Source organism: Parapedobacter koreensis (assembly GCF_900109365.1).
GTDB lineage: Bacteria > Bacteroidota > Bacteroidia > Sphingobacteriales > Sphingobacteriaceae > Parapedobacter > Parapedobacter koreensis.
This window is the reverse complement of record NZ_FNZR01000005.1, coordinates 288,358-346,028: the sequence shown is the minus strand read 5'-3', so window position 1 is coordinate 346,028 and position 57,671 is coordinate 288,358. Positions and strand designations below refer to the sequence as shown.

General features: G+C 50.1%; 47 protein-coding genes and 1 tRNA gene (2 of these 48 only partly in view). 22 read left to right on the top strand and 26 right to left on the bottom strand.

The features are described from left to right. The 4 genes in view from BMW65_RS14635 to rsfS are tightly spaced (at most 58 nt apart) and all read right to left on the bottom strand, a layout consistent with a single transcriptional unit that may run on beyond the window. A protein-coding gene (locus BMW65_RS14635; RefSeq protein WP_090606444.1) for a PA0069 family radical SAM protein crosses the window boundary here: on the bottom strand, positions 1–987 show its 5' portion. It extends 84 nt beyond the left edge of the window; the window shows 987 of its 1,071 coding nt (coding positions 1–987); its start codon is at positions 985–987; the stop codon falls past the left edge of the window. A gap of 44 nt (positions 988–1,031) precedes the next feature. Beyond that, positions 1,032–1,688: a LutC/YkgG family protein gene (locus BMW65_RS14630; RefSeq protein WP_394332221.1), complete on the bottom strand. Its 657-nt coding sequence runs from the start codon at positions 1,686–1,688 to the stop codon at positions 1,032–1,034. Between the two features lie 44 nt (positions 1,689–1,732). Next, positions 1,733–3,808 (bottom strand): ATP-dependent zinc metalloprotease FtsH, encoded by a 2,076-nt coding sequence (ftsH, locus tag BMW65_RS14625; RefSeq protein ID WP_090606443.1) that lies wholly within the window; start codon positions 3,806–3,808, stop codon positions 1,733–1,735. Between the two features lie 58 nt (positions 3,809–3,866). Further along, positions 3,867–4,241 carry a ribosome silencing factor gene (gene rsfS / locus BMW65_RS14620; RefSeq protein WP_090606441.1) on the bottom strand — a complete coding sequence of 125 codons (375 nt, stop codon included), beginning with the start codon at positions 4,239–4,241 and terminating at the stop codon, positions 3,867–3,869. Positions 4,242–4,290: 49 nt separating this feature from the next. Here rsfS and BMW65_RS14615 point away from each other — a divergent pair, with 49 nt between their 5' ends. From BMW65_RS14615 to pfkA, 4 genes are all read left to right on the top strand, one after another. Next, the gene (locus BMW65_RS14615) at positions 4,291–5,061 is read left to right on the top strand and encodes a biotin--[acetyl-CoA-carboxylase] ligase (protein WP_090606440.1); all 771 of its coding nucleotides are present in this window, start codon (positions 4,291–4,293) and stop codon (positions 5,059–5,061) included. Positions 5,062–5,169: 108 nt separating this feature from the next. Beyond that, on the top strand, positions 5,170–5,619 hold the full coding sequence (locus BMW65_RS14610) for a protein-disulfide reductase DsbD N-terminal domain-containing protein (protein ID WP_090606514.1): 450 nt from the start codon (positions 5,170–5,172) through the stop codon (positions 5,617–5,619). An 83-nt stretch (positions 5,620–5,702) separates the two neighbouring features. Continuing rightward, positions 5,703–7,385, top strand: a complete 1,683-nt coding sequence (locus BMW65_RS14605; protein WP_090606438.1) for a protein-disulfide reductase DsbD family protein — start codon at positions 5,703–5,705, stop codon at positions 7,383–7,385. A gap of 30 nt (positions 7,386–7,415) precedes the next feature. Next, positions 7,416–8,396, top strand: a complete 981-nt coding sequence (gene pfkA / locus BMW65_RS14600; RefSeq protein ID WP_090606437.1) for a 6-phosphofructokinase — start codon at positions 7,416–7,418, stop codon at positions 8,394–8,396. 92 nt (positions 8,397–8,488) lie between these two features. On the opposite strand, the gene BMW65_RS14595 is transcribed toward pfkA, so the two are convergent. The 4 genes from BMW65_RS14595 to BMW65_RS14580 form a co-directional block, all read right to left on the bottom strand. Next, entirely contained in the window at positions 8,489–9,622 is a 1,134-nt protein-coding gene (locus BMW65_RS14595; protein ID WP_245747651.1) for a TlpA disulfide reductase family protein, read from the bottom strand. A 92-nt stretch (positions 9,623–9,714) separates the two neighbouring features. Continuing rightward, the gene (locus BMW65_RS14590; protein ID WP_090606435.1) at positions 9,715–10,488 is read right to left on the bottom strand and encodes a TPM domain-containing protein; all 774 of its coding nucleotides are present in this window, start codon (positions 10,486–10,488) and stop codon (positions 9,715–9,717) included. Continuing rightward, a complete protein-coding gene (locus BMW65_RS14585) occupies positions 10,475–10,912 on the bottom strand; it encodes a TPM domain-containing protein (RefSeq protein ID WP_090606433.1) in 438 nt (145 codons plus the stop codon). The genes BMW65_RS14590 and BMW65_RS14585 overlap by 14 nt, the downstream gene beginning before the upstream one ends. 4 nt (positions 10,913–10,916) lie before the next feature. After that, positions 10,917–11,498, bottom strand: a complete 582-nt coding sequence (locus tag BMW65_RS14580) for a LemA family protein (RefSeq protein WP_090606510.1) — start codon at positions 11,496–11,498, stop codon at positions 10,917–10,919. A 98-nt stretch (positions 11,499–11,596) separates the two neighbouring features. Here BMW65_RS14580 and BMW65_RS14575 point away from each other — a divergent pair, with 98 nt between their 5' ends. The 3 genes from BMW65_RS14575 (at position 11,597) to BMW65_RS14565 (ending at position 14,346) form a co-directional block, all read left to right on the top strand. Continuing rightward, the gene (locus BMW65_RS14575; protein WP_090606431.1) at positions 11,597–13,141 is read left to right on the top strand and encodes an NAD(P)/FAD-dependent oxidoreductase; all 1,545 of its coding nucleotides are present in this window, start codon (positions 11,597–11,599) and stop codon (positions 13,139–13,141) included. 180 nt (positions 13,142–13,321) lie between these two features. Further along, positions 13,322–13,394, top strand: a tRNA-Gly gene (locus tag BMW65_RS14570). Between the two features lie 310 nt (positions 13,395–13,704). After that, positions 13,705–14,346 (top strand): DUF6266 family protein, encoded by a 642-nt coding sequence (locus tag BMW65_RS14565; protein WP_090606429.1) that lies wholly within the window; start codon positions 13,705–13,707, stop codon positions 14,344–14,346. Between the two features lie 25 nt (positions 14,347–14,371). On the opposite strand, the gene sufD is transcribed toward BMW65_RS14565, so the two are convergent. Genes sufD through sufB form a run of 3 tightly spaced genes read right to left on the bottom strand, consistent with a single transcriptional unit; the run spans position 14,372 to position 17,985 of the window. Beyond that, positions 14,372–15,709 carry a Fe-S cluster assembly protein SufD gene (sufD, locus tag BMW65_RS14560; RefSeq protein WP_245747650.1) on the bottom strand — a complete coding sequence of 446 codons (1,338 nt, stop codon included), beginning with the start codon at positions 15,707–15,709 and terminating at the stop codon, positions 14,372–14,374. A 27-nt stretch (positions 15,710–15,736) separates the two neighbouring features. After that, positions 15,737–16,501, bottom strand: a complete 765-nt coding sequence (gene sufC, locus BMW65_RS14555; protein ID WP_090606427.1) for a Fe-S cluster assembly ATPase SufC — start codon at positions 16,499–16,501, stop codon at positions 15,737–15,739. Positions 16,502–16,533: 32 nt separating this feature from the next. Further along, positions 16,534–17,985, bottom strand: a complete 1,452-nt coding sequence (gene sufB, locus BMW65_RS14550; RefSeq protein WP_090606425.1) for a Fe-S cluster assembly protein SufB — start codon at positions 17,983–17,985, stop codon at positions 16,534–16,536. 241 nt (positions 17,986–18,226) lie between these two features. On the opposite strand from sufB, the gene BMW65_RS14545 reads away from it, so the two are divergent. Beyond that, positions 18,227–18,697 (top strand): Lrp/AsnC family transcriptional regulator, encoded by a 471-nt coding sequence (locus BMW65_RS14545; RefSeq protein ID WP_090606423.1) that lies wholly within the window; start codon positions 18,227–18,229, stop codon positions 18,695–18,697. A 3-nt stretch (positions 18,698–18,700) separates the two neighbouring features. Here the strand turns inward: BMW65_RS14545 and ung are convergent, their stop codons facing one another. Then, the gene (gene ung, locus BMW65_RS14540) at positions 18,701–19,372 is read right to left on the bottom strand and encodes a uracil-DNA glycosylase (RefSeq protein WP_090606421.1); all 672 of its coding nucleotides are present in this window, start codon (positions 19,370–19,372) and stop codon (positions 18,701–18,703) included. Between the two features lie 116 nt (positions 19,373–19,488). Between ung and BMW65_RS14535 the strand changes: the two genes are divergently transcribed. Next, complete coding sequence (locus BMW65_RS14535) at positions 19,489–20,025, top strand: tetratricopeptide repeat protein (protein WP_090606419.1); 537 nt, start codon at positions 19,489–19,491, stop codon at positions 20,023–20,025. Here the strand turns inward: BMW65_RS14535 and BMW65_RS14530 are convergent. Both BMW65_RS14530 and BMW65_RS14525 read right to left on the bottom strand, forming a co-directional pair. After that, positions 20,016–20,498, bottom strand: coding sequence for a hypothetical protein (locus tag BMW65_RS14530; RefSeq protein ID WP_143053892.1), 483 nt, complete (start codon positions 20,496–20,498; stop codon positions 20,016–20,018). The two genes, BMW65_RS14535 and BMW65_RS14530, sit on opposite strands and share 10 nt — an antisense overlap. Further along, positions 20,495–20,968: a DUF4293 domain-containing protein gene (locus BMW65_RS14525; RefSeq protein ID WP_090606415.1), complete on the bottom strand. Its 474-nt coding sequence runs from the start codon at positions 20,966–20,968 to the stop codon at positions 20,495–20,497. The genes BMW65_RS14530 and BMW65_RS14525 overlap by 4 nt, the downstream gene beginning before the upstream one ends. A gap of 130 nt (positions 20,969–21,098) precedes the next feature. Between BMW65_RS14525 and BMW65_RS14520 the strand changes: the two genes are divergently transcribed. From BMW65_RS14520 to BMW65_RS14485, 8 genes are all read left to right on the top strand, one after another. Further along, the gene (locus tag BMW65_RS14520) at positions 21,099–21,791 is read left to right on the top strand and encodes a response regulator transcription factor (protein WP_090606413.1); all 693 of its coding nucleotides are present in this window, start codon (positions 21,099–21,101) and stop codon (positions 21,789–21,791) included. Continuing rightward, positions 21,778–23,079: a sensor histidine kinase gene (locus tag BMW65_RS14515; RefSeq protein WP_177181141.1), complete on the top strand. Its 1,302-nt coding sequence runs from the start codon at positions 21,778–21,780 to the stop codon at positions 23,077–23,079. The genes BMW65_RS14520 and BMW65_RS14515 overlap by 14 nt, the downstream gene beginning before the upstream one ends. A gap of 185 nt (positions 23,080–23,264) precedes the next feature. Beyond that, the gene (locus BMW65_RS14510; protein WP_245747649.1) at positions 23,265–24,605 is read left to right on the top strand and encodes a TolC family protein; all 1,341 of its coding nucleotides are present in this window, start codon (positions 23,265–23,267) and stop codon (positions 24,603–24,605) included. A gap of 14 nt (positions 24,606–24,619) precedes the next feature. Continuing rightward, positions 24,620–27,898, top strand: coding sequence for an efflux RND transporter permease subunit (locus BMW65_RS14505; RefSeq protein WP_090606407.1), 3,279 nt, complete (start codon positions 24,620–24,622; stop codon positions 27,896–27,898). After that, positions 27,888–29,009 (top strand): efflux RND transporter periplasmic adaptor subunit, encoded by a 1,122-nt coding sequence (locus tag BMW65_RS14500; RefSeq protein WP_218145417.1) that lies wholly within the window; start codon positions 27,888–27,890, stop codon positions 29,007–29,009. The genes BMW65_RS14505 and BMW65_RS14500 overlap by 11 nt, the downstream gene beginning before the upstream one ends. Positions 29,010–29,069: 60 nt before the next feature. Beyond that, a complete protein-coding gene (locus BMW65_RS14495; protein WP_090606403.1) occupies positions 29,070–30,671 on the top strand; it encodes a Na+/H+ antiporter in 1,602 nt (533 codons plus the stop codon). A gap of 170 nt (positions 30,672–30,841) precedes the next feature. Continuing rightward, on the top strand, positions 30,842–34,033 hold the full coding sequence (locus BMW65_RS14490; RefSeq protein ID WP_090606401.1) for a SusC/RagA family TonB-linked outer membrane protein: 3,192 nt from the start codon (positions 30,842–30,844) through the stop codon (positions 34,031–34,033). 21 nt (positions 34,034–34,054) lie between these two features. After that, positions 34,055–35,515, top strand: coding sequence for a RagB/SusD family nutrient uptake outer membrane protein (locus tag BMW65_RS14485; RefSeq protein WP_090606399.1), 1,461 nt, complete (start codon positions 34,055–34,057; stop codon positions 35,513–35,515). Between the two features lie 20 nt (positions 35,516–35,535). Here BMW65_RS14485 and typA read toward each other — a convergent pair whose 3' ends face one another. From typA to kbl, 3 genes are all read right to left on the bottom strand, one after another. Then, positions 35,536–37,341 (bottom strand): translational GTPase TypA, encoded by a 1,806-nt coding sequence (typA, locus tag BMW65_RS14480; protein WP_090606398.1) that lies wholly within the window; start codon positions 37,339–37,341, stop codon positions 35,536–35,538. 123 nt (positions 37,342–37,464) lie between these two features. After that, on the bottom strand, positions 37,465–38,391 hold the full coding sequence (locus tag BMW65_RS14475) for an aspartyl protease family protein (protein WP_090606396.1): 927 nt from the start codon (positions 38,389–38,391) through the stop codon (positions 37,465–37,467). Positions 38,392–38,402: 11 nt separating this feature from the next. Next, a complete protein-coding gene (gene kbl, locus BMW65_RS14470) occupies positions 38,403–39,593 on the bottom strand; it encodes a glycine C-acetyltransferase (RefSeq protein ID WP_090606395.1) in 1,191 nt (396 codons plus the stop codon). A gap of 133 nt (positions 39,594–39,726) precedes the next feature. On the opposite strand from kbl, the gene BMW65_RS14465 reads away from it, so the two are divergent. After that, positions 39,727–41,040 (top strand): nicotinamide mononucleotide adenylyltransferase, encoded by a 1,314-nt coding sequence (locus tag BMW65_RS14465; RefSeq protein WP_090606393.1) that lies wholly within the window; start codon positions 39,727–39,729, stop codon positions 41,038–41,040. Between the two features lie 31 nt (positions 41,041–41,071). Further along, a complete protein-coding gene (gene idi / locus BMW65_RS14460) occupies positions 41,072–41,593 on the top strand; it encodes an isopentenyl-diphosphate Delta-isomerase (protein WP_090606392.1) in 522 nt (173 codons plus the stop codon). Here the strand turns inward: idi and BMW65_RS14455 are convergent. Next, positions 41,590–42,156: a hypothetical protein gene (locus BMW65_RS14455; protein ID WP_090606390.1), complete on the bottom strand. Its 567-nt coding sequence runs from the start codon at positions 42,154–42,156 to the stop codon at positions 41,590–41,592. The genes idi and BMW65_RS14455 overlap by 4 nt on opposite strands. 136 nt (positions 42,157–42,292) lie before the next feature. Here BMW65_RS14455 and BMW65_RS14450 point away from each other — a divergent pair, with 136 nt between their 5' ends. After that, positions 42,293–43,882 carry a S41 family peptidase gene (locus BMW65_RS14450; RefSeq protein WP_090606389.1) on the top strand — a complete coding sequence of 530 codons (1,590 nt, stop codon included), beginning with the start codon at positions 42,293–42,295 and terminating at the stop codon, positions 43,880–43,882. Between the two features lie 8 nt (positions 43,883–43,890). Here BMW65_RS14450 and BMW65_RS14445 read toward each other — a convergent pair whose 3' ends face one another. Together BMW65_RS14445 and BMW65_RS14440 are read right to left on the bottom strand one after the other, a co-directional pair. Further along, positions 43,891–44,556: an ABC transporter ATP-binding protein gene (locus BMW65_RS14445; RefSeq protein WP_090606387.1), complete on the bottom strand. Its 666-nt coding sequence runs from the start codon at positions 44,554–44,556 to the stop codon at positions 43,891–43,893. A 201-nt stretch (positions 44,557–44,757) separates the two neighbouring features. Next, on the bottom strand, positions 44,758–47,130 hold the full coding sequence (locus BMW65_RS14440; protein WP_090606386.1) for an ABC transporter permease: 2,373 nt from the start codon (positions 47,128–47,130) through the stop codon (positions 44,758–44,760). Between the two features lie 252 nt (positions 47,131–47,382). Here BMW65_RS14440 and BMW65_RS14435 point away from each other — a divergent pair, with 252 nt between their 5' ends. Further along, the gene (locus BMW65_RS14435) at positions 47,383–48,471 is read left to right on the top strand and encodes an aminotransferase class V-fold PLP-dependent enzyme (RefSeq protein ID WP_090606385.1); all 1,089 of its coding nucleotides are present in this window, start codon (positions 47,383–47,385) and stop codon (positions 48,469–48,471) included. A gap of 4 nt (positions 48,472–48,475) precedes the next feature. Here the strand turns inward: BMW65_RS14435 and BMW65_RS14430 are convergent, their stop codons facing one another. The 6 genes from BMW65_RS14430 to BMW65_RS14405 all read right to left on the bottom strand — a co-directional run bounded on the left by BMW65_RS14430 (position 48,476) and on the right by BMW65_RS14405 (position 56,492). Next, positions 48,476–49,720 carry a BamA/TamA family outer membrane protein gene (locus BMW65_RS14430; RefSeq protein ID WP_090606383.1) on the bottom strand — a complete coding sequence of 415 codons (1,245 nt, stop codon included), beginning with the start codon at positions 49,718–49,720 and terminating at the stop codon, positions 48,476–48,478. Positions 49,721–49,738: 18 nt separating this feature from the next. Then, positions 49,739–50,281 carry an NUDIX hydrolase gene (locus tag BMW65_RS14425; RefSeq protein WP_090606382.1) on the bottom strand — a complete coding sequence of 181 codons (543 nt, stop codon included), beginning with the start codon at positions 50,279–50,281 and terminating at the stop codon, positions 49,739–49,741. A 1-nt stretch (position 50,282) separates the two neighbouring features. After that, the gene (locus BMW65_RS14420; protein WP_090606381.1) at positions 50,283–52,022 is read right to left on the bottom strand and encodes a phospho-sugar mutase; all 1,740 of its coding nucleotides are present in this window, start codon (positions 52,020–52,022) and stop codon (positions 50,283–50,285) included. 98 nt (positions 52,023–52,120) lie between these two features. Next, the gene (locus BMW65_RS14415) at positions 52,121–53,011 is read right to left on the bottom strand and encodes an SDR family oxidoreductase (protein WP_090606380.1); all 891 of its coding nucleotides are present in this window, start codon (positions 53,009–53,011) and stop codon (positions 52,121–52,123) included. Positions 53,012–53,014: 3 nt separating this feature from the next. Further along, positions 53,015–53,776 carry an enoyl-CoA hydratase/isomerase family protein gene (locus tag BMW65_RS14410; protein ID WP_090606378.1) on the bottom strand — a complete coding sequence of 254 codons (762 nt, stop codon included), beginning with the start codon at positions 53,774–53,776 and terminating at the stop codon, positions 53,015–53,017. Between the two features lie 7 nt (positions 53,777–53,783). Then, positions 53,784–56,492 (bottom strand): TonB-dependent receptor plug domain-containing protein, encoded by a 2,709-nt coding sequence (locus BMW65_RS14405; protein WP_090606377.1) that lies wholly within the window; start codon positions 56,490–56,492, stop codon positions 53,784–53,786. 118 nt (positions 56,493–56,610) lie between these two features. On the opposite strand from BMW65_RS14405, the gene purD reads away from it, so the two are divergent. Beyond that, on the top strand, positions 56,611–57,671 hold the 5' portion of the coding sequence (gene purD, locus BMW65_RS14400) for a phosphoribosylamine--glycine ligase (RefSeq protein ID WP_090606376.1). 214 nt of this gene lie beyond the right edge of the window; only the first 1,061 of its 1,275 coding nucleotides appear in the window; it begins with the start codon at positions 56,611–56,613; its stop codon lies off the right edge, out of view.

Below are 57,671 nucleotides of genomic sequence, written 5' to 3'. Positions count from 1 at the left end.
CTTGACGCTTAGTTTGAATAACTGCCTGATGCTTTCCGCCAGCTCGCCCTCGCCGCGCATCCGCACACCCCAGCGGCTGTCATTAAGCTTGCCCCCGTGGCAAGCCGCGATGTTATGCAACACTTTCTCAGCCCTATCGGGATAAGCTTTGTGTACCCAATCAGTAAATAATTCGCCTATTGCCCCGTTTAACCGCACAATGGTATAGCCAGCACCCTGAGCACCATGACCAGCCGCCGCCTTGATGACCTCCGGCATTTCGTCGCTGTTTAGCCCAGGTACGATAGGCGCGCACATCACCATCACGGGTATGTTTGCCTCACTGAGCTTTTGGACAACCCGCAATCGTCCTTTGGCCGTCACCGTACGGGGCTCCATTTTTTGCCGGAATTCTTCATTCAATGAATTGATGGATATCGCCACGTGCACCAGCCGGAGCTTTGCCAGCTCCGACAAGATATCCATATCCCGCAGGATAAGGTTATTTTTGCTGATGATGGATACGGGATGGCGGTAAGACAGCAAGACCTGTAAAATCGCACGGGTAATTTTCAGTTTGCGCTCAATGGGTTGGTAGCAATCGGTGTTGCCAGAAAGCATAATGACCTGTGGCTTATACCCTTTGGCGTTGAACTGCCGCTCCAGCACCTCGGCTGCATTCCGCTTGACGATGATTTTGCGTTCAAAGTCCAAGCCGGCACTGTATCCCCAGTATTCGTGCGCATTCCGTGCGTAACAATAAATGCAACCATGTTCACACCCCTGGTAGGGATTTAACGAATATCCCATTGGCAAATCGGGGCTATCATTGATGCTGATGATTTTCTTGGGATGCTCATCAATCAGTTGGGTAGCCGAATTTTCCAAAAACTCTTCATCCAACCCCTCAATATGCTCGGCCACATACCGCTGCGCCGCAAACTTGTTGTGTGTATTGACCTGTGCGCCCCGTCCCTTGAAGTACTCCGAATTTTGTATGGTATCCATCCCACAAATATACTAATATTTTTAGTATATTTGTGGGGCTTTTTTTAATTTATCCGGTCTTCTAATAGGAACACATAGACTTCCTTGGGGCCATGCGCTCCGAGGACAAGGGTCTTTTCGATATCTGCTGTGCGGCTTGGTCCAGTAATGACATTAATCAAGGAAGGAAGGTTGTCGCCATACCGGCGTTGTATCAGCTGAAGGCCATCTTTGATATCCAGCACCAATTGTGAAGCGTAGGCGACCACCACGTGCAAGTGCGGGTAAATGGCCAGTCGCCGTCCGGCAGCATTCCCGTTGCTTATCAGTATGCTGCCTGAACGGGCTATAAGCGCCTCACAGGTCGTAATGCCCATTTCCGCGCTGTCAAATTCTTTTTCCGTACGATAAAAAGGAAAGCCGTACTTTTCCAGCAATCGTTGTACTGCAGGCTCCCAGGCGTACATGGCACGCAATTTTTCCCGTTCGGCCAAAACAAGCAAATTCTCGATGAAATTTAGTTCATCTTCGCAATAGACAAACTTGCCGGCAACATCCGTAAGCCGTTGTGCAAACAAGACATCAATCGGTTCTGGCTCTTCGGGGCGTAAATCGGCCTCTTCAAAATTGGGATAGGGGGCTTCTCGCTTTTGCAGCAGCGCATGCCTGACTTTCTTCAGCATACGTTCTTTGGCTGTCGTGGTCTTTACATTTTTCTGCAAGGCAAGCCCCCAATCTTTTATAAACGCGTTATTTTGCGCCGGCTTTAGCCGTTGGATGCGTCTTCTTCCGAAGGTCTGCTATCGAAAGTCCCCGAATTGTCGCCTACGCCATCATGCACCAAACCCTTCGCAACTTTGCTTTGATCGCCTTCCCCGGCTTCGCCATTGACAAATTCATCATATGTAGTCCGGTGATCAAACGGGCGTTTGCCTAATATTTCTTCCAAATCAGCTTGAAAAAGGATTTCCCTTTCGAGCAGCTTTTCCGCCAACGCGATAAGCCCGTCTTGCTTTTCAAGCAACAGCTTCTTCGTTTTTCTGTAGATATCGGCGATAAGCTTGCGTACTTCCTCGTCAATCAGTTCTGCTGTTTTCTCCGAATACGGGCGTTGGAATTGGTTTTCCTGGCTGTCGTTGAATGAAACATTGCCTACACGTGGGTTCATCCCGTATACCGCGACCATGGCATAGGATAATTTGGTAATGCGCTCCAAATCATTCTGGGCGCCGGTGGAGATTTTGCCGAACGTAATGTCTTCAGCCACACGCCCGCCCATGGTCATACACAGGCCGTCTATCAACTGCTCGGTGGTATATAGAAACTGTTCCTTGGGTAGGTATTGGGCATATCCCAATGCCGCGACGCCACGGGGCACGATGGACACCTTCACCAACGGATCGGCGTGTTCGAGAAACCAACCCGCGATAGCATGCCCGGCCTCATGGAAAGCAACGATACGTTTTTCCTCGGGTGAGATGATTTTATTTTTCTTCTCCAGCCCCCCAATCACCCGGTCTATGGCATCCTGGAAATCCTGCATATCAATGGACGTCTTATTGCGCCGGGCAGCGATAAGCGCTGCCTCATTGCACACATTCGCAATCTCTGCCCCAGCGAAGCCCGGCGTCTGGGCGGACAACTTCTTGGCATCCACCTCAGCGGCCAGTTTCAACGGTTTGAGGTGTACTTTAAAAATCTGTTCACGGCCTACCAAATCCGGCTTGTCAATGGAAATCTGACGGTCAAACCGACCAGGGCGCAGCAGGGCAGAATCCAGCACGTCGGGCCTGTTGGTCGCCGCCATGATGATGATGCCTGAATCTGTACCAAAACCATCCATCTCCACGAGCAGCTGATTTAAGGTGTTTTCCCGTTCGTCATTACCACCCATTACACTGTTTTTCCCTCTTGCGCGCCCGATGGCATCTATCTCATCAATGAAGATAATGCACGGTGCTTTATCCTTTGCCTGACGGAAAAGATCCCGCACGCGGGAAGCACCCACGCCGACGAACATCTCCACGAAATCAGAACCCGAGAGCGAGAAGAACGGTACCTGCGCTTCGCCAGCTACCGCTTTGGCCAATAAGGTCTTCCCCGTACCCGGAGAGCCTACCAACAATGCCCCCTTCGGGATCTTCCCTCCCAAATTGGTATATTTCTTCGGGTTTTTCAGGAAATCCACGATTTCCATTACCTCCTGTTTGGCTTCTTCAAGACCTGCGACATCACTGAAGGTGATAGCTACCTGGGATTCCTTGTCAAAAAGCGTGGCTTTGGATTTTCCGATATTAAAGATTTGGCCACCGGGACCGGCTCCCCCTCCACCCATGCGGCGCATAATAAATATCCAGAAAACGATGATGAGCAGCAAAGGCAGCATGATGGAAAATATCCATCCCGTCCAGGCATTCGTCCGATCTTCCAACCTTAAAGACACCCGTTCGCTCGGGTCTGTCGTTTCCTGCGCAACATTCAGCTTGCGCTCCAATGCGTCATAAGAGCCATCCGTAAAGAAATATTGCGGCCCGGTGGATGGGGTCAGCGTCAGGCTGTTTGCACTTGGCCTTACATCCCGGTACTTAGGGTCTGAAAGCCGATCTTTTTTGATAAATACCTCTACGAAAAACAATTCATTCCGCTTGTAAGCAACCAATCGCTCCACATCACCTTCTTTCAACATCGTATCTTCAAACTGTTGATAGGTAATCTGATTGGGTTTATCGTCGGTAAATATATATTGCAATGCAAAAAAGCCAAAAATCATCGCCACCCACAGCCACATGATATTGAAACGTGGCGGCTTGGGCGTCACTTTCTTGCTTGGCACTCTCTTCATTCTATCGGGTCCGTTAGGCATACCTTTCCTTCTCTTTTGTTGTTTCGTTTCTTTTGAATTACGCACTTTGATAATATTCTAATTCGGCATCGCCCCATAGGTCTTCGATGCCGTAATATTTACGTTTGTCTGTCTTAAAAATGTGTACTACTACGTCGACAAAGTCTAGCAATATCCACTCTCCATGTTCTAATCCTTCTTTGCGCCAAGGCTCTTGATTCAGCGCCTTAAACACCTCCTCTTCGACACTTTTGGCCAATGCATTGACTTGGGTAGATGAATCTGCGTGGCAAATTACAAAATAATCTGATACAGAACTATGGATGTTTCTCAAATCAAGCCGCACAATCTCATTCCCCTTCTTCTCTTGCAAACCGTGGATGACTACCTCCGATAAGCGAGCTGATATGGCTGATTTTTTGTTTTTTATCATTAAAAATAATTATAGTTTTGGGCAATATTACCCTTAAATTTAATTCGTATTGCAAAGTAACACATTTTCAGGATTATTTGATGGACAAAATGTTATTACGTTACAGCGGACACCCTCCACAAACGAATTCCTGAGAAAAGTACTGACAAAATCCACGCCACTTGCCGAGGGAACTGTAATAATGGCAGTCGATCAATATGCTGGCAGAGGGCAAAAGGGTGCCGTGTGGCAAAGCGAGCCCGGTAAAAACCTCACCTTCAGCCTATTGCTATTGCCTTCATTCCTCGATCCGAAGGATCAATTCAGCCTTACTGCTGCCATGAGCTTAGCCGTTGCGAAGTGGCTAAGTGCAATGTTAAAGGTACCCGCAAAGATAAAATGGCCCAACGATATCTATATCGGCAATAAAAAAATCGGCGGTATCCTCATCGAAAACATCCTCAAAGGAAAAACCTGGAAATCCGCCATCGTCGGGATTGGCATCAACGTAAACCAGACGACGTTTCCCGACACTATCCGGGACCATGCCACATCCATCAAACAAATTTTACATCGTGATAGCAAGATACCCGAATTATTAGCCGAACTTTGCAGCTATATTGAGCGGGAATATATTGTGCTAAAAAGCGGCGATTTCAAGGCGCTATTGGCCGATTACAAACAACGCCTCTATCGGCTGGGTGAGTTGCATGTTTTTCTCGTAGACGACGTGGAAGTAACCGGCATGCTGACAGGGGTCACCGAGACGGGCCGGTTGCAGATCGATTTCAATGGCCATATGGTCGACTTCGATATCAAGGAAATCGCTTTTGTCATTTGAGCAAGAATGGTTAGCTTTGCAGCGCAAACACCGGGCGTAACAGACAATTAAACCTCCATATAGTTTAAAGGTCTTATCTTGTAAACGATATAACAAATGAATAATATCATGAAAAAAGTGTTGTTGGCAATAACGGTTTTATTTATCACGGCAACGAGCATTTCCGCGCAAATTCTGGAGCCCGTGAAATGGCAGTTCGGTGCCAAGAAGGTCAACGAGAATGAAGCCGTGGTTTTTATGAAGGCGGTAATCGACAATGGTTGGCATATCTACTCCCAAAATATCGAAGAGGGAGGCCCCATAAAAACTTCTTTTTCCTTTGTTCCGTCAACGGATTATACGTTGGTTGGCCAACCGGCCGAGCCGAAGCCGAAAACCAAACATGAAGAAGTCTTTGGCATGGATGTGTCCTATTTCGAAAAAGAAGTGGTTTTCCAGCAAAAAATCAAGCTGAAAAAAGGCGCAACCACCGTCAAAGGGACTGTTGAATTCATGGCTTGTGACGCCACTCAATGTCTTCCGCCGGACGAAATGGAATTTACGGTAGCCGTAAAATAAACTGCGTCAAAAAGAAATTAGTAAAAGGCAGTAAACTGCCTTTTTTATTTTATGTTTGCAACCCGTTTTAACGTATACTACTCATGAAACGTGTCTTTCTTGCTTTGCTTTTCCTGCTCGGCATTACCCATATAGTCACATCACACACCGTTGCCCAAGATACGTTGATTAGCTTTGACGACGTCGAATTTACTGACGGCGAAGACACTACGGAGTCTACTTATATGGAAGTGCCTGATGATGTTGCATTCACGGACGGACAGGATACGACAGCCCATGCAACGGCTTCAACGGCCGATGCGAATAACGCGGCAGGCGATGAAAACCCGCAAACCCTCTGGGGCATCTTCATTGCCGGCATCATCGGCGGGTTTGCTGCTTTTCTCATGCCCTGCATTTATCCCATGGTGCCTCTTACGGTTTCATTCTTCACCAAACAAAGCGGCACAAGGACCAAGGGCATCGTCAATGCGTTGTTATACGGTCTTTTCATCATCGTCATCTACGTGGCGTTGGGGATGCTCGTCACACTCCTTTTTGGGGCATCTGCGCTAAATGAAGCGGCGAGCAGCGCGTGGTTCAACCTGCTGTTTTTTATCATTATCGTTATTTTTGCCATTTCATTCCTGGGCGCATTTGAAATCACGTTGCCCTCGCGTTTTGTCAACAAGATGGATGAGAAATCCAATAGGGGAGGCCTACTGGGACTGTTTTTCATGGCCTTTACCTTAGCATTGGTTTCATTTTCTTGCACAGGTCCTATCATTGGTTATTTATTGGTGGAAGCCGTATCAAAAGGTGCTTTGCTGGGGCCCGCCATGGGGATGCTGGGTTTTTCCGTCGCATTGGCCATCCCTTTTATGTTGTTTGCCTTTTTTCCATCCCTCCTGAAGGAAATGCCCAAATCCGGTGGCTGGCTCAATACCGTAAAGGTGTCTCTCGGTTTCCTCGAACTAGCCCTGGCATTTAAGTTTTTGTCCAACGTAGACCTTGCTTACCACTGGCGAATCCTGGATAGGGAAGTCTTCTTGTCCATCTGGATTGTCATCTTTGGGCTGTTTGGATTATACCTATTGGGGAAGCTAAAATTCTCGCATGACAGCGATGTGCCTTTCATTTCCATTCCTCGTCTATTTTTTGCCATTGCTATACTTTCCTTTACCGTGTACATGGTCCCGGGTTTGTGGGGGGCACCACTCAAAGCGCTCAGCGCCTGGCTGCCGCCTTCGCCCACGCAAGATTTCAACCTGCACCAAGCTGGCCTCGTAGGTGCCACGCCTCAAGCAAGCGCCGGAATTGTCAAAAAATACGGTGATATCTTTCATGCGCCGCATGGCATTGACGCTTTTTATGACTATGAGCAGGCGCTTGAATATTCCAAGCAGGTAGGCAAGCCCGTGCTGCTCGACTTTACCGGCTGGAGTTGTGTCAACTGCCGAAAAATGGAAGAATCGGTATGGCCCGATCCACAGGTGTTGAAGCTGCTGAAAGAAGCATATATCCTCGCTTCGCTGTACGTGGACGACCGCACCAAGCTGGAGCCCCATGAGCAATACGTTTCTGGTTTCAGCGGCAAGCAAATCAACACCGTCGGCCGCAAATGGTCAGACCTTCAACAATCCCGTTTTGGCGTGAATGCACAACCTTACTATGTCATCGTAGATAGTGAGGGCAACCAACTGGTCCCGGCGCAGGCATATAAGGAAGACATTCCGAACTACCTCAACTTCTTAAACAGTGGGCTGGAAGCGTTCAAGCGCCCTTAACAACGCAAAACAAAAACCTATATAGTACCAATGAGCAACAACATCAAAAACATCGCAGTATTTACCTCCGGAGGAGATGCGCCGGGCATGAATGCTGCTATACGTGCAGTGGTTCGCACTGGATTGTATTACAACCTCAATGTCTTCGGAATTGGGCGCGGCTATGACGGCATGGTGCATGGGGATATTTTTCCCATGGATGCCAAATCCGTTGCCAACATTATCCAGCGTGGCGGCACCATCCTGAAGACCGCGCGCAGTGATGAGTTTCGTACCGTGGAAGGGCGCCAGCAGGCGTTTGAAAACCTGCAGCAACACGGTATAGACGGATTAGTAGCTATCGGTGGCGATGGCACATTCACCGGTGCCGCCAAGTTTATCGAAGAACACGATATTCCCGTCATTGGCCTGCCCGGAACGATTGACAACGACTTGGCTGGAACGGATTTTACCATCGGCTATGACACGGCCATCAACACGGTCATCGAGGCCGTAGATAAGATCCGTGATACAGCCGAATCCCATGATCGGGTATTTGTGGTGGAAGTGATGGGTCGTGACTCCGGGCTGATTGCCCTACGTACGGGCATCAGCGTAGGGGCGGAATGTGTGCTCATCCCGGAAATTAAGGTAGACTACGAAGTGATGATGGATAGGCTGGACAGGACACGTAAAAACAAAGCTTCGCGGGTGATCATCGTGGCCGAAGGTGATGAAGTTGGCGGCGCTTTTGCCGTTGCTGAACGCGTCAAAGAACGCTTTCCGCACTACGATCTACGGGTGTCGATCCTCGGGCATATCCAGCGGGGCGGCAGCCCATCGTGCATGGATCGGGTATTGGCCAGCCGCCTTGGCGTAGCCGCCGTAGAAGCTTTGCTGGGAGGCCAGCGTGGCGAAATGGCAGGCTTGGTGCACGGCCAGGTTACCTTTACCCCCTTCAGCAAGGCAATTAAACACATCGGGACCATCAACGACAACTTGCTTCGGATAGTGGATATCCTGTCTTTATAACAAACACCGATGCGCTGGCATGATAACGAAAGGGCTTCCCTAATACATAGGAAAGCCCTTTCGTATACTTATCGAAACGCGACCGGCAGCGGTCAGTTCAGTAATTCCGCTAACTTAGCATGCAATTCCTCGCCACGGAGATCCTTGCCTACAATCTTACCCTCCGGGTCGAGCAGGAAATTTGCCGGGATGCCCTGGATGGCATACAGATCAACAACCCCAGACTGCCACCACTTCAGCTCAGATACGTGCGGCCAGTCCTGCAAGCCATCGTCGTGAATCGCTTTCAGCCAGGCGTCCTTCTGCCCTGGCCGATCGAGTGACACGCCAAATACCGTAAAGTTCTTGTCTTTGAAGGCGTGGTATGCGGCCACCACATTGGGGTTTTCATGCCTGCAAGGAGTGCACCAGCTCGCCCAAAAATCGATTAACACGTATTTACCCCGCAAAGCGGACAGCGCTACAGGGTTCCCAAGCGTGTCGGGCTGCGTAAAATCGGGTGCCACGGCACCAATACCCACCCGCTTAAGGTTTTCCAGCTGTTCGGCAATGGCTTTGCCTTTGTCTGAATTTTTCAATGCCGCCGACAAACCATTGAATGCCGGCTCAATAACTTCCTGCACGGGCTCGGAATCCACATAAGGAAAGAGCAGATCCAGACTCACGATGCTCGCCGGATAGTCGTGGATGTACTTGAAATCAATGGCTTTCTGTTCTTCCTGGATGCCCATTGCCTCCATTTGCAACGTTTGTACAAAAGCAGGATCTTGCTTTTGCTCATCGGATGCCTCGGCATACCTGCCCATCAGGTCACCCATTTTTGCTTGCATGGGAGCGACGTGCTCCCGGTAAACGAGGAAATCTTTGTTAATGGTACCGCCTTTTATGGATGCATTGCGCAGCGAGTCTGCTGCAGTGATGCTAATGGCACCCTTTTCCAGATAGAGCTCTACCCTGTCCGGATCTTCCATCTCACGGATATTGCCCCCGTCGTGGGCCAGCAACACCAATGCCCGCGACGGCTCGTCCACACTACCGTGAAATTTGAACGTTCCGTCGGAAATATCAGCTGAGTCCAGCACGGATCCGTTACCCGTCCGGTAACTCAAGTAAGCCTTTGCAGGTGCATTTAAACTGCCAACTTTGGCTGTAATGGTAAAATCATCTTGTGCCAACCCCACAGCAGGCAATGCCGTTATTGCCATCAAAACCAACTTTTTCATCATATGTGTTTCTTTTTCTATTGCATTTTATATGCGATAAGAGCAAAGATGCCATATTTTTATGTAAACCCGGTCTCTATAAACATAATTTTACTTTACCACCTTCCACTGGCACCGCCGCCGCCGAACCCGCCACCACCAAAACCGCCAAAGCCGCCGCCACCGAAGCCGCCACCAAAACCTCCACGACCGCTTCCTCCACGACCCATACCACTCAGGAGCGTCCACCAAAGCAGATCCGAAGCACCGCGGCCACCGATGACTTTGCCGCCACCACGGCCACCGCCTCGGCTAAACAGGGCTATCAAAATAATAGCGATGATAAACACGAGCAAAATGGCCCCGAAACCACCACCACGCCCCTCCTTCTTTGGCGGAGCTGTGTATTCACCTTTCGTGTATGCGATAAGGGCATCCGTAGCGTCATTAATCCCGGTGAAATAATCACCCTGCCGGAAGGCAGGTTTGATCTCGTTTTCGATGATCCGGTAGGCGATGGCATCAGGTACTGCACCTTCCACGCCATATCCTGTCTGGATGGTCACTGCCCGATCACCCAAGGCCACCAACAGCAAGATGCCATTATCGTGTTCCTTGCCCCCAATGCCCCAACGCTGGGCCAGCTGCACGCCATAATCGGCGATATCATACTGTCCCGTTGATTGCATCACCACCACGGCTATTTGCGTGGATGTGCTATCATCAAAAGCCACCAACTTATGTTCGAGCTGCTGCACCTCCGAAGCGGTCAACGTATTGGTATAATCGTTCACCAGCTTATCCGGTGTGGGGGGGAAGTCCTGCGCGATCACGCCACTCACACCCAGCAAAAAGAGGATTATTATCGAAAAAATTCTAGTCTTTACCATTACCAAAGGCTATATCATTAGGCAACTCATTTACATCATCCTCCAGTCGCGGGAAAAAGCGTTGCAATTGCTCTCCTGCATGCACAATCCCCTCAATAAGTCCCTGCACCAAGTCTCCTTGCTTAAAGTGCCGTACCATGAGTTCTTTGGTTTCTTCCCAAAAATCCGAGGGCACCTTGGTGTTGATTCCACTATCGCCGATAATAGCAAACTGGTGGTCTTCCGTTGCGATGTATAACAATACGCCATTATGCTGCGCAGTTTGCTCCATGCCCAGCCGATGGAAATACACCAAGGCCCGATCCAATGGTTCGGTAGGGCAATGAGGCTCTGCCGCCAGGCGGATTTCGCCAGACGTACGGGCCTCGGCCAGTTGGATGGCATGGACAATTTTTTCCTGTTGTTCCGCTGTGAATTGTTCCATAAACCTAAAACTGCACGTCAGGGGCTTGATTAGCACCGGCCTCTGCGGTAAAATAGCCCTTTTGCTTAAAACCGAACATGCCTGCCGTAAGGTTGTTGGGGAAACGCCTCACCGACGAATTGTACTCCTGCGTGGCTTCATTGAATGCCCGGCGCTCGGTACTGATGCGGTTTTCCGTGCCTTCCAATTGCGCTTGCAGTTCAAGGAAATTTTGGTTGGCTTTCAACTCGGGATAACGCTCCACACTGACCAACAGCCGGCCCAACGATTGCGACAACGCATCTTGCGACTGCTGGAATTGCTGGATGGCCTCGGGCGTCAAGTTTTCGGGATCAATGGTTACAGAAGTGGCTTTCGCCCGGGCTTCGATAACCTGCGTAAGGGTCTCCTGCTCGAAATTGGCGGCTCCCTTCACAGTATTGACCAAGTTGGGAATAAGATCTGCACGCCGTTGGTAAGCGTTTTCCACCTGTGCCCATTTGCCTTTTACGTTTTCCTCCAAATTCACCAAGGTGTTATACCCGCATGAACTGAACGAAAGGGCTATGAATACACCTACCATTGCAACGAATAACCTGCTTTTCATGTTGACTGAATTTAAATTCATATTGCTACTAATATAACACTTTGATGGCAAAATTCATACCTTTGTTACACTTCGGGATAAAAACCCGACATCATTTCATGCAACAGGAAATCGAACTGACCATTCTACCGGAAAAAATCGCGGATCAGGTGCATATCATGCAAACGGGTGCCGCGCAATTAAGGATTGCCCCGTCGCGGGTTAAGGGCCTGAAAATACGAAAACGCTCCATTGATGCCCGTGGCAAACAGGTGGTCTTCCGCATCCGTGTAATCTTCTACATCGACGAAATCCCCATTCCCGAGGTCCTACATCATGAATATGCCAATGTAGCAGGCGCTCAACCGGTGATTATCATTGGTGCTGGCCCCGCTGGTCTGTTTGCCGCCCTGCGCTGCCTGGAAAACAAGATGCGGCCCATCATCATTGAGCGAGGAAAAAATGTGCAAGAGCGCCGTCGGGATTTGGCTGCACTGAATAAAGAGGGGGTTGTCAATCCCGACTCTAACTATTGCTTCGGCGAAGGCGGAGCGGGCACCTATTCAGATGGCAAGCTCTATACGCGATCCAATAAGCGGGGGGACGTACAGCGGGTATTGCAGCTTCTTGTAGCCCACGGCGCCACGGAAGACATCTTGGTGGATGCGCGCCCCCATATTGGCACCAATAAGTTGCCGCACATCATCCAAGCGATACGCCACACCATCCTCAACCAGGGCGGGGAGATTCATTTCAATAGCAGGGTAGTGGATATCGTAGCGCAATTCGGCCGTGTAAAGGGCGTAAAGCTAGCCTCCGGCGAGCATATCACCGCCGATCATGTCATCTTAGCCACAGGGCATTCCGCACGCGATATGTTTGAGCTCTTCCATCGAAAGCATTGGCTAGCCGAGCCCAAACCGTTTGCCCTTGGTGTACGCATCGAGCACCCGCAGCACATCATTGACCAGGCACAATACCACTGCGCGGTGCGGAGTGAGCACCTTCCCCCAGCGTACTACAGCCTCGTTGAGCAGGTGGACGGTCGGGGAGTCTTCTCCTTCTGCATGTGTCCTGGGGGCATCATTGCTCCCTGCGCCACGGATAAGGGTGAGATTGTCGTCAACGGTTGGTCACCCTCCAAACGCAATAACCCTTACGCCAATTCAGGCACCGTAGTGCAGGTCAACCTCGAAGATGTCCCACAGGCTGTTCGTTATCCGTTTGCGCTGCTGGATTTCCAGCATGAGGTAGAAGAAAGGGCCTACGTGGTGGGCGGCGGCAAGTTGGTTGCTCCGGCCCAGCGGATGGTCGATTTTGTACAAGGCAAGCTGTCCGATACATTGCCCATCAATTCGTACAAGCCGGGCACCAAGAGCGCCTTACTCTCCGAAGTGCTTCCCTCTTTTGTGCATGACGCCCTGCGGAAAGCGCTCCCTGTATTTGGCCAAAAAATGAAAGGTTACTACACTAATGAAGCCATCTTGGTGGGGGTAGAGTCCCGTACATCGTCACCTATACGTATCCCACGGGATAAAGACACCTTGCAACATCCGCAAGTCAAGGGGCTGTATCCTTGCGGCGAGGGTGCGGGGTATGCGGGCGGCATCGTGTCCGCTGCAATTGACGGGATGAATTGCGTCGATCGGATAATATTTCAATAAAGGCGGGGGTGCTATTTATCGGCAAGCTGTACGAAAGTCATCTGAATTTGCGTTCCCCGATGTTGAATAGGCCACTTCCGCTCATTCCGTCAGTAAAAAGTTATTAACTCAATAACAGGAATAAATATAAAAAAATCGCTTTGATATTTCCAACGGATAGCATTAAATTTGCCGTATCAAGCGAAAGTAGCTCAGTTGGTAGAGCATCAGCTTCCCAAGCTGAGGGTCGCGAGTTCGAACCTCGTCTTTCGCTCTTTTTCCTCCTCTTTCTCTGGCAGATAGCGCTGACTAACATGACGACGACGCTTTCCAATCATCTTCGTGCAGTTGCGTTCATCAAAAGTAACATCGCAGCAAAGCCCCCTTATAAAATAGGCTAAAAAAGCCTTAAAATTATCATATTATATTAGGGATTTTATAGGGGTTTTATAGGGGATTTTTAGGTATTTATTACGGTAATATTCTTTATAAATACTTAAAGATTACGATTTGCATTATCTATGAATTTTGTTTTATTGTAAGCAATTTTTAGATTTGTTTAAAATCTTTTAATAGCTCCACTTATGGCAACATTCAAAAACGGTGCAAACGGAAGCTTTAGCGGGAAAGTCGGCAGTGTGGTCGGCTATCAATGGCGAGGCATTAACGTGATGCGCTCGCTTCCCAAAAAATCCACGAAGCCGCGCAGTGAAAAGCAACTGGCAAACGAAATGCGTATGAAGCTGGCGATGTCTTTTCTTTCACCAATTACCGAGGTCATCCGCGCCGGTTTCCAGCAGGCGGCCGATGGGCTCCCTATGACGCCGTTCAACATGGCCTTGTCATACCATAAGAAGAATGCCATCGGGGGAGTTTATCCTGAATTGTATTTCGATTACGGCCACGCTAAAATCAGCACCGGATCCCTGACTCCTGCTGAATCACTCATTGCCGAATGGACCGATGAAGGGCTGTCCATTTCATGGGATACTTCTTCGAAAGATAGACTTTTGAATGACCAGAATACGATTATCGTATTGCACCTTGTGGGCACCAATAATTGGGATGTCCGTACCTCCGGTATCATACGGGGCGTGGGGCATTACCTTTTTCCCTTACCGCCAAAGTTTATAGGGACGGAAGTCCACATATACGTAGCGTTCAATGAGACCCTGTCCGGCGTAATGTCCGAGAGCCGATACGTGCATGTACGCGCAACCGGCTAATTTCTTTCAGCAGCATACAATTAGATTATCCCGCTTTCAATCCCTGCTCCACGAGATGCTCCACGTACTCACGCACGATCGCATTGGCAAAACGGCTGGTCACATCAAAGGCAAAAGCATGAACCAATAAGACACGCGCCTGTGCTTCACTGATGCCCCTAGCCTGAAGGTAAAACAACGCCTCGTTATCAAATTGTCCAATGGTACAGCCGTGGCTACACTTTACGTCGTCAGCGAAAATCTCCAACTGAGGCTTGGTATACACGGCAGACTTCTCGCCGATGAGCATGTTGTTGTTTTGCTGGAATGCATTGGTCTTCTGTGCATCCGGGCGCACGAATATTTTTCCATTGAACACCGCCGTGGACGTATCCTGTGTGATATTTTTATACCACTCATAGCTTTCGCAATGCGGTTTGCGGTGATCCACGATGGTGTGGTTGTCTACCAACTGGTTGTCTGCCGTAAGCGTCACGCCATATAGATGACTTTCCACCTCACTGTCGCCCAACCGCACATTGATGTTGTTACGGATGAATGCCGCTCCCGGGAAGGAACAGTTGTAGTTATTATAAAGGCTGTGCTTTTCTTGATAAACCTCCGTATGGTTGAGGTAGTTACCTTGTGACCCGGCAACCTGCAGGTAATAATGCTGCAATTTGGCATTTTCACGCACCACGATTTCGCTCACCGTATTGTTGAGGCTATGCGCCGCGCCCTCATTCGTAATGAACGATTCGATGATTTCGGCTTCAGCAAATGTGCTCATCACATACAGGTTGCGCACTTGTGTAAACGAGGGTTTGGAGGCAGAAGCCACATGAATGACATGTACGGGTTTTTGCAGCTGGCAATTTTTGCCCACCTCGATAAATAGCCCGGAAGTGAACAAGGCGGTGTTGAGCGCTACAAACGGATTATCCGTCTTATCCGCATATTCCGAAAAATATTTGGCAAAACAAAGGCGCTCGAACGCTTGGTCGATGGGCATGACGGACAGGCCGGGGATATCCTTTGCCGTAGACAAGTCCGCATTGTACTTGCCGTCTACCATGACCACGCGGTAAGCATCCAACCCTGGAATGATTGCCTTATCAATGGCAATAGCTGCGGAAAGCGTTTCCGTATCCAAGGCATAGTGCTGGCGGTTGACGAGTGGCTGTACATTGGTATACTTCCAATCTTCCTGCTTCACCGTAGGGAATCCCGTACTTTTGAAGCGTTCAAAGGCTTGCTTACGGATTTCGTCCAGCGAATGGGGCTCAGATGAAGGTAGGTTGCCACCATACGTTTTAATCAATTGTGTATATAATGAATCGCTTACTTGTGTAATCATGATATCTGTAGCCACTTCATCCAACATAACCGCTCCTTCCTAAATAAAAATTAATCAAACGGCTCCTTCAGCGTCAACCGTTTCTTTTATCCAATCGTATCCTTTTTCTTCCAGCTCCAATGCGAGCTCCTTGGTGCCCGACCGCACAATCCGGCCGTTGTAGAGCACATGCACGAAATCCGGCACGATATAATCCAATAGCCGCTGGTAGTGGGTGATGACGATGAATGCGTTGTCTTTGGAACGCAGCTGGTTTACGCCCCTTGCGACGATACGCAAGGCATCGATATCCAATCCCGAGTCGGTTTCATCCAGGATAGCCAATTTCGGTTCGAGCATGGCCAGCTGGAAAATCTCATTGCGCTTCTTTTCGCCTCCTGAAAATCCTTCATTCAACGAACGGTTTGCCAGCTTAGCGTCAAACTCTACCAGTTTCTGCCTTTCTTTTACCTTATTCAGAAATTCCTTGGCTTCCAACGGCGGCAACCCCTTGTAGGCCCTCACTTCGTTGAGCGCCGTTTTCAGGAAGTTGATGTTTGAAACACCCGGTATTTCCACCGGATACTGGAACGCCAGGAATACGCCTTCGCGCGCACGATCCTCCGGTGAAAGCTCCAATAGATCTTTGCCATCCAACAGGACTTCGCCTGCCGTGACTTCATAGGCTTCTCTTCCGGCCAATACATTTCCCAAGGTGCTCTTACCCGAACCATTCGGCCCCATGATGGCATGCACCTCGCCGGCTTTCACTTCGAGGTCCAGCCCTTTTAATATTTGCTTAGCTTCTACTGATGCGTGTAAATTCCTTATACTTAACATGGTTGTTTTATTCGCTCTCTTTATAATAATCCTTATCCCACACTACCTTCGAGGGATATGGCCAATAATTTTTGTGCCTCCACGGCAAATTCCATGGGTAATTGGTTCAATACTTCCTTGGCATACCCATTGACGATCAGCCCAACTGCCTTTTCCGGGTCGATACCCCGCTGTGTCAGGTAAAACAACTGGTCTTCGCCGATTTTTGATGTGGTGGCCTCATGTTCCAACTTCGCGGTCTTATTCCGGCTTTCGATATAAGGGAAGGTATGGGCACCGCACCGATCGCCAATGAGCAAGGAATCACATTGTGTGAAATTACGTGAATTTTCAGCTCCGGGGCCAATCTTTACCAACCCGCGGTAACTGTTGTGGCTCAGGCCCGCAGAGATACCCTTGGAGACAATTTTGCTCCGGGTATTTTTGCCCAGGTGAATCATCTTTGTACCGGTATCGGCCAGTTGCTTATTGCGCGTAAGGGCAACCGAATAAAATTCGCCTACGGAGTGATCCCCTTTGAGGATTACTCCCGGATATTTCCATGTAATGGCAGAGCCGGTCTCTACCTGTGTCCAGGATATCTTACTGTTATCGCCCTTACACATCCCCCGTTTGGTCACGAAGTTGTATATCCCTCCTTTGCCATCCTTATCTCCGGGATACCAGTTTTGCACCGTAGAGTACTTGATTTCGGCATCTTTGAGGGCGATCAATTCTACCACGGCGGCGTGCAGCTGGTTTTCATCACGCATGGGCGCCGTGCACCCTTCGAGGTAGCTGACATAGGCTTCCTCGTCGGCAATGATCAACGTGCGCTCAAATTGACCCGTGTTTTCCGCATTGATGCGGAAATAAGTGGATAACTCCATCGGGCACCGTACCCCTTTCGGGATATACACAAACGACCCATCGGAAAACACCGCTGAATTAAGCGCGGCATAAATATTGTCTGTCTGCGGCACCACCGAACCCAAATATTGCTTCACCAGCTCAGGATGCTCCTGCACAGCCTCCCCGAAGGAACAGAAGATAACTCCTTGTTCTTTCAATTTTTCACGGAACGTGGTTTTGACCGAAACACTGTCAAATACCGCATCCACAGCAACCACGCCAGCTAATATTTTTTGCTCATCCAATGGAATACCCAACTTCGCAAACGTGGAAAGCAATTCCGGATCAACTTCGTCCATGCTGTCCAGCTTGGGTTTCGTCTTGGGAGCGGCATAATAGGAAATGTCCTGAAAGTCCACATCGGGATGCTCGAAATTCTGCCAGGTGGGCATCTGCATCTGCTGGAAATGCCGCAATGCTTTCAGTCGCCATTCCAGCAACCATTCGGGTTCATTTTTTTTGGCGGAGATCAACCTTACGGTATCTTCGGAAAGCCCTTTGGGGGCAATGTCCATTTCAATATCCGTCGTAAATCCGTATTTATATTCTTCGAGCGCGAGCTCTTTCAGCAATTCGTCATCTTTCGTACTCATAGCGCACCTTGTCAGCTTTTTCGATTGGCAAAGTTACGAATTTAACTTGGCAATACCCTCCCTTATCGCCCTTTCATTTGCCTTATAACCATTCGACCTTGTATTTTTACAAATCGGTGATAATGAATACAATTACTTTACCATAAGCCTCTTATGCAATTATACACACTTTTTAGACAAATTATTTAGAAAATAAATCGTAGTATTGCCAAATATAATTTGGTTATTAGCGCTTTTCAATATGCCTTTCCAACCCGACAAAACGGATTTCAAAATCCTGAAATTACTACAGGAAAACGGCCGGATTACGAACTTGCAACTAGCGTCCAGCATTGGGCTTTCGCCCGCGCCCACGCTTGAGCGCGTGCGTAAACTGGAAAATGCCGGTTATATCAAAAGCTACCACGCCTTCGTAGACGAAGAGAAGCTAGGCCTGGGCATCAAATCGTTCATCCAAATCTCGCTTGACTTCCATACACACAACGCCATCCCGGAGTTCGTGGAGGCCGTGAAGAGTATCAAAGAGGTCACCGAATGCCATCACGTGACCGGCCAATGCGATTTCATCTTGAAGGTTTACGTAAAAGACATCAAGGCCTACGAAGCCGTGATTATGGAAAAAATAAGCAAAATACCTTTTGTCAAGACCTTCCAGACCATGATGATCATGTCTACCAGCAAAAAGGAACCCATTGTGCCGATGGAATACTGACGATCAGACCTGCCAGTTGATAGGTTCCAACCCTTGCTTTACCAAAAATTCATTGGCTTTGGAAAAATGCTTACAGCCAAAAAAGCCATTATTTGCAGAGAATGGCGATGGGTGGGCTGCAGTAAGGATGTGGTGCTTGTGATAATCAATAAGTGCGGCCTTATTCTTGGCATACCTACCCCACAGCATGAATACGATGCCACTCCTGTGTGCCGACAATTCGGCGATCGCCTTGTCGGTAAAGGCTTCCCAGCCTTTCCCTTGATGGGAGCCCGCGGTGTGTGCCCTCACGGTCAACGTGGCGTTGAGCAACAATACGCCCCGATTGGCCCAAGCGGTCAAATCGCCATGCGTAGGAATTTGGAAACCCGGAATATCATCGCTCAGCTCCAGGTACATATTCCGGAGGGAAGGTGGAATACCCACACCCTTGGGAACCGAAAAGGATAGGCCATGCGCTTGCCCGACGTTATGGTAGGGATCTTGCCCGAGGATGACCACCTTAACTTGGTCAAACGGCGTATGGTCAAATGCATTGAAGATAAGGTTGCCGGGCGGGTATACCGTATGTTGTTGTTTCTCCTCCTGCAAAAACCGTTTGAGTTCCAACATATAGGGTTTTTGAAATTCGGGCGCCAACACGGCCTTCCATCCTGCTTCCAATTGTATGCTCATCCAGCAAAAATACACTTTTTGCAAAATATATATGTTGCAGTTGTTAAAGCGCTTAAATAAACGGATATTTGCACTATTATTAAATTAAGCGCACTGTGAATTAAATCATAAGCAACATGTCTAATCTTATTCGCATCATCATATCTTCACTCTTATTAATTGGCACGATTGCCTTGTTTTTTTATGGTGAATGGGGTTGGGGGATACTGGGTATCTTGATAACTGTTATTGTCGTTGTGACGGTTTTTTTCAACGAAAACATGCTAATCGCCCAGTTTTACCTGCGCAAAGAAAACATGGCCAAGGCTGCGCAATGGCTGAGCCGTATCACGAATTACGAAAAGCAGCTTATTCGCGCCCAGCATGGCTATTATCACCTGCTATTGGGCCTCATGGAGTCACAAAAATCACCCATGCAGTCCGAAAAATACTTCAAGAAAGCGCTCACCTTGGGCTTGCATATGGGACACAACGTTGCCCTTGCTAAGTTGAGCCTGGCCGGTATCGCCATGGCCAAGCGCAATAAACGGGAAGCCACTAAATATTTGCAGGAAGCCAAAAAAGCAGACAAGAACAAACTCCTGGCAGATCAGATTAAGATGATGAAAGATCAGATGGGCATGATGGATCGCCAGCAAATCCGCTATCGGTAAGATAGGTAAGCATCCAAAAACCGCCCTTCCTCGGCGCTGTCTTCCAGCACAATTTTTACCACTTGGATGGTCGCTCCAGGCAAAATCTTCTCAGCGGTAATGATTAGCTTAGCCGGTGTATTGGGCTGCAATAGGTAGTTCAAGTAATTTTGCTTATCGTCAAAACGCATCAGCACCCGTCCCAAAGCGATGGTTGAGAAATAATATGCATTTCGTTCATTATCCACCAACTGCGTTCCGTAGACATTGATTTTCAGTTCGCGTGGATTTTCTTTCAGGCTGCTGAGGGACAGTTCCACGGTCGCCGTATTCGTCGCGGAATCGACAACAAATCGCTCCGTTTCAATCCGGATGTCGTCTATGACGAGCACGTTGGAATCGCGTACAACGGCAATATCGGCACCAAGCCGTGCAGAAACAGCCAGTGCCGATGAAAGCATCAGCATCGCTATTAATAAACTTTTTCTTATCATCTCAATCGATCTGCGGATTTAATTAATTTTGCGTCGTTGCGAATGCCACCCATAGCCATAAATAGAAAGATAATACTGATGGGCAGCAGGAAGAAACCGACACCGATATTCTGGGCTGAAAGAAATTGCCGCGCCTCCGTCAACGCGGTACTCGCAGCCGTATATAACCACGCCCCAAACAACAGAATAAGCACAATTTCCAAGATAATCAATTGGATTTGGTGTTTCCGGTTCCGGAACTTAAAAATGATGTACAGCGGAAATATACCCAATAGCACCGTAGCTATGGTTTGTAAAATAAAAAACTCTTCCCGGATAGCTTGCCCCTCCAGTCCATGATAGACCCCCGTTACTTTCAGCGCTTTGCCGACACCCCCAATATCTGCATATTGAAGGTAAGGAAAAAGAAACAAGGCAAAAATGGTGGCCGAGGCCAAAAACAACCAAACACTCTGGATACGTTGGATCATAAAGATTGCTTTTTACTTGGTAGGCAAACTTAGCCAAACTTGCCTACAAAAGCAAACAACCGACGATCGCTTATGTTTGTGCGTGGTAATTCAAGATTAATTCAAATTTCTATATTATCTTTGCTTCATCATGAAAGTCCTTGTCATCGAAGACAATAACGAACTCGCAGGTAGTATTTACGACCTCATGGCACAGGAGGGATACATCTGTGAAATCGCCCAAGGATTTTCGGAAGCCTGGGAAAAGCTCCTCCTGTTTTCATACGACTGCGTTCTGCTGGATATCATGCTTCCCGATGGGAATGGTCTCGAATTGCTTAGCCGCATCAAGGCCGACGACATCAAAAGCGGTGTATTGATCATTTCTGCAAAGAATGCCCTTGATGACAAGATCAACGGCCTTGAAGGAGGGGCAGACGACTACCTGACCAAACCCTTCCACCTATCGGAACTGCATGCCCGCCTGCGCGCAATCTACCGCAGGAAACAATTGGGTGGCAGCAATACGATTACATTCCATGAGTTTTCCGTCAATACGGATTCGTTTGAGGCACGTGTAAACGGTACGTTGCTCGACATTACCCGCAAGGAATTTGAGCTGTTGCTCTACTTCATCGTCAACAAAAACCGGGTATTGTCCCGTCAAGCCATCGCCATCCATCTTTGGGGCGACTACATCGACAGTCTCCCTAATTTTGACTTCGTGTACCAGCACATCAAAAACCTGCGAAAAAAAATCAATCAGTTGGGCGGACGGGACTACATCGATACCGTGTACGGATTGGGGTATAAATTCAATGCAGAGAAGTATGAAATTGGTTAACAAATTCACGCTGTGGTTCGTTGGCATACTGATTCTCACTACCCCTATCAGTATGACCATCAGCCAATATCATATCCGAAAGAAAATAGACGAAGCGGAAGTCGAGCGGCTTTCGCATGTTAATGATCTGGTGGCCTCACAGCTCAAGCAGGGCATCCCGCATGAAAAATACGCTCAAGGAAGACCTATCCATGTGTCAAAAATAACCGGACCCCTTCCCGACGAACGTATTCAGGTGAAAGAAGAAAATTACTTTAACGAAGATTTGCAACGAGAAGAATGCCAGCTTACGGTTACCTCCTATTATGAAATCGGAGGTTCCAACTACCTCATTGCATCGCACGATTATGTGATCAAAGCCAGGCAAGTCCTGGCCGGGATGATGAGCGGTGTCATCTGGAAGATGATACTGGTGATCTGTTGCGTCGCACTTACGGCACACATCGTATCCGGATACACGCTGAAGCCGTTTTACCAAACGCTCAAAACCATCCAGTCTTTCAGTTTAACACAAAAAAACAAACTCGATTTTCCGCAGACAAGCATCAAGGAATTTCAAGAACTGAATACGCTCCTGCAAAAGATGACCGAAAAAATCGGTGAAGACTATGCCTCGCTCAAAGAATTCAGCGAGAACGCATCGCACGAACTGCAAACTCCGCTGGCCGTGATCCGCAGCAAGCTGGATCTTTTGGCCAATACACCGATACATGCGGATCAGGCCCAATTGATAGCCGAGATGCAGCATTCCGTAGAAAAATTGTCGCGTATCAACCGTTCGCTTTTGCTGCTCACCAAATTGGAAAACCATGAGTTTGATCCCGCCGAACATATCCGTTTGTGCAGGCTTACCACCAGTACGCTCTCGGCCTATCAGGAACTTATCCAACTGAAATCGCTGACTGTACAAAAACAGGTCAATAAAGATGTGTACGTAAGATTACACCCGACATTGGCCGAAATCCTACTCAACAACCTGCTACACAACGCCATCCGGCACAATATCCAAAAAGGCCAGATTGAAGTGAGCCTCACGTCGGAAAAACTGGTCGTCCGCAATACAGGCACCCCACCAAAAACACCCACAGATGAGCTCTTCCTCCGGTTCAAGAAAAATAACCAGAGCAGTGATGGCATTGGCTTGGGCCTGGCCATTGTCAAACAAATTTGTGAAATCAGCGGTTTTGATGTCGGTTACCGTTATGCCGACGGCTGGCATTGCCTATCCGTCATATTTGATCCGAATAAGGTGCAAGTGCGCAAAACCGAAGTATTTGCCGACGCTTAATCGCAAACCCTATACATTTTTGTTACGTAGTTGTTTGCTATCTTAAACATTTCTTCAAAATTGCTTCAAAATAGTGCGGTATATTTGCCTTATACAAGCAGATACTTTACATCCGGTCAACTATGCGATTTATTTCTCGTTATTTGCTGTTATTTACATGCATTTTAACAGGTTTCCGTTGTCCCTTGCAGGCACAGCAGCCACTTTCCCTCAAGCAAGCTATCCAAATTGCAGCAGACAATTACGGACGAATTAAAGCCAAAGCCGCCTATGCAGCGGCAGCAGACGCAGCAGTTTCACAAGCCAAGCGGGATTACCTGCCCAACTTTTCGTTGTCTGCCCAACAGGTCTACGGTACGGTCAACGGACAAAATGGGCCGTCGTACGGGTTCGGGGGGCTAGGGGTAAGCTCCTCTGGATTGCCCCTGCCCGACCAGAATTGGAATTCGGCATTCGGGGCTTTGTATTTAGGCAACATCAATTGGGACGTTTTCGCCTTCGGCCGTGCACAAGAGCGGATTAAGACGGCGGAAGCCGCCGCCGTGCGCGACCAACAGGATTATCAGCAGGAATTATTCCAGCACCGCGTGAAGGTAGCTGCGGCTTACCTCAACTTATTAGCCGCGCAACGGCTCACGGAATCCTATCGCAAAAACTTGGCCCGGGCGGATACCTTCCGCCGAGTTACGGTGGTCCGAGCCTTGAACGGGCTCATCGCTGGCGTGGACTCCTCCCAAGCCAATGCGGAAGTTTCCAACGCACACATCACATTGGTCAAAGCCCAGGACCTGGAGCAAGAACAAGCCACCCAGCTTGCTGTGCTGATGGGCGTGGAGCCTACGGAATTTCAGCTTGACACCTTTTTTGTCAGCCGCATTCCCAATATTTTGGGCGAAGCGGTGGGCGATTCGGCATTGTCGCAGCATCCTGAACTACAGTGGTATAAAAGCCGGGTCGACTTCAGTGACCGGCAAGCGAAGTACTTGAAAACACTCGGCCTCCCCACCGTGTCGCTGGTGGGCGTATTGCAAACGCGAGCCTCCGGATTTTCCAGCAATTATGCACAGAACCAACGCGCATACACCCAAAACTATTGGGATGGCGTAAATCCCACCCGCACCAATTACCTGCTGGGACTGGGCATCACCTGGAATATCACCCAGGTATCACGCGTTGCAGCGCAGGTAAAAGCCCAAAAACTCATTTCCAAGGGCTTACAAGAAGAATACCAGCTGGCCAACCAGCAGCTTTCGACCCAATTGCACCTGGCCGATGTAAAGATCACGAACGCGCTGGAAAACTACCGGGAAGCACCCATACAGGTAGACGCTGCAGCGGAAGCTTACCAGCAGCGAAGTGTGCTATACAACAACGGCTTAGCCAACTTAGTCGATGTCACCCAAGCGCTGTATGCGTTGGTCCGTGCAGAAACCGACCGGGATATCGCCTACAATAATGTATGGCAAGCTTTCCTCCTCAAAGCCGCCGCTGCGGGAGATTTTGGTCTTTTTATGAATGAACTATAGAACTATAGCCGTCTATGAATTTAATCCGTTTTGCACTCCGTAAGCCCATTACCATTCTCGTCGTCGTAGCTGGCCTGTTTTTCTTTGGCATTAAGGCGACCAGCACCATCAAGGTGGATATTTTTCCGAAACTTGATTTGCCGGTCATTTACCTTTCCCATCCGTTTGCAGGTTACACACCTGACCAGATGGAGGCGATGTTTGGCAAACAATATATCAATATCATGCTGTTTGTCAATGGCATTAAGAGCATTGAAACCAAGAATATCCAGGGCCTCACGTTGATGAAAATCAACTTTTATCCCGGCACCAATATGGCACAGGCGGCAGCTGAACTTACCGGATTTGCCAACCGCATCCAAGCGGTATTTCCGGCAGGCTCAAACCCGCCATTCATTATCCGGTTTGACGCGTCTACACTCCCTGTCGGCCAATTGGTACTAAGCAGTGCTACACGCAATAACAATGATTTGGCTAATTTGGCAAACGTTTATGTGCGGGCATCCTTTACGCAGATTCCGGGTCTCGTAGCACCACCACCCTTCGGAGGCAATGTACGCACGGTGGTCATCAAAGTAGATCCCGAACGATTACGCTCCCACAACCTGTCGCCGGACCAATTGGTCGCCGCACTGCGGTTCAACAACCAAACGTCTCCTTCGGGCAATGTCCGCGTGGGCGATAAAAACTACATCACGCCCACAAATACATTGATCCGCGATATAAAGGATTTTGAAAACGTTCCCCTTTTCAAGGGCGGGGTATCCAACCTCTACCTCCGCGATGTGGCTTCGGTAGAAGACGGAGCTGACGTCACTGCAGGATATGCATTGGTCAATGGCCGACGCTCGGTATACCTCAACGTGTCCAAAAGTGCCGATGCCTCTACTTGGGAAGTCGTACAAAACTTGAAAAAGGCAATGTCCACCATACAAAGTCAGCTCCCCGAAGACGTCCAACTAAGTTACGAGTTTGACCAATCCACTTATGTCATCAATTCGGTGAAAAGCTTGCTCACCGAAGGAGCTATCGGAGCTATCCTTACGGGTCTGATGGTCATCCTGTTTTTAGGTGATCTGCGAGGTGCATTGATTGTCATCCTTACCATTCCAACGTCGATCATTTCTGGGGTCTTGTTTCTCAGCCTTTTTGGACAGACCATCAACATCATGACACTCAGCGGACTCGCTTTAGCAATCGGCATCTTGGTGGATGAAAGTACCGTCACGATTGAAAATATACACCAGCACCTGGATATGGGCAAGCCAAAGGCCTTGGCCATCTGGGATGCTTGTAAAGAAATCGCATTTCCCAAATTGCTCATCCTACTCTGTATCCTCGCCGTGTTTGCTCCGGCATTTACGATGGGTGGTATACCGGGATCCTTATTCCTACCTTTGGCGCTCGCTATCGGCTTCAGCATGATTGTTTCTTACTTTTTGGCGCAGACGTTTGTGCCGGTGATGGCCAATTGGATCATGAAGGCCAAGCATCATAAAAACAACCGTGGGCAGATCATGAGCGACGCGGAGGAGTTTGCGGCTTCGGGCCTGGATGCCGAGGGTGAAGAAGACACCTGGAATCAAAAGAAAGTATTGGTGGAACGGGAAGACAGCAACCGTGACGGCAAGGTGAGCTTCTTCGAGCGCTTGCGCATGCGCTACCTCCGGTTTATCGAACGGATGATGCCCTACCGCAAGCCAATCGTTGGCACCTATATTTTGGTTGTTTGCGGTGTAGCGACACTACTCATGGCCAGCATCGGCCGGGACGTATTGCCCAAAGTAAACGGGCGCCAGTTCCAGGTGCGCTTGCGCGGGGAGGAAGGTACCCGTATCGAACATACCGAAAAAACTACACTCGATGCCATAGCGGCTATCAAAGGGATTGTCGGCGCGGAGCATATTTCCATTACATCTGCCTACGTGGGCAACCACCCGTCGTTGTTTTCCATCAGTCCAATTTTCTTATGGATGGCTCAACCCCATGAGGCGGTAATCCAGGTGGCGTTGTCCGAACACTATCAAACGGATCTGGATGCGCTAAAGGATCGTATCCGCAACCAGTTGGAAAAAGATTTACCGGGAGTAAAACTTTCGTTTGAACCCATCGAACTTACAGAAAAAATACTCAGCCAAGGATCGCCCACGCCCATCGAGGTACGGTTGTCCGGACGAGACAAGGCATTGAGCCGCGAATACGCCCAACACGTCATAGATAAACTCGCTGCTATACCTTATCTTAGGGATGTGCAATTGGGTCAATCCATCAACTACCCGGCTATCAATATCGAGGTTGATCGCGTACGAGCTGCACAGCTTGGATTGGACATGACCGACGTAAGCCGCTCACTCATCGCGGCCACATCCTCCTCTCGCTTTACGGAAAAGAGCACATGGGTAGATCAAGAAGCTGGTTATAGCTACAGCGTACAGGTACAAGTACCTGAGAGCCAGATGTCCAGCATCGACGATATTGCAGAGATACCGCTGCTCAGCAACAGTACGCGTCCGGTGCTCGGCGACGTGGCGACAATCACTACCGGCACCACCAACGGTGAAAATGACAACTTAGGGGCACTCCCCATGTTATCCGTTACAGCCAACCTCAACGATGTGGATTTGAACACCGCCTCAAAAGGTGTAAAAGCCGCCTTGGCTTCATTGGGCGAACTGCCCCGTGGGCTCAGTATAGAGTTGATCGGATTGAGCCAAACATTGGATGATACGATGAGCAGTTTGGAAAACGGGCTGATTGTCGCTATCGTGGTTATCTTCTTAATGCTGGCGGCCAATTTCCAGTCGTTTATCGTATCGGGAATCGTACTGGCTACGGTGCCGGCCGTAATTGTCGGTTCGTTGCTCCTATTGATGGCTACAGGGTCTACATTGAATCTCCAATCGTATATGGGGATGATCATGTCGGTAGGTGTGTCCATATCCAATGCCGTCCTGCTCATTACCAACGCGGAGCAACTCCGCAAGCATAGCGGGGATGCATTGTTGGCCGCCCGTGAAGCAGCGGCATTACGGATGCGACCCATCCTGATGACGGCTTTGGCGATGATTGCCGGGATGATCCCTATGGCCATCGGGCATGGCGAGGGAGGGGACCAATCTTCGCCGTTGGGCCGCGCAGTTATCGGGGGGCTGGCCGCTTCCACGATAGCAGCATTATTTATTCTGCCCCTTGTATTCGGTTGGGGCCAAGCACGGACCTCTACTCAAAGTGTGTCCTTGGATCCGGAAGATGAAGAAAGTAAACATTATATTCAGTCGAAACATGAGCATTAGAATTGTTCCCATAATCACACTGGTCGCGACCGCCGCTATTTGGCAGGCCTGTGGTTCCTCGAATGCGGAGGGCGAGTCCGGTGAATTAGCCGTTGAAGCAGAAGCGGCACCGTCGATTGCGGCATTTGAGTTGAAACCGGAGCGCCTTTCATCAACACTCAAAATACCAGGGGAATTGATTGCCTACCAACAAGTCGATCTGTACGCCAAGGTGAGCAGCTTTATCAAAACACTGCATGCAGACGTCGGCAGCGAGGTGCAAACTGGGCAGCTGCTGGCTACGCTGGAGGCCCCCGAGCTCAATTCGCAGTTATTAGGTGCGGCATCACGGCTCAAATCACAAGAAGCTACCTACTTGGCCAGCAAGGCCACATATGAGCGGCTGGTGCAAACCAGCAAGACCCCCGGCACGGTATCGCAAAACGATTTGGATCTTGCTTTAGCCCGCCAGAACGCCGATCTCGCCCAGCTGGAAGCTGCTAAAGCCGCCCATACCGAGGTGACCGACATACGCAATTACCTGGAAATACGTGCGCCCTTCAGCGGTGTCATCACGGCCCGCAATGTGAGCGCCGGAGCCTATGTGGGGCCTTCGGGACGTGGCTCGGAGGCACCTATTTTCACCTTGCAGGATCACCAGCATCTCCGGTTGGTGGTTAGCGTTCCGGAGTCGTACACCGGCTACCTCCAGAAAAACGGCGAAGTGACGTTCACCGTCAAATCCCTTCCCAGCCAGCCGTTCACGGCTAGCGTGAGCCGATTAGCAGGAGCCCTGGATACCCGGCTACGCTCCCAACGTATCGAGATAGACGTAAACAATAACCAAAAACAATTATTGCCCGGTATGGTGGCCGAGGTGCATATCCCGCTCGGTGGCCTTGCCAATGGTTTTGCCGTACCTTCATCTGCTGTTTTAAACAGTACGCAGGGTATATTTGTCATTAAGGTAGAAGACAATAAAGCCGTTTGGGTACCAATCACCAAGGGAAATACCACGGCAGACCGGACCGAAATATTCGGCGATATTAAGGAAGGAGACTGGCTCATCCAACGGGCAACGGAAGAAATTAGAAATGATTCCCCTGTAACGGCTACGCTTTCTTCGCCTTAAACCAATACCCAATACCCGCATCAAGCGGTTGTTTGTTTAGAAAAATGTATTTTTGCCGCCATGATCGAACACCAACTGCTCCTCATACTGGCGCTGTTCTTCGCAATGGCGCTACTTTACCTGCTCAGCCAGCGCATTAATATCTCTTATCCAATATTCTTGGTCATCGGAGGCCTCGGAATAAGTTTCATTCCGGGGATTCCGAGCATCGTTGTCGATCCCGACATGATTTTTCTAATTTTTCTGCCGCCCTTGCTGTTCGAAGCCGCTTGGTATACCTCATGGAATAATTTCTGGCGATGGAAACGTTCCATCCTGCTAATGGGATTTGGGATGGTATTTGTCACATCCCTGGCTATTGCCTATTTTTCGGTCAATATCATCCCGGGATTTACACTTGCCCTGGGCTTTTTGCTTGGTGGAATTATTTCCCCGCCTGATGCTGTAGCAGCAACCTCCGTCTTGAAAGGTCTCGTCATGCCCCGTCGGGGCATTGCCACCCTGGAGGGCGAAAGCTTGGTAAATGATGCCGCATCCCTCACGGTATTCCGCTTCGCAGTGGCAGCGGTCATCACCGGCCAGTTCGTCATACAGGAGGCAGCCGTTGAGTTTATGGTGCTGGCCGTGATGGGGGTATTCGTAGGACTGGTCATCGGCCACCTGCTGTATTTCATCCTGCGCTACTGGGCGCGGTCATCCAGCATCACCACGCCCATCACCCTCATTGCACCCTACATCATGTATATCGTGGCCGAAGAACTGGAATGGTCTGGCGTACTCGCCGTAGTGAGCGGTGGGCTATTCTTATCTTTCCGCTCCAAGGATTACCTCAACTACCATACCCGCATGCAGACTAAGGAGGTATGGGAAACCGTAGGTTTTCTCCTCAATGGGTTTGTATTCATCCTCATCGGATTGGAATTGCCTGTCATCATGCAGGGGTTGGGTGATTATTCCAAGGAAGAGGCCATCCAATATGCGTTGCTGATATCCGCTATTGTTATCGTTATCCGTATTGTGATGGTCTATCTGATGGATTACTTACCCCGTTGGTTGAGCCCCACCATACGCAAGCGCGAACGCAGCCCCGGATTAAAGCTCCCCTTTATCATCGGCTGGGCCGGTATGCGCGGCGTAGTCTCCCTGGCTTCGGCGCTCGCTATTCCACTCATGGCCAATGGCGAACCATTCCCCCAGCGCAACTTGATTCTGTTCATTACCTTCGTTGTCATCTTGGTCACCCTCGTATTCCAAGGGCTCACCCTGCCGGTATTTCTCCGTCTGCTCAACGTGAAGGAAATCGATGACGTAATCCCCATTGAAGACCAAGTGGAGTCTATCCGGCTAAGGCTGGCCAAGCAGGCCATTGTACACCTTGACACCCACTATGGCCAAGAGATGGCCACACATGAAACAATTGCACGGGTCAGGGAACAGTTTGTCCGCAGTATCCAAGCGACCGAACTGGCCCTAAACGAGGATCTCAAAAAAGAAGAACTGGTCTCGGTGAGGCGCCTTCAGAAGAAAATCGCACTTGAGATATTGGAATTGCGCCGCACCGAACTGCACCGAATCGCGGAAGAAAAACGGTATGATGATGAAGTAATCCGGGATTTAGAACACAACCTTGATCTGGAAGAAGCGCGACTGAACAGGCAATAAATAGCATGTCCATCCCTTGATGGGCGTGCTCTCCCACACACATATGTTTGTTTTCTAAAACAAAACCTATCCCAACGCTGTATATTAGTTTGTCCAGCATACCTTTGAAAACAAACGCATACGCTAGACAACCGTTGGAAGGCAATGGTTGAAAAATAATTTAGACGGCTATGAAAAAACGTGTTTGCCCGCAAGTGCTCTGGGGCGTCAGTTGCTGTATGTTGTTCCTTGGTGGCGATTTAGAAAGCCATGCTGCGTCCCTCCTGATTTTCAGCCAACAAACCATTCAACAGGACACGATTAAACGGGACACGGCTTTATCCGATACAACACAGCGGGTGGTAAAGGGTAAGGTCACCGACGACAAGGGAACGCCGCTTGCTGGCGTGACCATCAACATAAAGGGTTCAGAAATAGGGACACAGTCTGATGAACAAGGGGGATTCGAGATCCGATCGCCTACAGATTCGGCGACTATGCTTCTTTTTTCGATGCTCGGTTTCGAGCCGTTTGAAATGCCAATGAGCGTGGCCAATGGACAGACCATCATCCTCATTCCCTCCGAAGCCGAGACGCTGGAAGAGGTGGTTGTCATTGGATATGGCACCGTGCGTCGGGAGAACCTCACGGGTGCCGTGAGCTCACTTGAGGGCAGTGCATTCCAAAACAACGCCATCACCAATACCGAAGACGGTATTGCCGGCAAAATCGCCGGTGTACGCGTGAGCCAAAGCACCGGGGGGCCGGGGAAAGCGGCAAACATCAAAATAAGAGGCATCAATTCCATCACGGCTTCCAGCAACCCCCTATATGTGATTGACGGGATTCAGCAAGATCACATGCGTAACGTAAATCCACGGGATATTGCGTCCATGGAGGTGCTGAAAGATGCCGCTTCGGCGGCAATCTATGGGGCCCGGGGTGGCAATGGCGTTATTGTGATCACGACCAAAGAAGGGGCTGAGGGGAAAACCAAAGTGGACGCCAGCGCCTATACGGGCTACCAAGAGGTGGATCGTTTCCTGCCCATGATGAATACGCAGGAATATACCGCATACATTCGCTACCTGCGGGACTCGCGGTTCCAGCAAGCCGGGGGCGACCTCACCCTCCCACTCACTGGCCGGCCAGCAGAATTTCAATATCCGGAAAGCTACCTCAATCCGGCATCCCTGCCCGACAACAACTGGCAGGATATCGTGTACCACAATGCGCCCATGCAAAACTATGCCCTGACGGTATCAGGCGGCGGCGAAGTAGGCACGTTTCTGCTCTCGGGATCGTACCTCCGCCAGGACGGGGTGATGCAGCACACCGGATTTGAGCGCTATAATTTACGGGCCAACACGAGTTTCGATATCGGCAACAAATGGCGTCTCGGGGCCAACGTGGCCACATCGTTCAACATCATGAACGACCCCAATACCGATGGCAAAGAAAGCAATGCACATTACGCCCTGGCCATGCCACCGGTGGTGGGCATCGACGAAAACACCGTGGCAACCGGCTTCTCCCCCGCACAAACGTATGTCAATCCGCTCGCCCGCCTGCGGGAGATGGCGGCCCGTTCCAGGGCGAATGAAATACAACTCAACAGCTTTGCCGAATACAAGCCCATCGAGACGCTGACGCTGCGCACCCAATTGGGTTACATCTTTGCGCATGCGGCCTACAATGAGTTCGTTCCCGCCAATGTCAACCCCGGGGCGCAGGCAATCGGATATGCGTCAAGCACGGATAATGGCACCTTTAGTATACAGAACACGGCCACCTACCGTCCATACCTCGGTGATGACCACATCTTGGAAATCCTGGGCGGCCAGCAGTATGAATTTATCCGCCAGGATATCCTGGCAGCATCTGGCGATGGCTACCCCAATGATCTGCTACCCACGCTGAACAATGCCAACAACCCGTTGCTGGCCAGTACCACCATCGGCGAGAGTGCAACGGCTTCGTTTTTCGGGCGCGTGCAGTACCAATGGCTGGATCGGTACTTGATTTCGGCCAGTGCACGCTACGATGGGTCATCACGGTTTGGCTCAAACAATAAATGGGGCCTCTTCCCTGCGGTATCCGCGGGCTGGAAAATCAATAGCGAGCCCTTTCTGAACGAGGTGGAATGGCTGTCCTTGCTCAAAATACGGGGTTCTGTCGGTAAGGCTGGTAACGACCGCATCGGCAACTATGAGCACATTTCGCTCCTGGGCAGGCAGGACTATAACCTCAATGGTAAACGCGTGATCGGCTTGGTGCCGAGCAATATCGCCAATGAAAACTTGAGCTGGGAGACCACCCTATCGCGCGATATCGGCTTGGATTTTTGGCTTTTGGACAACCGCATCCAGCTCACCGCCGACGCATACTTCAACAAGACTTCCAATCTGCTGCTCAACGTGCCAACCAGTCGCGTAAGCGGATTTTCTACCATACGCAGCAACATCGGGGAGGTGACCAACCGGGGCTTCGAGCTGCAGCTGACGACTGAAAATATCAAGAACGAGGCGTTTACCTGGACGACTTCGCTCAACTTTTCCAAAAACAACAACCGCGTTCGCTCACTTGCTCCCGGGATCAATGAGATCATCCAATTGAGCACACTCAACGACTTCAACGCCTATGCAACAATCGTAGGCCAGCCTATCGGCAGCTTTTTCATGTACCAGACAGACGGAGTGCTCCTGCCAGAACATTTTGACGCCGAAGGCAATGCCTTGGTACCCGTCGTCAATGGGCAGCTGGAAGGCAATATCCGCATCGTGGATCGGAATGGAGATGGCGTAATCAACGAGCAGGACCATACCATTGTGGGCAATGCGCAGCCGGACTTCCTCTGGGGGCTATCCAGCCGTTTGGGTTATAAGGGTTTTGATTTCAGCTTCGACATTCAGGGGCAACAGGGCGGTGACCTTTTTTATCTCGGCAGGCGGGGCTTCAACAACGGACTGGGTGAAGGCACCAACCAATACCGCGATTGGCTCCATGCCTACAAGCCTCAGCGCTTCCAAGGCAATATTCCCATAGGGATAGACATGAGCTGGGACGGCGAGACACCCAGCGTGGTGGGGGTAAACCCGGTATATAACGACACGTGGATCTACGACGCGACCTTCGTACGGATACGCAATGTGACGCTGGGCTATAACTTCGCAAATTCCGTGCTCAAGAAATGGAACGTCGGCGCGATACGCCTATACATCATGGCGGATAACCTCCACACTTTTACTAGGTACCCGGGCTCCAACCCAGAAGCAAATAACACCGGTGGTGGGGGCACATCTGAAAATACGCAACCGGGCACGGATTACGGCGGATACCCGATATCCAAGCGCTTTACGATGGGAGTTAATGTCTCTTTTTAAACCGCCAACACTTAGACAGTCATGAAAAAAACACGAATTGTACGATTGGCCTTTACTTTACTGGTGGCATGGGGGTGTAACAAGGATCTGCAGCTGACGCCAGAATCCGACTATAATGCGGCGGACTTTTACCAGTCGGTGAATGACTTCCGCCAAGCACTGTTCGGTGCTTACGGCGGGTTGCGCAGTGTGCACGGCTTTGACTATCCCATGTTGGTGGAAAGCCTCAGTGACAATGTCAATACGCAACAGAACACCGCAAATCTTCCGGTGGCACGATTTGGTTTTACTGCTGGGGACGATTTGATATTGGGTGTATGGGGTGCCTATTGGGCGGTGATCAACCGCACCAATAACATCCTGGACCAGATTGACGAGGGGGATTTCCCGGACGAGAATGTACGCACCATCATGCGCGGTGAGACACGCTTCATCCGAGGCTTCTGCTACTTCCAGCTCGGCTGGCTGTTTGGGGGTATGCCCCTAATCGATCGCACGATGGCTGCTGGCGAGGTGATTGCGGTAAGCCGCAGCTCCCAAGAGGAAACATTTGCCTTTGCGGCGGCTGATCTGGAAGCGGCGGTGGAGGTGCTTCCCGAAAACCAGGGAGGCGACAACCTGGGTCGCGCTACGCGCTATGCCGCAAAAGGCATACTGGCCCGCATGCACCTTTACACGGGCAATTACGATGCTGCCCGCCCGCTGCTGGAGGAAATACTGGCCTATGAAGGCCTGAGCCCCTATCCGGAGTTCATCAACTGCTTTGTAAATACCCAGGACAATGGTTCGGAACATGTCTTCCAAATCCAGTACACCACGGGGCTGATAAACCAGGGGAACCCACTGGTATATTCCCTCGTGCCCGAAAACCTGCGTTCCCCGCAGTTTCCGCAGGGCGGAAGATCCACTTGGGTGGCGGTATCCGATGACCTTTACCAAGCGTATGACACCACGGATGTGCGGCGTGACATCACAATCCAAAAAGGTTATACAACGGTCAACAACGTCGTGGACAGCGTGACACAGCTCTTTGTGAAATTCTCACACGGTACGGCGCCGATCAACAATACAGATAACGACGTTAATTTCCCGGTGCTCCGCATTACGGACGTCCAACTGATGTATGCCGAGGTACTGAATGAAGGGGGATATGAGGCCGATGGTGCAGCCTTTGCCCTGCTCAACACGGTACGCAGCCGCGCCGGACTGGACAGTTTGACAGGCGCAGATATACCCGACCAGCAGGCCTTCCGGGATTCTTTATTCAACGAGCGCCGGCTAGAATTTGCCTGTGAGGCACTGCGGTGGTTTGACATTGTACGGCAAGGCCCCGAGCAGGCGACCATCATCATGGACGCATTTCTGGCTCGCCCGGAAGAGGGTGGCGGTTCCCTGACGTTCGATCCCAAATACTTGCTGATGCCCATTCCCGAAAGCGAGCTGCGCACCAACCCATCATTGGAACAAAACCCCGGCTATTGAGGCTGGGGTTCTCCGTTTGTTTATTGGAATTTCTTGGCGTTTATCTTCCGTTCGTTTTCCGTAAGGTATATCTTGCGGAGCCGGATACTTTGCGGTGTCACTTCGATGTACTCATCTGCCTGGATATACTCCATGGACTCTTCCAGGGAAAACTTGATGGCCGGCGCAATGCGTACGTTGTCATCACTGCCTGATGCCCGCATATTGGTGAGCTGCTTGCCTTTCACAAGGTTGACGACCAGGTCATTGTCGCGGATATGCTCACCCACGATCTGCCCTTCATAAACATCCACACCGGGATCGACGAAGAAGCGACCGCGATCTTGTAGCTTATCGATGGAATACGCCGTGGTCTGCCCCTTTTCCATGGATACCAATACCCCGGCCAAGCGACCCGGAATGGAGCCTTTCCAGGGCTCATATGCTTTGAAGCGGTGTGCCATCACGGCCTCACCAGCTGTGGCGGTAAGCACATTGTTACGCAGGCCGATGATACCACGCGAAGGGATATCAAACTCCAGGTGCTGCATATCGCCTTTTGTCTCCATAATGAGGAGTTCGCCCTTACGTTGGGTAACCAGCTCGATAACTTTACCGGATACTTCGGCAGGGACATCCACCACCAACGTCTCAATAGGTTCACACTTCACACCGTCGATTTCCTTGATGATGACCTGTGGTTGGCCTACTTGCAATTCGTATCCTTCACGACGCATGGTTTCTATCAGCACGGACAAGTGCAGGATACCCCGGCCATATACCAGGTAGGAATCGGGAGACTCGGTAGGCACGACCTTCAGAGCCAGGTTTTTCTCCATTTCTTTATACAACCGTTCCTGCAAATGGCGCGAGGTCACAAATTTTCCTTCTTTGCCAAAGAACGGTGATGTGTTGATGGTGAATAGCATATTCATGGTAGGCTCATCGATTTTGATGACCGCCAATTGTTCAGGATTCTCGAAATCAGCAATCGTATCGCCGATATCAAATCCTTCGATACCCACTACCGCACAGATATCCCCTGCTTTTACTTCCTGTACCTTCACACGGCCAAGGCCTTCGAAAGTATGCAATTCTTTCACACGAGATTTCACGATTTTGCCATCCCGTTTTACCAAGGATACCGGTTGGTTTTCTTTGATGCCGCCCCGAGCTACCCGGCCGATGGCAATCCGGCCTACGAAAGAAGAATAGTCCAGTGAAGTCACCTGCATCTGCAATGTCCCTTCTGCGTAAGGCGCCGCAGGAATGTGCTGGAGAATGGCCTCCAGTAAATCCGTGAAATCTTCCTTGGGTTGCTTCCAATCGGTAGACATCCAGCCCTGCTTGGACGAGCCGTACAGCACCGGAAAGTCAAGCTGTTCTTCCGTAGCATCAAGGCTGAAAAACAAATCGAACACGGCTTCATACACCTCGTCGGGCCGACAATTTTCCTTATCAACCTTATTGACCACCACAATCGGTTTCAGGCCAAGGCCAAGTGCTTTCTGCGTCACGAAGCGGGTCTGTGGCATGGGACCTTCAAAGGCATCCACCAACAGGATGACGCCATCAGCCATCTTCAGCACACGCTCCACCTCCCCGCCGAAGTCGGCGTGGCCCGGTGTGTCGATGATGTTGATCTTGATGTCCTTGTATTTTACCGACACGTTTTTGGAGACGATCGTAATACCCCGTTCGCGTTCGAGGTCGTTGTTGTCCAATATGAGCTCACCGGTCTGCTCGTTGTCACGGAAGAGGTTGGTGAAGTGGAGGATTTTGTCTACCAAGGTGGTCTTTCCGTGGTCTACGTGCGCGATGATTGCTATGTTTCTGATTTTCTGCATCCCAGCAAAATGTTTTGTCCATTTTTAAGGGCGCAAAGGTAGTGAAAATATAAGAGAATCAGGAGATTTTTTTATCTAATCGGTGGTTTTCATCTAGTTCGACGACTATTTCAAGGAGTCTCCTTACACCGGAGTATACCCCGAACGAGCCAATCCATTGGGTTTTAAATACACATATTCCCGTCGCGCATCAATAATTAGAGTGAACCGCTTTAATACGTCACCGCCAATGACGCTCATCTTCTGCCTTCCAATCGCTCCCTCAAAAAATCCAACCGGCACATCCTGCAGGGTTTCGCGTCCAATACCCAGCGCTGGAAGAACCGCCTTTTTCGTAATCAGCGTATTTCCGTACGAGTCTTTCAACGTCTGCTCGCCGACAATTTCCAAGTGTTCGCCGATGTGGTTGGCGCGTACAAACTCATCATCAAACAGCACAGCTCCCCCATAGCCCGAGTGGATTAAAAATTTATGCGCCACCTTTTTTTCTCCGATGGTGCATATCCCTGTCAAAAATAAATAATCGCCATCAATCGTCAATTTGAGCTTTTCGTATCCGTCCGACTCGTCGGGGAGGCTTGAATCGATCACCAGGACGCGCCTTTCAAAGTCGATTTCAATGACCTTGTTTTCAAAAAGATCTATCCCGAATTTGCCTTCAGTGCCCTGGCCCGAATTCGTGTTTTCCCATATCGGCACATTTTCCCATGTAAGTGCTCCAATCTGCAGGGCATTGCGGCTGCTCAACCGCGCGGACTGCTCGCCGCCCCAGCTTTTTATGCCTTCCGTACTATCATCGAAATGCAGGGTTTTCAATTTTCCGACAGCCGTCTCGGTGAGCGTGACGGCATTAGCGGCCGTATGGAACATCAAATCAACCGAATCCCGGCCATTGAGCACCGCACGCACGGAAAGGTTGTTATATGCGGTTAATTGAAAAGGGACAACATATGCTGTCCCGGCAGCTGGCCGTGGCTGGTTTTCCTGCCCTACAACGAATTGGTAAAAAACCACCGAAATAAGGGTCAATAGACGAGCTTTGCTTAGCATGGCGGACTTGATTACTTAATGACACCCAATTCCTTACCTACTTTCGTGAATGCTGCGATGGCCTTGTCAAGGTGATGCTGCTCATGCGCAGCCGAAAGCTGCACGCGGATACGGGCCTTGCCTTTGGGAACGACCGGATAGTAAAATCCGATAACATAAATGCCCTCATCCAGCATCTTCGCCGCAAACTCCTGTGCCAGTGGCGCGTCATAAAGCATTACCGGCACAATCGGATGTTCGCCCGGTTTGATATCGAACCCCGCCTCGGTCATCTTACTGCGAAAATATTTCGTGTTGAACTCCAATTTATCACGCAGCTCGGTGGTTTCGCTCAGCATGTCCAGCACAGCAATGGATGCACCCGCGATAGCCGGGGCCAACGTGTTGGAAAAGAGGTAAGGGCGTGAACGCTGCCGCAGCATGTCGATGATTTCCTTGCGGCCGGAAGTAAACCCACCGGAAGCCCCGCCCAATGCCTTGCCCAATGTGCCGGTAATAATATCTATTCGTCCCATCACACCATGCAGCTCATGCGTGCCACGGCCGGTCTTGCCCGTGAATCCCGTGCAGTGCGACTCATCAATCATCACAAGCGCTTCATATTGGTCTGCCAAGTCGCAGATTTTATCCAAGGGGGCAACACTTCCGTCCATCGAAAACGCCCCATCGGTCACGATAATCCGGTGGCGGGCACCCGCCGCAGCCTTGAGCTGCTCTTCCAAATCCGCCATGTCACAATTCTTATAGCGGAAACGCTGTGCCTTGCATAGCCGTACGCCATCAATGATGGAAGCGTGGTTGAGCTCGTCCGAAATGATGGCATCTTCGGCACCGAATAGGGGTTCGAACACGCCCCCATTGGCATCGAATGCCGCAGCATAAAGGATCGTATCTTCTGTACCAAGAAATTCCGATATCTTGGATTCCAAGGTCTTATGGATATCCTGGGTGCCGCAGATGAAACGGACGGACGACATGCCGTAGCCATGGGTATCGATTGTCTTTTTAGCCGCCTCGATGACCTTCGGATGCGAAGACAATCCCAAATAGTTGTTGGCGCAGAAGTTGATCACTTCTGCCCCGCTTTGGATTTTGATGGCTGCGCCTTGCGGGGTCACAATCACCCGTTCGGTTTTATATAATCCTGCGTCTTTGATATCCTGCAATTCTTGTTGCAGTACGGGTTGGAGCGTTTTATACATGACTGCTGGTTTTGGTAGCAAAAATAGGTTTTTTATTACTAAAATTTGACTAGTCTTTTGAATCAAGGGCGCGGGTAATATCGATTTGGATTGATCCCTTTAAGGTGAACCATTAAATCGCTACCTTTGTGCCATGGCACGCGAAATCTACGAAACCAAACGGAAAGCATTAAAAATCAACCTTAATGAAGAAATCTACGGTACGTTTGCGGAGATTGGCGCAGGGCAGGAGGTAGCCCGTAATTTCTTCAATGCGGGAGCAGCTTCGGGGACAATTGCCAAAACCATGTCGGCCTACGACATGGCGTTCAGTGATGCCATTTATGGCATCGAAGAATCCAGGCGGTATGTCAGCCAATCCCGCTTGCGTAGGATGCTCGAACACGAGTACGAACTGCTTACCGAACGGCTTACCAGCGAAAAATACCAGAATAAGCGCCTATTCGCGTTTGCTAACACCGTGACGGCGCTCAACTTCAGCAAGACCAACGAACCGCATGGTTGGCTGGGCATCCGTTTTCAGCATGAATTAGGTGGATCGCCCAATGAAATCATCTTCCACGTCAGGTTGTTGGATAGCGACAACCTCTTGCAGCAAAAAGTATTGGGCATCCTTGGTGTAAATCTTGTTTTCGCGGCCTACTACTATACGCAGGATGTACAAACGATGATTGAGTCATTGGTGGACAACCTCTCCCGGGGCTCGGTTGAAATTGATTTGGTGCAGGTCTGTGGCCCGGCTTTCAAGGATGTCAATGAACGGCTAATCAATCTCTACCTCATTGCCAAGGGGTATTCTAAGGCCGCCATTTTCAGTCCGCATGGTACAGCCTACCAAAGCAAGGATCTGCTGTACAAAAAAGACATCATGATCCTGCGCACAAAATACCGCCAGAGGTCCAATCCAAACTTTGATTTGTTCAATTTGGCTGTCGACCAGTTTAAGCGCAACTTGAACATCAAAGACGACAACCTGGTAGTCATGGTGGAAGTGCTCATGAGTAACGCGCTTGACCAGACACCGCAATTCACCAATGAAGATCTACAGTATTTTGCGGAACGGGCGGAATACCTTTGCGAAACGGGCAACCATATCTTGGTTTCCAACTTCACCCGAAACCATTACTTAGCCGAATACTTATCCCAATTCAAACCGCGCAATGTGGGTATTTCAACAAACATTTCCAACTTGCGGAACATTTTTAACTCCAGCCAATACACAAAGGGCAATTATACCGATGAACTGTTGGCCTATGTAAGTGGATTATTTAGCAAAAACGTAAAGTTGTATGCTTACCCATACCTCAACAAGCAAAACAACCAAATCGTTACCACGGCCAATATGCCTGTATCCGATGAGGCACGGCCGCTCTTTGAATTCCTTGTCAAGAATCACTACATCATTGACATCGAAAATTACGACGAGCGCTACGTGAAGACGGTTTAGTGGGGAGCCAGCAGTCGGGGATCAACAGCGTATGAAGACGGAAAATGTGATATTGGTAGATGAGCACGATCAGGAGATCGGATCCATGGAGAAAATGGAAGCCCATCGAAGCGGCATGCTGCACCGCGCAATCAGTGTCTTCGTATTTGACGATACCGGTCGATTGCTGCTCCAGCAACGGGCCGCGCATAAATACCACAGTGCCAACCTATGGACCAATACCTGCTGCAGCCATCCCGCTCCCGGCGAGGCGGCATCCGCAGCGGCAAGCCGACGGCTGCAAGAGGAAATGGGCTTAGAAGTCCCCCTGACCTTCGCCTTCACATTCTTATACCGCGCGTCTTTTGACGACGGCCTGGTGGAGCATGAGTTTGACCACGTATTCGTTGGCTACACCAATCGAAGCCCGAAGCTCAATCCTGAAGAAGTGGCCGCCTACCGATGGGCAACACGCGCAGAAGTGGAACGTGAAATGCAAATGAATCCCGAAGCCTATACCGCATGGTTTAAATTGATTTATAAGCAGGCGTTCGGACAGGCCGGGCTGGATTAGTATAGCCGCTTCACCAGTTGCTCTTCCACCGTCTTAAATACCTGTACCGGTTTTTGATTACGCCAGTTCAATTCGTTGAGTACACCGCCAAAGTTAATGAAGTAGTCGATATTGCTCGACTTAAATTCATCAATCACATGGTCACGGAAATTGATGCCAGCAATCCAACCATCTTCGATATCCTGAAACCACTCCTCGTAATAACAATCGTCAGAAGAATGGAAGTTCAGCACATTCTCGCCAATCATGATAAATTTGCTGATACCGGCACTGACCATGATATCAATCACCTCCCGCTTGAGCAACATGACGTCGTTATAGATGGCATCGTTCCATTCGCCGATCAGCTCAATGATCGTATACCCTCGCTGATAATCCGCAAATAAAACTTTAAGATACAAGGTACTGGAACCAAAGCTATCCCACTGGGGATGCAATAGGAAATTATATATCTGCTTATCAAATTCAAACTCATTATATTCCGTACCGAAAAAGGGCGACAATTCATCTTCAGCAGCGATATAATCATCTCTCCAGCGGTAATAAGGCTCAATCTCGTGCATCGCTTTCCTTATTTTATTTTTTACAAAAATGCTAATATTTCGTGATAACTTAAAGTGTATATAATTATTGCAATTTTTATGCAAGGACCGTTGAAAATGACGAAAACTATTTAATTTAGCGCAGGTTATCAATGATATGCGCAAGGAGACAAGAAGAAACTTATTTATAGCGGCCACCTATGGTGGGGCCTTATTTCTTGGTTTGTTGCTCGGGCAAAATTACGCGGATGAAAATTCCCGTTCGAGGGGTGGAGCAGGCCTATTGCCGCTGGGCTTTTCCGATAAAACAGGCAAGGTGCAACACATCATTGATCTCATTGCCACCAACTATGTAGACAGCGTAGACATCGATCGGTTGCAGGACTTAGCCATCGATGAAATTGTGGCCCAATTAGATCCACATTCCGAATACCTGCACCCCAACCAAGCGCTTAAGCAATATGAAACCCTCGAAGGCACCTTTGAAGGCATTGGCATTGAATATTACATCCTCAATGATACCTTGATGACCGTGGGACTAATTAACGGCGGCCCGGCACAACAGGCCGGTTTACGCGTAGGAGACAGGCTTATTGCGATCAACGGAGATACCGTTGCTGGCGTCCATATTACGGATAAGGTCATCGAAGGAAAGATTCGTGGACAGAAGGGTACCGCCATTGAAATCACCATCAACCGTAATGGGAAGAACTTGCCCCTGCCCATCAAAGTGCTGCGCGATCGCGTGGAGGTAAGCAGCATTGATGCGGCCTATATCATCGATAGTGCTACCGCTTATATCAAAATAAGGCGTTTCGGGGCCAAAACGGCAGACGATTTCAAACATGCGCTCCAAAACCTGAAAAAACAAGGCGCACAACGGCTGGTATTGGATTTAAGGGAAAACGGCGGGGGATATTTCCATGCCGCAACGGCATTGGCCAGCCAATTTTTTGAAGACAAGCGGCTGATAGTCTATACGGAGGGGGCACACGAACCCCGGGTAGACTACTATTCCAGTGCCGATGGCATCTTCGGAGACGGGGAGCTGGCCGTGCTTATCGACGAACAGTCTGCTTCTGCAAGCGAGATTGTTGCAGGAGCCATACAGGATCTGGAACGGGGCATCATCATCGGGCAACGGTCATACGGGAAAGCCTTGGTACAAGAGCAGTTTGGCCTTGGTGATGGTTCAGCGCTCAACCTCACGGTGGCGCGCTATTATACGCCATTGGGCAGGTCTATCCAAAAATCGTATACCATCCATACCGGCAAAGATGTCCACATCACCAATCGTCCAGCCCAGCGGGGCAATACGGTAGACACCATAGTCTACAAAACCGAAACCGGTAAGCTGGTATACGGCGAGGGCGGTATCTCGCCGGATATATCGGTGCCGATAGACAGCAATGGCATCAGCACGCTATACCGCAAAATACGGCAAGCGAATCTCATCGAGACCTACGTCTACGGAAAGCTGACCCAATCCCTGCCGGCTTATGCCGTAGAAAACTACTTAAAAGGCTATTTTTTACCCGACAAGGAATACCAGAATTTCCTGCAGCATGTCCGTGACAAGGGCGTCGTGTATACCCTTAAGGAAGCCAATGCCGTGAAGCCGATGGTACGCACCGATATAGAAGCACTGCTTGGCCGCTACTATTTTGGCAGCGAAGCTTTTTTTAAGGTACGAAACCGTTCAGACAATGTATTGGCCCAGGCGCTACTTGCGCTGCGAAGTGAATAGCCTTCCGCTTATTTCACGACTTGCCCATCGAGCAACTCAATAATCCGATTGCCATATTCGGCATTTTTTTCAGAATGCGTCACCTGCACAATGGTCACGCCGTCTTCTTCGTTGAGTTGCTTGAACAGGTTCATGATATCTTCCCCTTGTTTGGAATTGAGGTTGCCGGTAGGCTCGTCAGCCAGCAACAACTTGGGCGTGGTAGCCAGCGCACGGGCAATGCCCACCAATTGCTGCTGACCGCCCGAAAGCTGGGTGGGAAACAGGTCTTTCTTACCTACAATGCCGAAGCGATCGATGAGGTCGCCGACAATGGCCTTACGCTCACCGCTCTTGAGGTTTTTATAAATAAGCGGTGTCTCGATGTTTTCGTATACGGTAAGCTCATCGATGAGATGATACGCCTGAAATACAAAGCCGATGTGTTGCTTATAAAGCGCTGATCGCTGCTTTTCTTTCAACCCAAGTACGTTTTCGTCCATAAAAAGGTATTCACCTTCGTCTGGTTCATCCAATAAGCCCAGGATATGGAGCAAGGTAGATTTGCCTGATCCCGATGGCCCCATGATGGAAACAAACTCACCTTCTGCGATATGGAGATTGATGTCTTTCAGTACGAATGAACGGCTACCGCCCACATTATACCATTTGAATATGTTGTTTAATTGAATCATTTTTAGCTATCAACTTTCAGCTATCAGCCACCATGGCAGATCGCTGACGGTATCCAAATATATTAATTATGCGTCAGCTATGCCAAAATCCCTACCAATATTTCAACAAGCTCACTATAAATGCATTAAATGGTCAATGTCTGTAAATGATGTCCGCTTTCGGACAGCCGCTGTTCGGATCCGGACAGTGCCAACACAACGTCATTCATCGCGTAAAGACTCGACCGGATTGGCCCGTGCGGCACGTACCGATTGATAGGCCACCGTGAAAAAGGCTATCAATAAGGCAGAACAGCCTGCCAAAGCAAACATCCACCATTGCACGGCAATACGGTAGGCAAAAATGGCCAACCAGCGATCGATCAATAGATACGCCAAGGGCAACGCAATCAGGTTAGCCAGCAGGAATATCCGCAGGAAAGGTTTGTTGAGCTGGAGGAAAAGCTGGCTCACCGAGGCTCCCAATACCTTGCGGATGCTCATCTCCTTCTGCCGGATGCTGACACTGTAGGCCGACATGCTAAACAGGCCCATCATGGCGATGCTGATGGATAAGATGGTGAATGCGCTGAAGGCCGATTCCAGCTGCTCTTGCTGGGCATGCAGCGCCGCATATTTCCGGTCGACGAACTCATAACGGAAATGCTCGCCGTCCAATCGGTTGATGGATTTCCAGTCTTTTTCCAAGGCCACCAGTGTCTGACGTGCCGTACCCGGCTTGATTTTCACCAAAATCTCGGTCTTAAATTGTCCGCAAGCGTTGTTGATGGAGTACACCGTGGGACGTACTAGTCGCTCAAACCCTTCCATCTTGCTATCTTTGACCACCCCTACGATTTGAAAATCGGTCTCACAACCGCGAATGGTTTGCCCAATGGGATTTTGCATGCCGAAGGTTTTTGCAAATGTTTCGTTGATGATCGCCCCCTTCGCTGAGTCAGCTGCAAACGTTTCAGTGAACGACCGCCCCTGCAAAACTTCCATGCCCATCGTTTGCACATAGTCGAAATCCACGGCAATATGGTCTGCCTTACGCGCTTCGTTCACATACTCAAATTCCTTTTCGGCGGGGCCAATTCCGCCCGGAACACTGGTTGCTGCCGTCACATATTCAATGCCTGGATAACTTTGTATCCGATCGCGGAATGGCTTGAAGTCCGCCGGGTTGTTCAGCAGCATTGCATTCTTGATATATACCACCTGCGCGGGATCAAAGCCTTTATCTCCATCCCTTATATAGTTCAGCTGCCTATTGAGAATCAGCATGCCGGAGATGAAGACCATGGCAATGATGAACTGGAACGTCAGCAACGTGTGGCGGAACCAAGCCGTCCGGTGGCTGGTTTGGAAATTACCCTTCAGGATATTGACCGGATGGTAACCCGACAGGACAACGGAGGGGTAAATCCCCGACACCAAGGCGGTCACTGCCGCTGCGAGCAATAGCTGCCAGGCAATGTGGCCACCCAAGGCGGAAAATGCTAAATCATAGTTCAGCCATTTCTGCAAAGCATTGCCGCAGAGCAGAACAAACAGCCAGGAAAGCCCTGCGGCCAGCACGCATTGGAACACCACTTCGCCCATGAACTGTAAGGCCAACCCGACCCTACTCACGCCAAACACCTTCTTCAGTCCGATTTCTTTGGCCCGTTTGTTGGCCTGCGCAATCATGAGATTGGCAAAGTTGATACCGGCCAGCAACAAGATAACGCCAGAAAGAATCGCCAAGGCCCAAACGGTGATATATCCCGTATTGGAGCCATGCTGCGGCCGCAAATGCAGGTCTTTCAGTGGGTCGAGGTAGGTATCTCCCTTCGCAAACGCCGACGTAACGACATGGTGGTGCTGGGAGATTTCCTGCTTGTATACCTGCTTGATTTTTTTGTCCAATAGGGCTATATCCGTGCCCGGCTTCACCTGGATGTACGTTTGATATGGAAGCGGATCACCTTCTTTATCTCCAGCGAGGTCGGGTTTGAAAAAGATGGCGTCATACGTGAGGTTGGATAGCCTCCTTGGCCTGGTGGCGCCGTGAATGTGATAATACATTCCGCTCTGCTCGTTTTGCAGGGCGATAAGCCGGGGTTCAAACACCTGCACGGCGTCATTCGGAAACAATGCCTTAGCGATTTCCGGCGTTATCAAATTTAGCTCCGGCAATGATGTATCGGTAACGCTGATTCCATAAGCCTCAACACCAAACATCTTGGCGATGGATAGATCGGCGGCTTTCCAGTCCCGCACAAATGTCTCCCCGTCGTCGCTGATAAAAGGCAGCTCGTAAGGGAAGTAGGACACCCTTCCGACTTCCACCACTTCAGGCAGCTTTGCCTTAATCGCAGTAGCCAATGCCGGGGGTGTCAAGTCCGTATATTGCCCTTGATAGGACAGCCCAACCAAGTAAATGTTATCATAATTCGGATTCCACCGGTCATAACTCGTTTCACGGTTGATATACAGGTAAGCGAGTATAAACCCCGCAAATCCGAGGGCCAAGCCAAGGATATTGAATGCTGTAAATAGTTTCGTCCGTAGCACATTGCGCCACGCAATCTTCAGGTTATTCAAATTCATGGTCGTTTGTTATAATTATGGATCAGCTATTGGAAAATTTTCCATAACCTTATTTTATTATTGGATGCTGTTAGACCATTTCAAATTCATTACCAAACAATTAACCAACTGTTTTTCAACCAGCCCATTTTAACGCTTTCGCTCGCAAGTGTCCGATATCGGACACCTACTGTCCGAAAACGGACAGTGCTTGGCACCTATTTAGCAAATTTATGCCCTTGCTTTTTGAATCGGATTTTGCACCTTTACGTCATGGATTCCGCATTATTTCCCGTATTACAGCATTGCACCTATTTGAATACCCCAAGCTCGGGAATTTTGTCTCAGCCGATACTGGATTGGCGGAGGCAGCATGACGAGGCATTTGCCGTACAAGGCAGCCAGTTCAGGGTGACGAGTGAACCCCTGCTGCAAGCCACCAAACAAGCCATAGCTGAATTTTTCAACGGATCTGTAGACCGGACGTTCTTACTGCCTAATTTCTCCTATGGGTTTAACACGTTGCTTTCTTGCTTGCCAAGCAGCTACCGGTACCTGCTGTTGGATGAAGATTATCCTTCCGTCAACTATGGGGTGGAACGTTTGGGGCTATCCCGCAATTACGTATCTATAGACGAATACTTAGAAGACCGGGTGGCCGATGGCGTGAACGTGCATCGACCGGATGTACTTGCGCTCAGCTTGGTGCAGTATGTAAGCGGTATTAAAATAGATTTTGGCTTTCTTAAAGATTTAAAACGGCAGCACCCGCAGTTGCTCATCATTGCCGATGGCACGCAGTACTGCGGTACCGAACCCTTTGACTTCGCGACGTCAGGCATCGACGTGTTGCTTGCAAGCGGCTACAAATGGATGCTCGCCGGCTATGGCAACGGCTTTGTGATGGTCAAGGAAAACATCCCTGAGCTGCTTATCCCTGTGGGCAAAGACGCCCCAAAACCGGGTCTCCACCATCTGCTGGGCAAAAGCGACCTATCGTTTACATTTGAACCGGGCCATCAGGACACATTGGCCGTCGGCACATTGCAACAGGCCATCAACGCTTTTCGTACAATGGACTTCTCTGGCGAATCCAACCAACTCAGCACACTGGTAACTGCTGCCCGTGAAGCGTTTATGGAACGGAAGCTGCTCAATGGATCCGTCATCAAACGCTTGCACACCCACGGCACCTTCTTCAATTTGAACGGAGATCAACGCCTTTTTGACAAGTTGACCGAAGCACGGATATCCTGCGCCATGCGGGGTCCCGGCATCCGCGTAGGCTTCCACATATACAACACGCACGCCGATTTGGCCCGGCTGCTCGACGTCTTAGATGGTAGAAACGGGAATTATTAGCCCGTTAAAAGACTTCTCCCAACGACAATCGGAATCCGGAATAGCTTCTGCTGAACCCATAGTCTAAGGCAATGTTGGTTCCTGAATTTTTATTGAATTTGATGCGGATACCGGCACCTGCGCCGGGGTTCCAGGTACGGAAGAAACTGCTTCTCGGGCCATTTACCGTATTGGCATTGGCAAAGACCACAAAGCCGAACAGCCCATTGGCAGTAAGGTCCCTCCGGTATTCCGTTTCAATGTAATAGAGGTATTGGCCTCGGTAGCGGCTTTGCTCAAACCCTCTACCAGAGCCATTATAGGTGTCCCAACCAATCGTAGGCAAGTCCAAATAGGGCGCATTGGAGTTAAAAACCGTCCAGAAATAGCTCCACACGGCAATCATGTGCTGGCGGTTGGGGTTGTCCGTCAAACGGTGATACCGCTTGACATCAAGATACAACGATTCCCAGGACTGCCCGCTACCCATGAATTTGGGATTTACCCGAAATTGCAGGTTGACATAATTCCCATCTATCGGGTTGATGGAGTTTGCCCGTGTATCGAACAACAGGTTCAGGCTTAGGCCCGAAGATATCGTCCGTTCAGCGGGAGCGGTGCCATAGGGGTAGCCCGTATAATCACGGAGGCGTGTATCTTCGGTCTCGGGATGTATCCCCATACGGATGTCCAAATTATAGCCCCCACCGATGAAAAACCCCTTTCCAATCCTTTTGAGCAAGTGTTGGTATAGGCGGAAATAGGAATAGTCTACGAGCAGCTTCTCCTCTTCGCCATATTGCCTTCCCAAACCCCACGTGTGCTGGGGGTATTTAAGGATACGGGTATCGCCACTAATCACCCACTTATTTTTATTAAGCCAGATATACGAACGTATAGGAAAACCAAACCGTCTTTTGAAATTCCAATACGGGGTAAATGTAGCCCGCGACATATACGTATCCTTACGATCGCCGAGGTAAAACCCGGCAGTGGTGCTGGTGATCAGCGCATGGCCACCTCCGGGCACAGAGGTAGAAAAAGGGAGTACCGAGAAGTAGAATTTTTTGCCCGTGCTGTCTGGTCCGCGAGGCGGCTCCATCTTTACCAAGCGTTTGACGATGTCGATAAGGTCACGTTGCAGGCTAGTGTCTGACTTGACCTGCGTTATTTCCACCTCATTTGCCGGCCGTTGAGCATACAGCGTTGTACAAAGGAACCACAAAGCCACCGTTATCCAGTAGCAACAGCCAACTTTGACGGTATGCATTCTGCTGTTCAAACCTGCTTATAGCATTTCCATTTTTGCCAAACCATAAAAGAGCGCCGCCGTATGCAACGCCTGTCCAAACCGATTGTCGAGCAACAATTGCTTCAGTTCTTCAGGGGATGCCAATATCACGTCTATCTCCTCCTGCTCATCGAGCTGCTGCTCCTGCACCTTCACACCGCCGGTAAGGAGATAAGAATACGTCCTGTTGTTGCTGGTGGCGGGGTTGGGAAATAGCGTGGCTATCGGTTCAATATGGTCAAACCGATAACCCGTTTCTTCCAGCATCTCCCGTACAGCAGCTGTAGGGGCATCTTCACCGGGATCGATCACACCACCCGGAATTTCGAGTACATCCTGCTTCACCCCATGCCGGTACTGGCTGACCAAAATAAACTGGTTATCGGCAGTCAAGGCCACCATATTGACCCAATCCGGGTATTCCAGCACGTAGTAAGCCGGCACGATGTGGCCATTCGGCATGCGGCAAACATCTTTGCGCAATACGGCCCAAGGTGCCTGTACAAGGTATTCCGATGACAAGATTTCCCAATGTAGCATATTAAGCAATGTCTTTCATGATCCGATCTACCCGTCCATCCAATTCCCGGCTTACCCGCTCAAAATCCGATGGACTGGAAAGCGGCTGTTTGACGCTGCAATAAAACTTGATTTTGGGCTCGGTACCCGATGGACGGGCGGAAACGACATCGCCATCTACCGTAATAAATTGCAAAACGTCAGACTTGGGCAGGTTAATGATTGCGCGTTCACCCGTTTTCAGGTTATAGGATTCACTCTGCTGGTAATCCTTGATTTCGGCAACATCAATGCCGCCGATGACCTGTGGCGGCGCGCTCCGCAACCGATCCATCATGGCCTGGATTTCTTCGGCCCCGGCTTTTCCCTTCTTGGTCAACGAAATGAGTTTCTCTTTGTAAAACCCATGTTGTACATATAAGTCTATCAGTGCCTCAAAGAGCGTCTTACCTTGGTCTTTATAGTAAGCCGCCATCTCCGCGATGAACACTGCCGAGATCACGGCATCCTTATCGCGCACCAGCTCACCCACGAGGTAGCCGTAGCTCTCTTCGCCACCGACCAGGAAACGTCCCTCCCCATTTTTGAGCGTGATCAATTCACCGATATACTTAAAGCCCGTCAGTGTGTCATAATAAGTCACGCCATATTCCTTGGCAATGGCGGCGATGAGGTTGGTGGTCACGATGGTCTTTACCACATAGTCATCGGGCCGCAGGTCGCCCTGGGCCTGTTTTGCCGAGAGCACGTAATTGACCAGCAAGCTTCCGATTTGATTGCCGTTCAGCAATTGGTACTCGCCGTTGGTATTTTTCACCGCTGCGCCCACACGGTCGGCATCCGGATCGGTAGCGAAGATGACGTCCGCGCCGATACGTTTGCCTTCTTCCACGGCCAGCGACATGGCTTCCTCCTCCTCAGGGTTGGGATATACTACGGTAGGGAAGTTGCCATCGGGCGTGGCCTGCGCCGCCACCACGGTCACATTGGTAAAGCCCCAACGCGCCAAAGCGGGCGGCACCAACGTAACCCCCGTACCATGTATCGGTGAAAAGACAATTTTCAGGTCGCTTTGCCGGGCAACCGCTTCCGGGCGGATGGTTAGCTTAGCGATGGCATCGAGGTAAGCATCATCAAGTTCTTTGCCCAACAAGACAATGTTTTCCTCAACGGGCGTAAATTTGATTTCACCCGGATCCGCAATGGCATACACTTCGTTGATTACATTTTTATCATGCGGGGGTACCAACTGCCCGCCGTCATTCCAATACGCCTTATAGCCATTGTATTCCTTGGGGTTATGTGACGCGGTCAGCATTACACCGCCTTGGCATTGCAAATGGCGTACGGCAAAGGAGAGGTGGGGGGTGGGCCGCAGTTCGGCAAACAAATAAACCCGAATGCCGTTAGCCGAAAACACATCTGCCACCAAGCGGGCAAATGCTTTCGAATTGTTCCGGCTATCGTAAGATATCGCCACTTTCACCTGCTCGGTCGGGTAGACCTTGATCAGGTAATTGGCCAGCCCCTGGGTAGCCCTACCGATGGTATATTTGTTCATCCGGTTGGTGCCCACACCCATGATACCGCGAAGACCACCTGTGCCAAATTCAAGGTCTCTGTAAAAACTATCCGTCAACTCCGTGTACTGGCCGGCGTCAAAAAGCTGTCTTACAGCACCGATGGTTTCTTCGTCATAAGGGGCTTGCAGCCAAGCCTCCGCCCGCGCCTGTGTAGCTGGATCTAAATTCGTTGTGATCATGGGTTTCTCTATTTGTTGCTACCAAAAATATCAATTTGGTTGGAAAAATCAGCATAGCTAATGCCAATCTGGTGCCAAAATATTGGCAATGCCGTATACTAATCCTTAGCTTGGCGTGTACGTTGCGCTATCGTATCCCACCCATCATCCGGGATGGCCCGCAATCCACTGAATTGCCCCGCGCCCTGCAGCCATTCGCCGCCATCGATGGTAATCACCTCGCCATTGATGAATCCCGCAAAATCGGACAGCAGGAAAGCGGCAAGGTTTGCCAGCTCCTGGTGGTCGCCCATGCGGCCCAGTGGTATCCGGTTTTTGACATTGAGCTGCGTAGCCAAGTCATCCGGCAAGAGCCGCTCCCAAGCCCCCTTCGTGGGAAAAGGCCCCGGAGCGATGGCATTGCTGCGGATGCTGTATTTGCCCCATTCAACCGCCAGCGAACGCGTAAGCGCAAGCACACCCCCCTTGGCCGCTGCCGAAGGGACAACATACGCCGATCCGGTGAATGCATAGGTGGTAATGATATTGAGGACGCTGGCCGCTTGTCCCTGTGCAATCCAATGCTTGCCAAAAGCCAGCGTACAATTGACCGTGCCCTTCAACACGATATCAATGACCGCCGAAAACGCATTCGCAGACAAGCGTTCAGTAGGCGAGATGAAGTTGCCCGCTGCATTGTTGAGCAATGCGTCTACCCTACCAAATCGCGCCAATGACGCTGCCAAAAGGTGTTCTACCTGTGCAATATCCCGTACGTCACACGTCACGGGGAGTACCGTGCCACCGGTTGCTGCTTCCATTTCCTGCGCGGCTTTCTCCAATACATCCATCTTCCGGCTGGCGATGACCACCTGGGCCCCCAGCTGTAAGAAGTACGTAGCCATGGACCTTCCCAAGCCCGTACCGCCGCCAGTGACGACGATGGTTTTGCCCCCCAACGCATCTTCGCGCAAAGCCCCCTGGATGATCGAATCTGTTTTATTATTCATTCGTTATGCCCCTTTCAGGTTATCAATGATGGATTTAAGGATGGCTCGGGTAGCAGGCGACCACCACTGTTTCAATATGGCCTCAATCGTGTCTTGCTGGTCGGCTTCAAATGCCGTGATCAGCGATTGCCTCATATTGCGCTTGCTCTGCCGCCACGTATTGCGTTCGTATTGCGTATATTTTCCCAGTTGCCGAATGGTGGCGGTACGAAGGCTTTTTGCATCAACGACCTCATCCACCAAGCCCGCTTTGAGTGCCTCCCCGGGTTTGAGCAGCTTACCTTCCAACAGATACCGGTATGCCGTAGCCCCACCCAGCCAGAAGCCATACAGCTGAAAAATACTAGCTGGCACGATGAGGCCCACAGGCACCTCGTTAAGCCCGATGATGTACTCGCCATCGGCCATCACCCGGTAGTCGCAGCAAATCGCCAATACGCATCCCGCAGCCGGGCTATGCCCGTTGATGGCGGCCACCGTGGGTTTATCAAAGGCAACGAATACACGGACAAAATCCACGAATGTGTGCCAAAACCGACGGGCTTCCTCTTCGGTATAGCTATACAAAGCCACCAAATCAAGTCCCGCACTGAAAAAGCCTTCCTTGCCATGCAGGATAAGGCCCTCTACGGCAGGATTCGCTTGAGCAGCGATTATTGTTTCCCGGAGCTCTTCCAGCATCTGCTGGTCTATCGCATTTGACTTACCCCGATCTAAATAGACATAGGATACCCGCTCGTCTATTGTATTTTTGATATAATCCATAAATTGCTTAGTCTACCTTAATGTAATGTACTGCGCGCCCCAGGCGTCCATCTACATCCAGCCCTTCCAGCACGATGCGGTAGGTGCTGGGGCTTTCTGCCGTATAAAATTCGAATGAAGCATTCCCTTCTTGGTCGGTAACGACATTAGGTATCCAATGGATAGTCGTACGCAGATCTTTCATTCCGGTAAGTGAATCTGTAGGGGCACTGTAATCCGGCGCATAAAATTCCCTTACTTCATAGTATCCTTGCGGGCTGTGGGTGACAATGCCGGGCGTATACAAATCCCTATTATATCCCCCGCTATCGCCGCGTTTAGTGGTAATGATGAGTACACCCCCGCCCCCTCTGCTGCCATAAATGGCGGTGTTGCCTATGCCCCGCAGCACCTCGATGGTTTCCACATCAAATGGATTAATGATGGAAAGCGCACCGGGCTCCATAAACATGCCGTCCAGCACGATTTGCATGGGCTGGTTGAATGATCGGGTGGAATAGGGGATGCCATTACGGAAAATTACTCCCAATAGCCTTCCCTGCAAACACTGGTCTAATGTAGGGCACCCCATTATCAGCTGATCCGCAGTGATCACCTGATCCGCATTGCCGGGGCCATTCAGGTTGCTGGAGTGCCGTACCTTTTTTTCTTCGGCCTCGCGGGTCACCTTTACCTCTTGCAACAGGATAGTCTTTTCCTTCAGTCCATATTTTTCCATCTCGCTAAACTGCTCCTGGGTATTTTTCAGGTACGTGCTGATGGACTGGTTTACATTTACCGTTGCATCCGGCGTATTCTTATTCCGGGTCACCTGTTGCCGGGGCGATTCATCAAGGTGGACGTCTACGTTCCTGCGGCCACGCTCATCGCGTGCCTGTACCACAAACTTCGTGTCGTCATAAAACAACAGCCTATCAAAGCTGAACCGCCCGTCCGGGCCCGCCACTGTATCGATCACTGCGGTGACGTTGTTGGTGGATAGCACCGTCACGGTGGCATTCGGCACAGGTGTCTTCCCGTCGCGCTTGGTCACCACGCCACTGATACGCAGATCCTGCTCGGGATGGTAAGTAATGGCAGGCGTTTTTCCAGCCATCAACTCCTGCCAGTTTATCCGGCTCCAGCCTTGCGTGAGCATGACATTATCAAGCTGCCTGCGCTTGGTCATGTCCATGTCTTCAAAATAGTATTCAGGGGTTTCGATATACCCTTTGATATCGGAGCTCAGGAGGAGGCTGGCATAGATGTTTCCTTCGCGGATACCGCTATCGACAGGCACCTTGGCCAGATCTATCACAGCGGCGGATAGGGTGGCAATACGGCTGGTGTCCGTAGGGTTGCCCACACTGACCTTTACCGAGACCTTTTGTTTCGGCCCATAGCGATCCTGGTCAGTAGATACGGTCATAGGCAATATGGATGCCCTATCCATATTAAATATCGCGCGCTCTGCCAATGGCCTCATATTCGGGCCGAACAGCGTTATCTGCACAACCCCTGAAGGAATATGTTCACGTGGCACCGCAAAAACAACTTCTTTTTTTGACAGCTTGCTCTTTGATGCATAGAAGATCGCACCATTTCGCTGGAGCAGCAGCGTGATTTCCTGCCCGTTGACGCGATCGTCGGTGGCGGTAGCCTGCACAAAAAGCTGCTTATCCAGCTCATTATTTACCGCCAGGGTATAACCCGAAGCCGCTACCTGCGGGAGCGCCTGCGTCGCTTGGCTGCCATCGGCATACGTCACTTTTGCCACATAATTATTCCCTACCTGCGGAATAAAGCTAAAATTGCCCATACCGGCGTATGTCGACTCGAGATCTGCAACACGGACACCTTTGTCGTCCTCCACGTAGCCCTTTACGCCGATGCCTAAACCCTCCGGTGCCAACGCCTTGAACGCCACCTTGGCCAGGTTGCCCGCCACCAGGTGGCCGCTCTCCGGGAAAAACCGGATGCTGTTGGTATTGGAGGTGGTCCTCAATGGTATGGTTTTATTAACCGTCTGCTTCGCTGGCGTTGTTAACGTCAATTCAATTGCGCCTGTTTTCAGGCTAAACGGCTGTTTGTTTACAAAATCAACCGCTATTTGTCCATGCTCATCCGTTTTTGTACGGCCCCGGTCGATATTCAGCCCTTCCATAGTCACTTGGTAGTTGACATCCATATCGGCCAACGGCCCTCCCCTGAGGTTGGTAAACGCAATATCAGCATTGACGGTATGGATAGGGGAGTTTTCGTAAGAAAAGGAGCTGTTGGTGACGATACTGTCGGTACGGGCATTGCCTATGGGTAAAACGCGGTCATAAAAGATGTCATTGTCAAAATTGCGCATCCAGTTGGTATATGCGCGGAGGCGGTAATTGCCTTCCCCGAGTGAATCAGCCAGTTGGAAATCGCCCATGGTCACACCAGCAATGAGTGGCAGCCGGATGGATTGGATGATTTTGTCTTGAGGACTGATGAGATCTACATACAGGATTTTGCTAAAGCCTGAGAGGTAATTATAGGCACCGATGGTGACGTATCCTTTAAACCAGATATCATCGCCTACTGTGTAATAAGGCTTGTCCAAGTGCAGATACACCTTTTCTTGGGGGTACTCATCCGCATAAGCGCCCAGCTTCTTCAAGACCCCATCGATCGCAGTATCCTGGGGATACAGCGCTTGTATGGAAAGCCAGGAGACTATCAATATCGATAATGCGCGACGCATACTTTTTAATAATGATCTTACAAAAGATAATAGCACAAGTGGTAAACAAGCATGCTGTACATTGGTTTTATAAGATACGTATAGTGGTAAATATAGTCAAAAAAAATATCTTTGCAAGATGAATATCCTAATTATCGGTTCGGGCGGCCGGGAAAGTGCCTTCGCCTGGAAAATCGCCCAAAGTCCCCAAATTACCCAATTATACATTGCTCCCGGAAATGCGGGCACAGGCTATTATGGCCAAAATGTGCCCATCAAAACCACAGATTTCGAGGGGATAGCAGATTTCGTCTTAAAGCACGCTGTAGATTTAGTGTTAGTTGGGCCGGAGGAACCACTGGTAAACGGCATTCATGATTATTTCCTTGGCCGCGCCGACCTCAGGCATATCCCGGTCATCGGGCCTCAGCGAGCGGGGGCGCAACTGGAAGGTAGCAAAGACTTTGCCAAGCAATTCATGGTACGCCATGGTATTCCTACTGCCGCCTCCAAATCATTTGATAAAGCGACACTTGCCGAAGGACTGGCCTACCTGGAGACGCAAAAATTTCCCATCGTACTCAAGGCAGACGGGCTGGCAGCGGGAAAGGGCGTGCTTATCTGCGCGACCCTGGAGGAAGCCAAAGCCGAGTTGCAGGCCATGCTTGCCGATGCCAAATTTGGTGCAGCCAGCAGCAAGGTCGTCATCGAGGCTTACCTGGCCGGAATCGAGCTTTCCGTCTTTGTACTCACAGATGGTGATAGTTACAAGGTGCTCCCTTCAGCCAAAGACTACAAACGCATCGGCGAAGGCGATACCGGCCTGAATACCGGTGGTATGGGTTCGGTTTCTCCGGTACCTTTCGCAGACAACGAATTCCTGGACAAAGTGGAAGAGCGCATCATCATCCCCACCATCAATGGGCTGAAGACGGATGGCATCCCGTACAAGGGCTTCATTTTCATCGGCCTGATGAATGTGAACGGCGATCCTTACGTGATTGAATACAACGTACGAATGGGCGATCCCGAAACCGAGAGTGTGCTTCCGCGCATCGAGAGCGACCTGGTCGATTTGTTGCAAGGCGTAGCGCAAGGTGATTTATTCGAGCGCTCATTTACCTTATCGCCGAAAACAGCGGCCACAGTGGTGCTTGTCTCGGGTGGGTATCCCGGGAGCTTCGAATCAGGCAAAGCCAT

Excerpts from the sequence above, each read along its gene's own strand:
- ftsH (WP_090606443.1), bottom strand. The coding sequence starts at position 3,808 with ATGAAGAGAGTGCCAAGCAAGAAAGTGACGCCCAAGCCGCCACGTTTC.
- rsfS (WP_090606441.1), bottom strand. The coding sequence starts at position 4,241 with ATGATAAAAAACAAAAAATCAGCCATATCAGCTCGCTTATCGGAGGTA.
- BMW65_RS14610 (WP_090606514.1), top strand. The coding sequence starts at position 5,170 with ATGAAAAAAGTGTTGTTGGCAATAACGGTTTTATTTATCACGGCAACG.
- BMW65_RS14605 (WP_090606438.1), top strand. The coding sequence starts at position 5,703 with ATGAAACGTGTCTTTCTTGCTTTGCTTTTCCTGCTCGGCATTACCCAT.
- pfkA (WP_090606437.1), top strand. The coding sequence starts at position 7,416 with ATGAGCAACAACATCAAAAACATCGCAGTATTTACCTCCGGAGGAGAT.
- BMW65_RS14595 (WP_245747651.1), bottom strand. The coding sequence starts at position 9,622 with ATGATGAAAAAGTTGGTTTTGATGGCAATAACGGCATTGCCTGCTGTG.
- BMW65_RS14590 (WP_090606435.1), bottom strand. The coding sequence starts at position 10,488 with ATGGTAAAGACTAGAATTTTTTCGATAATAATCCTCTTTTTGCTGGGT.
- BMW65_RS14585 (WP_090606433.1), bottom strand. The coding sequence starts at position 10,912 with ATGGAACAATTCACAGCGGAACAACAGGAAAAAATTGTCCATGCCATC.
- BMW65_RS14580 (WP_090606510.1), bottom strand. The coding sequence starts at position 11,498 with ATGAAAAGCAGGTTATTCGTTGCAATGGTAGGTGTATTCATAGCCCTT.
- BMW65_RS14575 (WP_090606431.1), top strand. The coding sequence starts at position 11,597 with ATGCAACAGGAAATCGAACTGACCATTCTACCGGAAAAAATCGCGGAT.
- BMW65_RS14565 (WP_090606429.1), top strand. The coding sequence starts at position 13,705 with ATGGCAACATTCAAAAACGGTGCAAACGGAAGCTTTAGCGGGAAAGTC.
- sufD (WP_245747650.1), bottom strand. The coding sequence starts at position 15,709 with ATGTTGGATGAAGTGGCTACAGATATCATGATTACACAAGTAAGCGAT.
- sufC (WP_090606427.1), bottom strand. The coding sequence starts at position 16,501 with ATGTTAAGTATAAGGAATTTACACGCATCAGTAGAAGCTAAGCAAATA.
- sufB (WP_090606425.1), bottom strand. The coding sequence starts at position 17,985 with ATGAGTACGAAAGATGACGAATTGCTGAAAGAGCTCGCGCTCGAAGAA.
- BMW65_RS14545 (WP_090606423.1), top strand. The coding sequence starts at position 18,227 with ATGCCTTTCCAACCCGACAAAACGGATTTCAAAATCCTGAAATTACTA.
- ung (WP_090606421.1), bottom strand. The coding sequence starts at position 19,372 with ATGAGCATACAATTGGAAGCAGGATGGAAGGCCGTGTTGGCGCCCGAA.
- BMW65_RS14535 (WP_090606419.1), top strand. The coding sequence starts at position 19,489 with ATGTCTAATCTTATTCGCATCATCATATCTTCACTCTTATTAATTGGC.
- BMW65_RS14530 (WP_143053892.1), bottom strand. The coding sequence starts at position 20,498 with ATGATAAGAAAAAGTTTATTAATAGCGATGCTGATGCTTTCATCGGCA.
- BMW65_RS14525 (WP_090606415.1), bottom strand. The coding sequence starts at position 20,968 with ATGATCCAACGTATCCAGAGTGTTTGGTTGTTTTTGGCCTCGGCCACC.
- BMW65_RS14520 (WP_090606413.1), top strand. The coding sequence starts at position 21,099 with ATGAAAGTCCTTGTCATCGAAGACAATAACGAACTCGCAGGTAGTATT.
- BMW65_RS14515 (WP_177181141.1), top strand. The coding sequence starts at position 21,778 with ATGAAATTGGTTAACAAATTCACGCTGTGGTTCGTTGGCATACTGATT.
- BMW65_RS14505 (WP_090606407.1), top strand. The coding sequence starts at position 24,620 with ATGAATTTAATCCGTTTTGCACTCCGTAAGCCCATTACCATTCTCGTC.
- BMW65_RS14500 (WP_218145417.1), top strand. The coding sequence starts at position 27,888 with ATGAGCATTAGAATTGTTCCCATAATCACACTGGTCGCGACCGCCGCT.
- BMW65_RS14495 (WP_090606403.1), top strand. The coding sequence starts at position 29,070 with ATGATCGAACACCAACTGCTCCTCATACTGGCGCTGTTCTTCGCAATG.
- BMW65_RS14490 (WP_090606401.1), top strand. The coding sequence starts at position 30,842 with ATGAAAAAACGTGTTTGCCCGCAAGTGCTCTGGGGCGTCAGTTGCTGT.
- BMW65_RS14485 (WP_090606399.1), top strand. The coding sequence starts at position 34,055 with ATGAAAAAAACACGAATTGTACGATTGGCCTTTACTTTACTGGTGGCA.
- typA (WP_090606398.1), bottom strand. The coding sequence starts at position 37,341 with ATGCAGAAAATCAGAAACATAGCAATCATCGCGCACGTAGACCACGGA.
- BMW65_RS14475 (WP_090606396.1), bottom strand. The coding sequence starts at position 38,391 with ATGCTAAGCAAAGCTCGTCTATTGACCCTTATTTCGGTGGTTTTTTAC.
- kbl (WP_090606395.1), bottom strand. The coding sequence starts at position 39,593 with ATGTATAAAACGCTCCAACCCGTACTGCAACAAGAATTGCAGGATATC.
- BMW65_RS14465 (WP_090606393.1), top strand. The coding sequence starts at position 39,727 with ATGGCACGCGAAATCTACGAAACCAAACGGAAAGCATTAAAAATCAAC.
- idi (WP_090606392.1), top strand. The coding sequence starts at position 41,072 with ATGAAGACGGAAAATGTGATATTGGTAGATGAGCACGATCAGGAGATC.
- BMW65_RS14455 (WP_090606390.1), bottom strand. The coding sequence starts at position 42,156 with ATGCACGAGATTGAGCCTTATTACCGCTGGAGAGATGATTATATCGCT.
- BMW65_RS14450 (WP_090606389.1), top strand. The coding sequence starts at position 42,293 with ATGCGCAAGGAGACAAGAAGAAACTTATTTATAGCGGCCACCTATGGT.
- BMW65_RS14445 (WP_090606387.1), bottom strand. The coding sequence starts at position 44,556 with ATGATTCAATTAAACAACATATTCAAATGGTATAATGTGGGCGGTAGC.
- BMW65_RS14440 (WP_090606386.1), bottom strand. The coding sequence starts at position 47,130 with ATGAATTTGAATAACCTGAAGATTGCGTGGCGCAATGTGCTACGGACG.
- BMW65_RS14435 (WP_090606385.1), top strand. The coding sequence starts at position 47,383 with ATGGATTCCGCATTATTTCCCGTATTACAGCATTGCACCTATTTGAAT.
- BMW65_RS14430 (WP_090606383.1), bottom strand. The coding sequence starts at position 49,720 with ATGCATACCGTCAAAGTTGGCTGTTGCTACTGGATAACGGTGGCTTTG.
- BMW65_RS14425 (WP_090606382.1), bottom strand. The coding sequence starts at position 50,281 with ATGCTACATTGGGAAATCTTGTCATCGGAATACCTTGTACAGGCACCT.
- BMW65_RS14420 (WP_090606381.1), bottom strand. The coding sequence starts at position 52,022 with ATGATCACAACGAATTTAGATCCAGCTACACAGGCGCGGGCGGAGGCT.
- BMW65_RS14415 (WP_090606380.1), bottom strand. The coding sequence starts at position 53,011 with ATGAATAATAAAACAGATTCGATCATCCAGGGGGCTTTGCGCGAAGAT.
- BMW65_RS14410 (WP_090606378.1), bottom strand. The coding sequence starts at position 53,776 with ATGGATTATATCAAAAATACAATAGACGAGCGGGTATCCTATGTCTAT.
- BMW65_RS14405 (WP_090606377.1), bottom strand. The coding sequence starts at position 56,492 with ATGCGTCGCGCATTATCGATATTGATAGTCTCCTGGCTTTCCATACAA.